General features: G+C 41.3%; 53 protein-coding genes (2 of these 53 cut by a window edge). 34 read left to right on the top strand and 19 right to left on the bottom strand.

Translation table 11 applies throughout. The features are described from left to right. Both CSQ79_RS19810 and CSQ79_RS19805 read right to left on the bottom strand, forming a co-directional pair. On the bottom strand, positions 1–1,117 hold the 5' portion of the coding sequence (locus tag CSQ79_RS19810) for an alkaline phosphatase (protein WP_099702882.1). 932 nt of this gene lie to the left of the window's left edge; the window shows 1,117 of its 2,049 coding nt (coding positions 1–1,117); its start codon is at positions 1,115–1,117; its stop codon lies beyond the left edge, outside the window. Continuing rightward, positions 1,114–1,818, bottom strand: a complete 705-nt coding sequence (locus tag CSQ79_RS19805) for a cation diffusion facilitator family transporter (protein ID WP_099702881.1) — start codon at positions 1,816–1,818, stop codon at positions 1,114–1,116. Before CSQ79_RS19805 ends, CSQ79_RS19810 begins: the two co-directional genes overlap by 4 nt. A 295-nt stretch (positions 1,819–2,113) precedes the next feature. Between CSQ79_RS19805 and CSQ79_RS19800 the strand changes: the two genes are divergently transcribed. Next, positions 2,114–3,229: a M14 family zinc carboxypeptidase gene (locus tag CSQ79_RS19800; protein WP_099702880.1), complete on the top strand. Its 1,116-nt coding sequence runs from the start codon at positions 2,114–2,116 to the stop codon at positions 3,227–3,229. 42 nt (positions 3,230–3,271) lie between these two features. On the opposite strand, the gene CSQ79_RS19795 is transcribed toward CSQ79_RS19800, so the two are convergent. Beyond that, entirely contained in the window at positions 3,272–4,354 is a 1,083-nt protein-coding gene (locus tag CSQ79_RS19795; RefSeq protein WP_099702879.1) for an ATP-dependent 6-phosphofructokinase, read from the bottom strand. A gap of 260 nt (positions 4,355–4,614) precedes the next feature. On the opposite strand from CSQ79_RS19795, the gene era reads away from it, so the two are divergent. Both era and CSQ79_RS19785 read left to right on the top strand, forming a co-directional pair. After that, positions 4,615–5,565, top strand: coding sequence for a GTPase Era (gene era / locus CSQ79_RS19790; protein WP_502693943.1), 951 nt, complete (start codon positions 4,615–4,617; stop codon positions 5,563–5,565). 100 nt (positions 5,566–5,665) lie between these two features. After that, positions 5,666–5,908, top strand: a complete 243-nt coding sequence (locus tag CSQ79_RS19785; protein ID WP_099702878.1) for an AbrB/MazE/SpoVT family DNA-binding domain-containing protein — start codon at positions 5,666–5,668, stop codon at positions 5,906–5,908. Between the two features lie 76 nt (positions 5,909–5,984). On the opposite strand, the gene CSQ79_RS19780 is transcribed toward CSQ79_RS19785, so the two are convergent. Genes CSQ79_RS19780 through CSQ79_RS19770 form a run of 3 tightly spaced genes read right to left on the bottom strand, consistent with a single transcriptional unit; the run spans position 5,985 to position 9,132 of the window. Beyond that, a complete protein-coding gene (locus CSQ79_RS19780) occupies positions 5,985–6,992 on the bottom strand; it encodes a phosphotransferase enzyme family protein (RefSeq protein ID WP_099702877.1) in 1,008 nt (335 codons plus the stop codon). 38 nt (positions 6,993–7,030) lie between these two features. Beyond that, entirely contained in the window at positions 7,031–7,675 is a 645-nt protein-coding gene (locus tag CSQ79_RS19775; RefSeq protein ID WP_099702876.1) for a GDYXXLXY domain-containing protein, read from the bottom strand. Positions 7,676–7,692: 17 nt separating this feature from the next. Beyond that, entirely contained in the window at positions 7,693–9,132 is a 1,440-nt protein-coding gene (locus CSQ79_RS19770; protein ID WP_099702875.1) for a DUF2157 domain-containing protein, read from the bottom strand. Positions 9,133–9,586: 454 nt separating this feature from the next. Here CSQ79_RS19770 and CSQ79_RS19765 point away from each other — a divergent pair, with 454 nt between their 5' ends. Beyond that, positions 9,587–10,597 carry an NOL1/NOP2/SUN domain family protein gene (locus tag CSQ79_RS19765; protein WP_099702874.1) on the top strand — a complete coding sequence of 337 codons (1,011 nt, stop codon included), beginning with the start codon at positions 9,587–9,589 and terminating at the stop codon, positions 10,595–10,597. On the opposite strand, the gene CSQ79_RS19760 is transcribed toward CSQ79_RS19765, so the two are convergent. Next, positions 10,577–10,972: a PPC domain-containing DNA-binding protein gene (locus tag CSQ79_RS19760; RefSeq protein ID WP_099702873.1), complete on the bottom strand. Its 396-nt coding sequence runs from the start codon at positions 10,970–10,972 to the stop codon at positions 10,577–10,579. The genes CSQ79_RS19765 and CSQ79_RS19760 overlap by 21 nt on opposite strands. 132 nt (positions 10,973–11,104) lie before the next feature. Here CSQ79_RS19760 and CSQ79_RS19755 point away from each other — a divergent pair, with 132 nt between their 5' ends. The 7 genes from CSQ79_RS19755 to CSQ79_RS19725 all read left to right on the top strand — a co-directional run bounded on the left by CSQ79_RS19755 (position 11,105) and on the right by CSQ79_RS19725 (position 17,137). Further along, entirely contained in the window at positions 11,105–13,585 is a 2,481-nt protein-coding gene (locus CSQ79_RS19755; protein ID WP_099702872.1) for a dynamin family protein, read from the top strand. A 77-nt stretch (positions 13,586–13,662) separates the two neighbouring features. Further along, complete coding sequence (locus CSQ79_RS19750) at positions 13,663–14,001, top strand: KGK domain-containing protein (RefSeq protein ID WP_099702871.1); 339 nt, start codon at positions 13,663–13,665, stop codon at positions 13,999–14,001. Positions 14,002–14,030: 29 nt separating this feature from the next. Next, positions 14,031–14,459 (top strand): KGK domain-containing protein, encoded by a 429-nt coding sequence (locus CSQ79_RS19745; RefSeq protein WP_099702870.1) that lies wholly within the window; start codon positions 14,031–14,033, stop codon positions 14,457–14,459. A 22-nt stretch (positions 14,460–14,481) separates the two neighbouring features. Continuing rightward, complete coding sequence (locus CSQ79_RS19740) at positions 14,482–14,838, top strand: KGK domain-containing protein (protein WP_099702869.1); 357 nt, start codon at positions 14,482–14,484, stop codon at positions 14,836–14,838. Positions 14,839–14,846: 8 nt separating this feature from the next. After that, on the top strand, positions 14,847–15,089 hold the full coding sequence (locus tag CSQ79_RS19735) for an HNH endonuclease (RefSeq protein WP_099702868.1): 243 nt from the start codon (positions 14,847–14,849) through the stop codon (positions 15,087–15,089). 95 nt (positions 15,090–15,184) lie between these two features. Then, a complete protein-coding gene (locus tag CSQ79_RS19730) occupies positions 15,185–16,369 on the top strand; it encodes a TPM domain-containing protein (protein ID WP_099702867.1) in 1,185 nt (394 codons plus the stop codon). A 6-nt stretch (positions 16,370–16,375) separates the two neighbouring features. Continuing rightward, complete coding sequence (locus tag CSQ79_RS19725; RefSeq protein WP_099702866.1) at positions 16,376–17,137, top strand: LemA family protein; 762 nt, start codon at positions 16,376–16,378, stop codon at positions 17,135–17,137. A 59-nt stretch (positions 17,138–17,196) separates the two neighbouring features. Here CSQ79_RS19725 and CSQ79_RS19720 read toward each other — a convergent pair whose 3' ends face one another. Then, positions 17,197–18,165 carry a glutathione S-transferase family protein gene (locus CSQ79_RS19720; RefSeq protein ID WP_099702865.1) on the bottom strand — a complete coding sequence of 323 codons (969 nt, stop codon included), beginning with the start codon at positions 18,163–18,165 and terminating at the stop codon, positions 17,197–17,199. A 215-nt stretch (positions 18,166–18,380) separates the two neighbouring features. Here CSQ79_RS19720 and CSQ79_RS19715 point away from each other — a divergent pair, with 215 nt between their 5' ends. Continuing rightward, positions 18,381–18,641, top strand: coding sequence for a hypothetical protein (locus tag CSQ79_RS19715; RefSeq protein WP_289501339.1), 261 nt, complete (start codon positions 18,381–18,383; stop codon positions 18,639–18,641). Positions 18,642–18,703: 62 nt separating this feature from the next. On the opposite strand, the gene CSQ79_RS19710 is transcribed toward CSQ79_RS19715, so the two are convergent. Next, the gene (locus CSQ79_RS19710) at positions 18,704–21,394 is read right to left on the bottom strand and encodes a DUF3536 domain-containing protein (RefSeq protein ID WP_099702864.1); all 2,691 of its coding nucleotides are present in this window, start codon (positions 21,392–21,394) and stop codon (positions 18,704–18,706) included. Positions 21,395–21,970: 576 nt separating this feature from the next. Here CSQ79_RS19710 and cax point away from each other — a divergent pair. Beyond that, positions 21,971–23,059 carry a calcium/proton exchanger gene (gene cax / locus CSQ79_RS19705; protein ID WP_099702863.1) on the top strand — a complete coding sequence of 363 codons (1,089 nt, stop codon included), beginning with the start codon at positions 21,971–21,973 and terminating at the stop codon, positions 23,057–23,059. Positions 23,060–23,176: 117 nt separating this feature from the next. Here the strand turns inward: cax and CSQ79_RS19700 are convergent, their stop codons facing one another. The 3 genes from CSQ79_RS19700 to CSQ79_RS19690 form a co-directional block, all read right to left on the bottom strand. Continuing rightward, positions 23,177–25,597 (bottom strand): sucrose synthase, encoded by a 2,421-nt coding sequence (locus CSQ79_RS19700; protein ID WP_099702862.1) that lies wholly within the window; start codon positions 25,595–25,597, stop codon positions 23,177–23,179. A gap of 309 nt (positions 25,598–25,906) precedes the next feature. Further along, entirely contained in the window at positions 25,907–27,430 is a 1,524-nt protein-coding gene (locus CSQ79_RS19695) for a carboxypeptidase M32 (protein WP_099702861.1), read from the bottom strand. A 127-nt stretch (positions 27,431–27,557) separates the two neighbouring features. Next, positions 27,558–28,220: a riboflavin synthase gene (locus CSQ79_RS19690; RefSeq protein WP_099702860.1), complete on the bottom strand. Its 663-nt coding sequence runs from the start codon at positions 28,218–28,220 to the stop codon at positions 27,558–27,560. A gap of 402 nt (positions 28,221–28,622) precedes the next feature. On the opposite strand from CSQ79_RS19690, the gene CSQ79_RS19685 reads away from it, so the two are divergent. Both CSQ79_RS19685 and CSQ79_RS19680 read left to right on the top strand, forming a co-directional pair. Beyond that, positions 28,623–29,123, top strand: a complete 501-nt coding sequence (locus CSQ79_RS19685; RefSeq protein ID WP_099702859.1) for a bifunctional nuclease family protein — start codon at positions 28,623–28,625, stop codon at positions 29,121–29,123. Between the two features lie 184 nt (positions 29,124–29,307). Continuing rightward, on the top strand, positions 29,308–30,426 hold the full coding sequence (locus CSQ79_RS19680) for an aldo/keto reductase (protein WP_099702858.1): 1,119 nt from the start codon (positions 29,308–29,310) through the stop codon (positions 30,424–30,426). A gap of 11 nt (positions 30,427–30,437) precedes the next feature. Here CSQ79_RS19680 and CSQ79_RS19675 read toward each other — a convergent pair whose 3' ends face one another. Continuing rightward, positions 30,438–33,164, bottom strand: coding sequence for a GAF domain-containing protein (locus tag CSQ79_RS19675; RefSeq protein WP_289501338.1), 2,727 nt, complete (start codon positions 33,162–33,164; stop codon positions 30,438–30,440). 543 nt (positions 33,165–33,707) lie between these two features. Between CSQ79_RS19675 and CSQ79_RS19670 the strand changes: the two genes are divergently transcribed. The 4 genes from CSQ79_RS19670 to CSQ79_RS19655 all read left to right on the top strand — a co-directional run bounded on the left by CSQ79_RS19670 (position 33,708) and on the right by CSQ79_RS19655 (position 38,397). Continuing rightward, positions 33,708–34,817, top strand: a complete 1,110-nt coding sequence (locus CSQ79_RS19670) for an aromatic ring-hydroxylating dioxygenase subunit alpha (RefSeq protein ID WP_099702856.1) — start codon at positions 33,708–33,710, stop codon at positions 34,815–34,817. 143 nt (positions 34,818–34,960) lie between these two features. After that, entirely contained in the window at positions 34,961–36,241 is a 1,281-nt protein-coding gene (locus CSQ79_RS19665) for an aminotransferase class I/II-fold pyridoxal phosphate-dependent enzyme (protein WP_099702855.1), read from the top strand. 42 nt (positions 36,242–36,283) lie between these two features. After that, the gene (locus tag CSQ79_RS19660; RefSeq protein WP_099702854.1) at positions 36,284–37,432 is read left to right on the top strand and encodes a hypothetical protein; all 1,149 of its coding nucleotides are present in this window, start codon (positions 36,284–36,286) and stop codon (positions 37,430–37,432) included. Beyond that, entirely contained in the window at positions 37,429–38,397 is a 969-nt protein-coding gene (locus CSQ79_RS19655; RefSeq protein ID WP_099702853.1) for an NAD-dependent epimerase/dehydratase family protein, read from the top strand. Before CSQ79_RS19660 ends, CSQ79_RS19655 begins: the two co-directional genes overlap by 4 nt. 35 nt (positions 38,398–38,432) lie before the next feature. On the opposite strand, the gene CSQ79_RS19650 is transcribed toward CSQ79_RS19655, so the two are convergent. Beyond that, on the bottom strand, positions 38,433–38,717 hold the full coding sequence (locus CSQ79_RS19650; protein WP_099702852.1) for a DUF427 domain-containing protein: 285 nt from the start codon (positions 38,715–38,717) through the stop codon (positions 38,433–38,435). Between the two features lie 78 nt (positions 38,718–38,795). On the opposite strand from CSQ79_RS19650, the gene recQ reads away from it, so the two are divergent. Further along, entirely contained in the window at positions 38,796–40,913 is a 2,118-nt protein-coding gene (recQ, locus tag CSQ79_RS19645) for a DNA helicase RecQ (RefSeq protein WP_099702851.1), read from the top strand. Positions 40,914–40,925: 12 nt separating this feature from the next. Here the strand turns inward: recQ and CSQ79_RS28130 are convergent, their stop codons facing one another. Next, positions 40,926–41,099 carry a hypothetical protein gene (locus CSQ79_RS28130; protein WP_289501337.1) on the bottom strand — a complete coding sequence of 58 codons (174 nt, stop codon included), beginning with the start codon at positions 41,097–41,099 and terminating at the stop codon, positions 40,926–40,928. A gap of 559 nt (positions 41,100–41,658) precedes the next feature. Here CSQ79_RS28130 and CSQ79_RS19640 point away from each other — a divergent pair. The 10 genes from CSQ79_RS19640 (at position 41,659) to CSQ79_RS19595 (ending at position 50,816) form a co-directional block, all read left to right on the top strand. Continuing rightward, entirely contained in the window at positions 41,659–43,584 is a 1,926-nt protein-coding gene (locus CSQ79_RS19640; RefSeq protein WP_354000920.1) for an AMP-dependent synthetase/ligase, read from the top strand. A 38-nt stretch (positions 43,585–43,622) separates the two neighbouring features. Next, complete coding sequence (locus tag CSQ79_RS19635) at positions 43,623–44,072, top strand: YlqD family protein (protein WP_099702849.1); 450 nt, start codon at positions 43,623–43,625, stop codon at positions 44,070–44,072. A 200-nt stretch (positions 44,073–44,272) separates the two neighbouring features. Further along, entirely contained in the window at positions 44,273–45,577 is a 1,305-nt protein-coding gene (locus tag CSQ79_RS19630; protein ID WP_099702848.1) for a dihydrolipoamide acetyltransferase family protein, read from the top strand. Positions 45,578–45,964: 387 nt separating this feature from the next. Beyond that, complete coding sequence (locus CSQ79_RS19625; RefSeq protein WP_099702847.1) at positions 45,965–47,653, top strand: GspE/PulE family protein; 1,689 nt, start codon at positions 45,965–45,967, stop codon at positions 47,651–47,653. 296 nt (positions 47,654–47,949) lie between these two features. After that, positions 47,950–48,954, top strand: a complete 1,005-nt coding sequence (locus CSQ79_RS19620; protein WP_099702846.1) for a zinc-dependent alcohol dehydrogenase family protein — start codon at positions 47,950–47,952, stop codon at positions 48,952–48,954. A 56-nt stretch (positions 48,955–49,010) separates the two neighbouring features. Beyond that, positions 49,011–49,259, top strand: coding sequence for a DUF4926 domain-containing protein (locus CSQ79_RS19615; RefSeq protein ID WP_099702845.1), 249 nt, complete (start codon positions 49,011–49,013; stop codon positions 49,257–49,259). 114 nt (positions 49,260–49,373) lie between these two features. Further along, positions 49,374–49,775, top strand: a complete 402-nt coding sequence (locus CSQ79_RS19610; RefSeq protein WP_099702925.1) for a DUF6713 family protein — start codon at positions 49,374–49,376, stop codon at positions 49,773–49,775. A gap of 141 nt (positions 49,776–49,916) precedes the next feature. Further along, positions 49,917–50,108 (top strand): DUF6888 family protein, encoded by a 192-nt coding sequence (locus tag CSQ79_RS19605; RefSeq protein ID WP_099702844.1) that lies wholly within the window; start codon positions 49,917–49,919, stop codon positions 50,106–50,108. Beyond that, positions 50,105–50,311 carry a DUF6887 family protein gene (locus CSQ79_RS19600; RefSeq protein ID WP_099702843.1) on the top strand — a complete coding sequence of 69 codons (207 nt, stop codon included), beginning with the start codon at positions 50,105–50,107 and terminating at the stop codon, positions 50,309–50,311. The genes CSQ79_RS19605 and CSQ79_RS19600 overlap by 4 nt, the downstream gene beginning before the upstream one ends. 130 nt (positions 50,312–50,441) lie before the next feature. Beyond that, entirely contained in the window at positions 50,442–50,816 is a 375-nt protein-coding gene (locus CSQ79_RS19595; RefSeq protein ID WP_099702842.1) for a cytidine deaminase family protein, read from the top strand. 41 nt (positions 50,817–50,857) lie between these two features. Here CSQ79_RS19595 and ilvN read toward each other — a convergent pair whose 3' ends face one another. After that, positions 50,858–51,379, bottom strand: coding sequence for an acetolactate synthase small subunit (ilvN, locus tag CSQ79_RS19590; RefSeq protein WP_099702841.1), 522 nt, complete (start codon positions 51,377–51,379; stop codon positions 50,858–50,860). 266 nt (positions 51,380–51,645) lie between these two features. Here ilvN and CSQ79_RS19585 point away from each other — a divergent pair, with 266 nt between their 5' ends. Then, positions 51,646–52,404 carry a lycopene cyclase domain-containing protein gene (locus CSQ79_RS19585; RefSeq protein ID WP_099702840.1) on the top strand — a complete coding sequence of 253 codons (759 nt, stop codon included), beginning with the start codon at positions 51,646–51,648 and terminating at the stop codon, positions 52,402–52,404. Here the strand turns inward: CSQ79_RS19585 and CSQ79_RS19580 are convergent. Together CSQ79_RS19580 and CSQ79_RS19575 are read right to left on the bottom strand one after the other, a co-directional pair. Continuing rightward, entirely contained in the window at positions 52,401–53,333 is a 933-nt protein-coding gene (locus CSQ79_RS19580; RefSeq protein WP_099702839.1) for an isopenicillin N synthase family dioxygenase, read from the bottom strand. The two genes, CSQ79_RS19585 and CSQ79_RS19580, sit on opposite strands and share 4 nt — an antisense overlap. Positions 53,334–53,593: 260 nt before the next feature. After that, entirely contained in the window at positions 53,594–54,322 is a 729-nt protein-coding gene (locus CSQ79_RS19575) for a DUF3891 family protein (protein WP_099702838.1), read from the bottom strand. Positions 54,323–54,478: 156 nt separating this feature from the next. Between CSQ79_RS19575 and CSQ79_RS19570 the strand changes: the two genes are divergently transcribed. The 3 genes from CSQ79_RS19570 (at position 54,479) to CSQ79_RS19560 (ending at position 56,714) form a co-directional block, all read left to right on the top strand. Beyond that, positions 54,479–55,492 carry a CobW family GTP-binding protein gene (locus tag CSQ79_RS19570; RefSeq protein ID WP_502693944.1) on the top strand — a complete coding sequence of 338 codons (1,014 nt, stop codon included), beginning with the start codon at positions 54,479–54,481 and terminating at the stop codon, positions 55,490–55,492. A gap of 218 nt (positions 55,493–55,710) precedes the next feature. Continuing rightward, positions 55,711–56,217, top strand: a complete 507-nt coding sequence (locus CSQ79_RS19565) for a GNAT family N-acetyltransferase (RefSeq protein ID WP_099702836.1) — start codon at positions 55,711–55,713, stop codon at positions 56,215–56,217. Then, positions 56,187–56,714 carry a GNAT family N-acetyltransferase gene (locus CSQ79_RS19560; protein WP_099702835.1) on the top strand — a complete coding sequence of 176 codons (528 nt, stop codon included), beginning with the start codon at positions 56,187–56,189 and terminating at the stop codon, positions 56,712–56,714. Before CSQ79_RS19565 ends, CSQ79_RS19560 begins: the two co-directional genes overlap by 31 nt. On the opposite strand, the gene CSQ79_RS19555 is transcribed toward CSQ79_RS19560, so the two are convergent. Then, positions 56,702–57,671 carry the 3' portion of an AtzE family amidohydrolase gene (locus tag CSQ79_RS19555; RefSeq protein ID WP_099702834.1) on the bottom strand. 401 nt of this gene lie beyond the right edge of the window, so 970 of the gene's 1,371 nt are visible here — the last part of the coding sequence; its start codon lies off the right edge, out of view — the gene reads right to left on this strand; its stop codon occupies positions 56,702–56,704. The two genes, CSQ79_RS19560 and CSQ79_RS19555, sit on opposite strands and share 13 nt — an antisense overlap.

Raw genomic sequence — 57,671 nt, 5'->3', positions numbered from 1 at the left:
CAATACTGTAGCCCTGCTGTCGGGCAACTGCTACGAGATCTTGATTGTCGCGGCGAAATACTGTATCTCTAAACTGAGCTGCACTGTTCTCGTCTGGGATATAATGACGTGCTCCTGGACCTAAAAGAACATCAACAGGTTGAGATAATTCTTTTAAGCTACGATATCCTGTTTCTGGTACATACCAACCATCCTGAAAAAAGTCAAAATATTGTTGTGCGATCGCTTCAAATTGAGCGCGCTGGACTTGATTGGCTGCAAAGGATGAAGGTGTCGCATCAGTTGTAAAGGCTGTCGTTACCATCCCGATACCCCAGTTGTATCTCCGCTTCATATACTGAGGTAAAGTTTCAATTCGGGGATTGTCGAGAGGATTTTCAGGTGTATTGTCAGGAAACGCATTGAGTGCGTTGTTGATCGTTTTTGCCCCAGAAACCCAAGCAGCAGCAGTATTTGCTGAATCTGGAACAATACTATTGAGCGAGTGGGTAGATACTAATCCTGATACAGGCATTTGCTCCATCTCAAGATAGCCACCTGGTTGACCATCTCTAACACCGTATTTCATAATCCGCGCCCCTGTGCGTAACGGTGTTCCCATTCCATCGCCAACGAAAAAGATCACTTTGTTGAGTTGACCTCGTTGTTGAAATGGTTGAACGCGGTAAGTATTACGGGCGGAAACTTGGCGTCCGTCGATGTTCAGAGTCGCTACAATTTCGTAACTTCCTGGCTTAGGTAAACTCCAGTTGCGGAGTGTTTGACCAAAAAGGTTGGAGTCTTCAGGTGGTTGTCCTACTTCGATAGTACCGCCAGGTAGTTGTAACTGTTCGTTGATGCGCTGCCTAAAGGTTCCGGTAAAGTTATTGCCGTTGATTGTGATCGATTCTAATGTCGGTGCTGACTGCCCAGGAATTAAGCTTTCTACACGCAAATCAAAGCGTTGCCCAACCAGTATAGTTGTATTATTTGTAGGCCAGATGCGTACTAGTTCTTCATCTGCTCCTTGCGCTTGGACAGGTAGTATGGTAGCTAGCCAAGTCATCGCTATGATCGCAAAAACACTAACTACTTTCCATCGCTTCCACACAAACTGAATTGAGCATGAACTGCTCATCGCAAAATCTCCTCTAATGATGGAAATAACAGTTTTTCCATGTCGCGTTTTTCACAGTCGCAAGCATTTGTAGTAGGGGAGGTGCCAAATAGCATCCAGATGCTTTGTAGCAGTAACGCAGTAGCCGAAATCGCAACAAGTCCTGATACCAAAAGACTAATTGCACTATCAGCCCACATCCAACCAAGCCAGGAAATAGCGATCGCTGCTAAAATGACACCAAATGAACTAAATAGATCTGAAAGTACGTGCAAGAAGGCTGCTTTGAAGTTCAGGTCACAATGACTGCACTCGTGTAGCCAAAAAGCATTACAACCATTAATTCCTAGCCCGACTACTGCTGTTAGCAACATCGGTAGGCTAAGAATATCTGATGTAGGAGATTGCATCCTGGCAATTGCCTCTGTTGCTACCCAACTTGCCAAAATAATTAAGCTAAGACTATTTAGTAGTGCAGCGAATAATTCAATACGACCATTTCCGTACTTGGCATGACGTTTAGCGCTTTGCGCCATCCAGCTTGCTATCAGAGTCACTCCCAATGCTGCTACATCTGAAAGTAGATGTCCTGCATCCGCTAACAGAGATAAACTGTGGACCCATAACCCAACACCAAGTTCAACAGCAAAAAAACTGATCTCCAGCCCGATTGCTAGTTGTAGTATTTGGATTTTCCGCGTGTTCGAGTGCAATTTTGACATTATTCACCAAGTAAAAATGGCAACCTTATGTAGTATCAGTTGCTCTAGAGAAGCATATTGTTTCTCAACTAACAACTTAATTTCATTGCCCTGATACGGAATAAATTACATGAATCCTTGTGCAGATTAGCAAGTATTAGATTAATGAATCAGTAAGTGGACTTTAACTTTTGGTAAAAATCGGTAATTGGTAATTGGTAATTGGTGATAGGTATTTTTGCCAAGTATTAAATTTTAAATTATATTTATTTTCTTATTATTTTGTCTTTATTCTGATATTATCTATAGTTCTAATATGATTCCGAATATCTACACAATTCCTCTCATTCAGTTAGCTTCTGGCGATCGCTTGTCTCTTCAAGTTTATCGATTTGTCGGTGCGAAGCCTGGTAAAAAAGTCTATATCCAAGCAAATTTACACGGGGCAGAAATTGCTGGTAATGCTGTGATATATCAGCTAATTGAGTATTTTAGAATCTTGGAAGTGACACAATTATTTGGCGAGGTTTGGCTAGTTCCTGTGTGTAATCCTCTGGGAGTCAATCAGCGATCGCATCGTTTTGCTTCTGGACGCTATTGTGTTTATGAAGGCAAAGATTGGAATCGGATTTTTTGGGATTATGAAAAGACGCAAGAAGACTTGCAAGAATTTGCTAAATCGCAAGTTAATTTAGATATAGATACTATTAAGAAAAACTATTTAAATAAGATTATTAACCATTTCATTACACTGACAGAAGATATTCATTCTCCAAGTAGTGTGCCTTTTACAGAACTTTTTCGCTACCGCTTGCAATCATTAAGTATTGATGCTGATTATTTAATTGATCTCCACACTTCTACCGATCGAGGTTTAGATTATCTCTACTATTTTTCTCACCGCGAATCTAGCGCTCAACACTTTCTATTTGACTATGGTATTTTACTCGATGACTATGATGGTGACGCTTTTGATGAAGCTTTTATCAAACCGTGGTTAGCCTTAGAAAATGCTTTTCAAAAACTAGGACGGGAAATTATTTTTGATGTAGAAGCTTGGACATTAGAACTTGGTTCAGGAATGCAAATGATGCCACAGTCGGTAGAAAAAGGCGTACAAGGAGTCAAGAATTATTTACTATATAAAGGTGTATTAGCGTTAAATACAAAGGCGATCGCACATGAGATGACATTCAGATCAAAAAGTCAGATAACGAAGTATTATGCTCCTGTTGGCGGTATGGTGCAAGCGCGAGTACCACTTGGTAGCGTAGTGAAAGCAGGAGAAAAACTGTATAAAATTTTAATGTTTAATAAAAATGGAGAATTACCTTCTTTGATTAATATTTGTGCTGAAAAAGATGGTTTGGTGTATGACGTGGCGACTAATCATGCAGTAAATGAAGGAGAGTATGTATTGGCAGTCATGTAGTTTAATAAAAGGACAGGCAAGATGCCTATCCCACAGGTGATGTTAATCTCCCAAACAGATATTTAATCCTCTAGCAGTTTTGACTAAAGTCCCATTAGGATCGACAGCGCGATATTGAGCGATCGCTTCTGCGATCGGGACACTGACAACTTGACGGTTTTGCCATGTCACCATTTGGTCATACTTTTGTTCAGCTATTAAATCAACAGCTGCAACACCAAAAGCTGAAGCAATGAGTCTTTCTAAAGGTGATGGTGTTCCACCACGCTGAATGTGTCCTAAAACTGTAACGCGAGTTTCTGCACCAATGCGATGGCAAATTTCATCAGCAAGATATTGACCAATTCCACCATATCTGCATTCACCCATGCGATCCGTATTAACAACTGAGTCGCCTGTTTCATTGCGTACAGCTTCGGAAACAACGATTAAACAATAGTTTTTACCTTGTTCTTGGCGTTCTTTAATATCACGGCAAACTTGGTCAACAGTATAAGGAATTTCGGGAATTAGGATCACATCTGCACCGCCTGCTATTCCAGCGCTAATGGCAATATGTCCTGCATCACGCCCCATTACTTCTAAAATCATGACACGGCTGTGACTAGCAGCAGTAAAATGCAAGCGATCTAAGGCTTCTGTTGCAATACTCACCGCAGTTTCAAAACCAATCGAAAGTTCGGTGACTCCAACGTCATTATCAATCGTTTTGGGAATAGCGACTAAATTGATTTCTCCTTGTTGGGCAAGACGACGTAAAATTGCTAAACTGCCATCGCCCCCAATTCCAATTAATGCATCTAGACCAAGTTGGTGATAACCTGCGATGATTTCTTCAGAGCGATCGCACTCGCTACCATCTGCCATTGGATAAGCAAATGGATTGCCTTTATTGGTTGTGCCTAGAACTGTACCACCAGCAGTGAGTAAGGAGTTTACCTTTTCGACATCCAAAGCCATATACTTTGGTGGTTGCTGCATTAACCCTAATGTAGCTTGGCGGATACCCAGCACCTCCCAGCCATAAGTACCTACAGCGCGATTTACCACTGCCCGAATTACAGCATTTAATCCAGCGCAATCACCTCCACTGGTAAGAATACCAATGCGTTTGTGTTCTCCCATGTTGACTTAAGCTAAAAGTCCTCTTTAGAAAATGATTAAACTAGATTAGGTAGACACATTTTGCAAATTACCGCAGGATTTTATTATTTGTGATTTTTAGTAAAGAAACTATATTAAAACTTGCAAATGGAAAAAGGTGAGGTGTGAGTGGCTAGTGGTTAGTGGCTATTGGTTAGTGAAAGTTTTTTAGTCATTACTCCTGTACCTTCTATCTCAGTTTATTTGTGTGGCAGAGTAAATATTTTGGGATTACGACGAAAGTGAGCGATATTGATAGTTTTGACTTTTCTGAAGCGTGGAGTATTCCGCAAGCGCCTACCGGATACAAATCGGGTTTTATTGGTATTGTTGGACGCCCGAATGTCGGTAAATCGACATTAATGAATCAACTTGTAGGGCAAAAAATTGCGATTACTTCACCTGTCGCGCAAACTACGCGAAATCGTTTGCAAGGAATCTTAACAACGCCCGAAGCACAACTTATTTTTGTTGATACGCCAGGAATTCACAAGCCACACCATCAACTCGGAGAAGTTCTAGTCCGCAATGCACGAATTGCAATTGATTCTGTGGATGTTATATTGTTTGTCGTCGATGGTTCGCAACCAGCGGGAGGTGGCGATCGCTTTATTATCGATCTACTCAGTCGTACAGAAAATCCTGTCATTCTAGGTATTAACAAAATTGATCAACAAGCAGACGATTCGCAGCAACTTGATCGTACTTATGAAGAGTTAGTTGCACCATATCAATGGCAAATTGTCAAGTTTTCTGCACTTGCAAAAGAAGGGTTAGACCAACTTTTACAGTTACTTGTTACGCATTTAGAACCAGGACCATACTACTATCCGCCAGATTTAGTTACCGATCAACCTGAGCGGTTTATTATGGGAGAATTAATCCGCGAACAAATTTTACTCCTCACTCGCGAAGAAGTTCCTCACTCGGTCGCAGTAACGATTGATCGCGTTGAAGAAGATACAACAATTACTCGTGTCTTAGCTACGATTCATGTTGAACGCGATTCACAAAAAGGTATTTTGATCGGAAAAGGCGGTACGATGCTCAAAGCGATCGGTTCTGCGGCGCGAGAACAAATGCAAAAGTTAATTGCAGGTAAAGTTTACTTAGAATTATTTGTGAAAGTGCAACCCAAATGGCGACAATCGCGTTTTCGGTTATCTGAATTAGGCTATCGCGTAGAAGAATAAATGCAAGTAGTGGCAACTAGAAGTTGCTACTACACAGATAAAACCCACCTGCGTGGGTTAAAAATAATGTATGATCTTTGTATATACATTGAGTCACATTATGGCTGACCAAATTGTGACAAAGTGGGGAAACAGTTTAGGTATTCGCATCCCTAGTGCAATTGCCAAGCAAATTCACATAGAAGAAGGCGCAACAGTAATATTTACTGTTGTCGATGGCGGGATCATGATTCAACCGCAACGAAGAAAATACACCTTAGAAGAACTGCTTGAGGGAATGACTCCGAATAACTTTCATTCAGAAACCGACACAAAAACACCCGTAGGCAATGAAGTCTGGTAAATAATCGTTAGATCGCTACAAAATCTAAATTTAAATTTCTAGCGAAACACAGTAATAAATTCAATTGCTGTAAGTTCTAAGATACACCACTTAGAAGATCGAGAAAGTACTTGCTGTTGTTTTTCAGCCAAGTTTCAAACTTTAATGTCTCAATAACTGCATCTACAATTTTTTGACGATTTGCCTTTCCTTCAATCAGCCAACCTATCCAATAAATTAGTGAACTTGCGCGTTGTAGTCGCCACACAGCGAGTAAAGATTTGTGTTCTAGTGATGTTAAAGAATTACGTTGGCGATAACCTGTGCTGAATGCTTTGACAATATCAGCAAAAAGTTCTTCTTTCCAAGGAAACGAAGCAAGCTGATCTAGGCTACTTAAATGATCGAGTAGTCTTAAGTCAAAAGTTGCGAATTCAAAATCTAAAACACCAACAACTTGGTTGTTTTCAACGAGAATGTTGGGTGTAATGTAATCAGCATGAATTGTCTGAAGTGGTAATGTTGCATATAAATCAGGTACAGACTCTGTTACCTTAAGCAACATCCGATTGAGAAGAGTTTGATCTTCAAGACTTAGATTTAGTACTGGCGCGATCGCCAACGGATCGCTAATTAATGGATGAATTTGCGCTAAATTACCCCAGTATGGCAATCTTGCTAGTTTTCCTTGTGGGTCAAATTCCGTAAGGACACAATGTAACTCTGCTAGTGTATAGCCTATAGATTGAACTTGTTGCAGGTTGCGTCGATTAGCGGGTTTTCCAACTATTCGCGGTAGTAAAGCGACTTTTAGTAATCTTTGTTGGGTTTCAACATGAATTAGAGTTTCACCTGATGATATCGGAATCGGTGCTGGAATGGTAAAAGATAAATTTGCTTGTTGTAAAAAGACGAGTAAGGAGTGTTCATATTCAATTTGAGCAGCATTTGTTGTATTAGAGTAAATTTTTAAAACAAATTGATCAGTTGGTGTGTGAATGAAGTATGTTGTATTGCTTCCTCCCTGAGTCGGTTCTATGAACATCTCCGTTAAAAACGACCAATGATTCACAATAATTTGTTTTTCTAATTCTGATAACTCCATTTATGTATAGCAATTAGCCCTTTTCCAACAAATTGTCATTAAAACCGATAATTACGCCGATCTACCCATAAGCTAATTGGTACTGCGCGACCTTGATTATCTACTTTAACTTCAACGACAAACCGCTGTTGATCGCGTTGTGCTTGCGCAATACTTTGATTAATATCATCGCGCTGGGCTTCGGGCATATAGTATGTTTCTAAGCCATATACAATTGAGTTACCAGTCACTTTACCTTTGATCGCGACTTGATTTGCAGTTAGATTTTGTGGGCGATCGCGACTCACACGCACAGGTATCCATGCTGATGGTGGAGTTGTATTTGATGTAGGTGCTTCAAGTGTGACATAAAGATTTGTTCCCGCAGGTACGTCATTAACAGCAGGTTCGTTATTATGCTGAGTTAATTCTTGCCAACCTGGAAGTTCTTGTAAGTTATTGACTTGGGAAATGTCGTAACTTAATGTTTGCGAGTAACCCCGCAGAGGATCGTAAGGATCAACGGGTACGGTTTGGAGAATTGCAGTTTTTCCGGTAAGCTGTGTATAAAATGGTTGCGCTGGTGCGGCTAAAATAATTCCTGTTTGAAAAAGTAGCGGTAGCCATAGTCGCCAAAATGGTAGTCTTCCAGGAAGTTGTTGCGGCTTTAATACTTCAGGTGTTGTTTTAACTTTGGATGTCATAGTGAATCCTTTTAGAACTATGATTTTGCTGGATGATTGAGTCGAATATGGCGTTCAAACCACAAACCCACAGCCATTACGCCAATACCACATAAAATGAACACTAAGGATTTGAAGAGTAATCCTGTGGCAGATAGTAAAAATACATAAAAAATTCGTAAGCTTAATAGCAGCATTCCACCCCAAAAAGCGCGTCTTCCTCCTTTATCAAGCCCAATCCGAATTAATCCTGCTGCAAAGAGGAATAACATGATATTAAAGATAAATGTGGCGTATGGTGAAATGTTTGTGACTTCAATATGCCAGAAAGTAACTGTAGCAATTATGCAGATAAAGATACCAACAACCATCGTTATGACATTTTGTTGACGACGGCGATATCTTTGAGACGCAATTAGTACCCATTGCCCAATTGCAATACCAGTTAAAATAACTGCATCAATGAGTAGTAACTGATTAACTTGTCTTGATGTAACATACTCTGTATATTGCGCAAGGGACTGCCAAAAAGTAGTTGTAGCAGCGAAAATAAACAAGATGCCTAAGGTAAATAAGGCTAAATTACGTGCTATTGGTTGAAATGAACCAACATTGATATGGCGATCGCGGTGTCTATATAATCTCAGAAAATTACCATACACAAGGAAAGAGTCATCGTAACTCCACAACAAAGCAGGTGGTAGTGCAAACGCAATACTTGCTACCCAACCTTTTTGAAACGTTCCCCAGACAAACGGTTGAATATTGGCTTCTAAGGATGTGACAATAGCGATCGCACCTAACGCAAAAATCCAGCCAGAACGACACCAATAAGCTAGCGGCATAAATAATACTGCTGATAATAGCGGCATATGTTGCCCCATTATCGATGACCATGATATTTCTGCAATGGTACTTGTTGACCAACTTTGAGCGATCGCACTTCCCCAATACCCCCAATAACCTAACCACAGTAGGATAATTGATAACACACCCAAGGAAGTTAGGCGTAAGCTGTATGCCATTGCTAATACGCCAATACCCCAAGCAAGCAATAACTCGTAAAATGGCGCATCAATGTGGAAAATTTGCCCCATTAAGCCCATATTTGCACCCAGAATCAACGCCCCTAATAGAAGTAATCCATGACCTAGGCGTTGGCGCGATTCGTTAGCATGTTTCCATAACCAAAAACCTACAATATTAACGCCGATAAATAAACTTAATAGCAGCGTGACTTTGCCACCTCGCGGTAATTCTTGCCAATTGGCAGCAACAAAGGTGATAATGCCTAAACCAATCAGAATACTGCCTAAACCGACTAAAATTGCAATAAAACTATGACTTGCAGTGCTATCAAGCGTGTTAAATTGATAGCGTTGTGATAGTTGTTCGTATTGCAAATCATTAATGAGTCCCTCAGCTTGCCATATTTGTGCTTCATGGCGTAACTGGTGACGAAACTTATCTGAAGTCACGTCAGTCTCCTGTTTTATATATAAGTTTAGATTTTAGTAATAGATAATAGGAAGGTAAGGAAGATATTAGACCTCCTGCATGAATCGTAGATGCCCTACGACTGAAGTCGGGGCTATCCAGGCAAAGTGTACCTTCGTACACTAAAATGAGATTTTTAGTAGTAAGTCCACGGAGGTGGACTTTGTTTATTTAGGTGCGAATTTATTCGCAAGCGCATTTACGCAGGAGGTCTATTGTTTACTTCATTTCTTGTTTGCGGTTTTTCGTAATTAATATTTGATAACATCTATTAATTAATAAACTCAATGTAGTCTACTGTCATAGTTATAGCTATTTCTTAGTATATATTTATTCTGAAGTTAGCATTGTAAGCTGATTACTTTTAGTGTGACAGTTTTATCTGTGGTATGCCTAGGTAAGATATCCATACCACACTTACTTTAAGTTTTGATGATGGATAAACCTTCAAATTTGTTATTAAAATTAAGTCGTCGCTTGTTTGATGATGCAACAGAACAAGAAAAATTTGTTGACGCGCTCATTCATCCTCAACCGTTTCATCCTTGTATTGTTTGGTGTCGGGAAAAGCGATCGCCATTTAAAATAGAACCACCGATATCCTGGCAACCATATTTTGTCGATCGTTTATCTTTTGGTGAAAAACCAGGACAGCATTCTTTACATAATGAAGGTTATTATTACTGCTTAGACTTCTCTTCAGTGTTTGCAGCAATGAGTTTGTTGACAGTGCGATCGCCTATAAACACTATATTTGATATGTGTGCTGCACCAGGAGGTAAGAGTATTTTTGCTTGGCGGGCTTTACAACCTCAACTACTTATCTGTAATGAAGCAATTAGCAAGCGTGTTGGAATGCTAATTTCTAATTTAAAACGCTGTCTTATTTCCCCAACAATTGTATTAAGTAAAGATCCAGGTGACTTAAATCAAATAAATTCTTCTAACCAGTTAGTCATAGTTGATGCTCCTTGCAGCGGTCAATCTTTATTAGCAAAAGGTGGTAAAGTACCAGGATGTTTTCATCCTACCACTATTAATAAAAATGCAAATAGGCAAAAGAGAATTATTGCTAACTCAGCACAACTAGTAGCACCACAAGGTTATTTAGTTTATATGACTTGTACGTATTCTTTTGAAGAAAATGAGCAAGTTTGTGAGTGGTTTCTGGAGAAGTTTCCGCAGTTTAAAGCAGTGGAGATTTCTGCGTTAGTAGAGTATAAATCTCGGCTTACTAATCTTTCTTGTTATCGGTTGTTTCCTCAAAGTAAATTAGGGGCGGGGACGTTTACGGCTTTATTTCAGAATACTGAGGTGGGGAAGGTTAAGAATTTGGATGTTGAGATATTGCAGCAAGTGGGGATTAGGTATCAGTTGAATGATGTGAACTACAAGGACGCAGAAGAAAAAGTTGTGAAGGGTTTATTAGTGGGGGATGATTTCTAGTTCGTTGTAGCCTGTTTGCGGATCGAGGGTGCGTGTAAAGGTGAAGTCTGTTGTTGTGCCAATGATGATTTCTGCGGTTGTGTAGATGATGCAGCCGTTGTCTAAATGTCCGCCGATGGTTTTACCGTGTTTGTCAGCTATACAAATGTGGAGATGAATGCCGCTTGTGGCTAATGTTCCATTAAGAGAAAGTATTTCAAATTTATTGTCGAGTACAGCACTTGTGTCTTGATTAGCAAAGCGAATTGTTGCTTGTTTGAGGCTACCAATTGCACTTAAAATAAAACCTGCTTGAATGTTGTTTTGAAGGGTAAATTTTTTTAAAGTTTGGCGTAAATCTGCATTTGATTTAAGTCTTAATGCTAATACTTCCATTGATGTTGATTGGTGTTTTTACTTAAGTTTATTAGTTTGATTAAAAGCTGTCTCAGTGATTTTACTAACGTGAGATTGAAATAAAATTTATAAAATAAATGCAATAAAGTAAATTTTATTGTACTAAATTATATGTCTCAGTTTCCGCAATGTGAGAATTTATCAGAACAGGTTGAAAGTCTCTTACAATTGTTGCATCAAGAACCTGCATTGCGTACTCAGGATACGTTTTCAGTTCAATCTTCATTGCGAAAAGTTGTTTCACCGACGTTTGAGATTGTGTTTGCTGGGGCGTTTAGCGCTGGTAAATCAATGTTAATTAATGCGTTATTAGAACGCGAACTACTTTATAGTGCTGAAGGTCATGCTACGGGAACTGAGTGTTATATAGCTTATGCTGAACCTGAAGCGGAAAAAGTTATTCTCACTTTCTTGAGTGAAGCGGAAATTTGCGCACAAGCTGAGGCGTTGAGTCAGCGGTTGGGTTTAACTGCGCAGGTGAGAATAAATCAACCGGAAGTCATTAATTTACTATGTCAAGGAAGTGAACTGATTATTCAACAAGAAGGTGGTGAGAGTAAATCAGAACGCGCTAAGCAAGCGAAGGCGTTGATTTTACTATTAGAAGGATTTGAGGCAAATTGCGATCGCATCCACAATACTGATAATGCCACGTATTCAATGGAGCAGTTTAACTTTTCTAATTTGAAGGAAGCTGCAAGTTATGCACGTCGGGGTAGTAATAGTGCAGTTTTAAAGCGCGTTGAGTATTACTGTCATCATCCGCTTTTACAAGATGGCAATATTTTAATTGATACGCCAGGAATTGATGCACCGGTACAAAAAGATGCGGAACTTACCTACCGCAAGATTGAACATCCCGATACTTCAGCTGTTGTCTGCGTACTCAAACCTGCTGCTGCTGGTGACATGACAAAAGAGGAAACTGAGTTACTAGAAGCCATGCGGGGTAATTCAGGAATCCGCGATCGCGTTTTTTATGTCTTTAACCGCATTGATGAAACTTGGTACAATACACAACTACGGCAACGCTTAGATGGCTTAGTTATTGCGCAGTTTCAAGACAGTAGCCGCGTTTACAAAACGAGTGGATTACTTGGATTTTATGGTAGTCAGATTAAACACACTAGTGGAAGCGATCGCTTTGGTTTAAATTCCATTTTTGCTGAAAGTGTCAAAGGTATCGATGGAAAAGAAGACACACCGCAATTTGTTAATGAATTTAATCGCTATTGTGCTAACTCTGGTAAGCTTTCACCAAGTAAGTTTCGCATTTCGGTGAATAGTTACGAAACACCAAACGAAAACTACATCCGAATTTTAGCCGAACAAGGTACATCTCTAATCGATCAGTTAATTGCAGATAGTGGAATTGAAGAATTTCGCAGTGCAATTACTAAGTATCTTACCCAAGAGAAACGCCCGCAGTTATTTGCAACTTTAGCAAATGATTTACAGCCATTGTGTATCAGTCTGCGGAAACATTATATAGATGCACAGCGCGAATTAGATAGTCAACCGCGTGAAATTGATGCAATGAAAGCGCGGGAACTCGAACTTCTCAGCCAACAACTACAACAAATTGGTAAAGAGTACGCAACACATATCGAAGCAGAAGTTAATGCAGTAGTGACTAATACTTGCACAGCTTTTGAAGACGATTTTCGCAAACTCCAAGCGCGGATGATTCGCCGCTTAGATGAATTACTCGATACATTTTCGGTGAGTGATGCGTATAGTCGCGCCACACTAAGTCATCATCGCAATGCAACTGCACCATTAATTGCTATTTTAGTCGAGGCATTGTATTACTTAGCAAATCAACTTGAAGATATTTTGGTTGAGTCATGTCAAGAAGTTACAGGTAGTTTATTTCAACGTTTAATTGAACGAGTACGCAAGTCAGAATATTATCGCAATTTGTATCGACTACTTGGTAATGATAGCGGAATTGAACAGCAATTAAAACTTTTAGAAAAAGATGTTAAGCAAGCTTTAATTAGTGCTGCAAGAGTTGAATGCGATCGCTTTGTGCGCGAAAGCCCTAGATTTTACGATGAAGGTACTTTTTCAATCTATCAATTTCGTCAAACATTACAACAAACTTCGCAAGGTTACGACTGCGAAAGCATGGTAGAAGCCGAACCCGCAATTCGCCAGTTATTAAAATTAGATTTTGAACCCAAAGTTTCCGCTACAATTCGCAGAAATTTCCGCCAAACGATCAATCAAACACTAAAAACGCTGTTATTACCAGTAGCCAATCAACAAGCTAATGACATTCTACAACAATACACTCAAGCTCGTGCTTATTTAGAGCAAACACTAGAGCAAGACGTAGAAGAGAAGATTAGAAGAAATGAGCGACTTCTAGGAGAATTACAAGACAAAATCACAATTTATAACCAAGTCATCACTGGAATAAATAGCTGTTTACAAGCAATGCATTTACACGAGCATTTATTGCCTGTAGTCGATAGATCAAGCTTGATCTCATCATCTGAGAAAGCAAATATTTTTAATACTAATACAGATCTTACCAAAACGGCTTATTCAAACAACACGCAGAACTTACTAGAAAGTAGTGTTTAGTAAAAAATAATTTATAACTTTTTCGATCTACTTGAGTTGCAATCAAAACCAAACTAAATTAATTAGAGCTAAATACTATGAACAAAGCCTGTCAGCAGATGCAAAAAGATGAGGTCATATATAACTCTTTTTCTTTACCAAGTTTATCTAGCACATTTAAAGTAGGGGAAATGCTTCGGGCAATTAAATCATACATTAATCATGACAATATTAATAAACTATTAGATAAAGGTTTAGAAGTAGAAGTGCTTCAGTTAGATGCGAAAGGATGGAAAAAAGGAAGAATTAAATTCACACTAGAATTTTGTCCTGACAAACCTGAAGGTGAAGATGTAACCACAAGTAGCCCGTTTGAGAGTAACGAGCAAAAATCATCATTAGATGACATTCGGAGGATGATTAATGAAAAAAGCTGACAAGATATTTTTTGGTAACTATTAAGTTTATGAATAACAAAATAATTTTACACAACTGTGGGCGAGAAGATGTTTTATCATTTGGATCTGCCATGCTCAAAGTAAGTAACTTACTAGAAGAATTAGAAAAGTTTTTCCATCAATATAAGCTGGGTAAACAAATCAGCGATTCTTGTCATGCAAATAAATTGATCATACCAGTTAGACGTGAATTTAATGGTAGAAGTTCAAGTATGATTGAACATTACGAGGAATGGTTTGACAATGGAATAGCTTGTGAAACCCTAAAAATTGGTGCTAAAGGCTGGCAAAGGGGAAAAATAAAAATTAATCTTCAAATCTCTTTAGAATTTTATCCAGATTTACCAGAGATTAATAATGAATTAGATGAAGTGCAAGATGTTAAATCAGAATCACCACTTGATGATATTCGGCAAAAGATAAACCAGGTTAACTAAGAAATATTAGGAGAAAATAAAAATGAACTCTGAATTTAATAGTTTAGAACGTGAAGACGTTGTATCTGTGTACTCTAGTCAAATTTTTGTAAATAACCGGACTTTTACAATTAATGAGTTTATTTCAGCTATGATGCCGACGATAAAAGACAAATCAGGAACAACTTGGACAGAAGAAAAAGCTAATTGGTTTGGGGAAGGAATAGACTGTAAAATATTAAAGCCAGGTGCTAAAAGTTGGCAGCGAGGAAAAGTAAGAATTACTCTAGAATTTTGTCCAGAAGAACTTGAAGTGAAAGATAGCAATGAACTATCAATAAACAGCGATAATTCGCCTCTTGATGATATTCGGCAAATGATGCCTAAAAATGGGCAGTAGTAGATTTTATGACTAAAACACCACGGATTCAGATACCGCAAGCAGTGAGGAGATATGTGTTTGAACGCGATCGCCTGCAATGCCAAAGCTGTGGTACAACTGCAATAGAGACACTCACCGTCGATCATATTATTCCGCTTGCTCGTGGTGGTAAAAACGATATTAGTAACTTACAAACTCTCTGTCGTTACTGCAACCAGCGCAAAACACATCACCTCGATCCCCGATATCAGCGCCACTATAATCTCTAATTTCCCCTGTGTTCTCTGCCTTTAAAAGCAAGCACTTTATCAACACAACTATCATTAAAGCAAACCCCAGACCATATTGATTAGGGGCGAAAGCAATGAAACTTAATCTACTCCAACCAAAACGTATTTTTTGGGCGAGTATCTTCTCTGTCATTCTCTTTCCTCTTTCTGGCTTGGCTGTAACTGTAGAAGAAGTGCCAAATCCCCGCAAAGAATATGGCGGTTGGGTAAGTGATATGGCAGGAATTCTTAGCGACGAGACAGAAGCCCAAATCAATCAGATGATTTCTGAATTAGAGGCAGAAAAAGGTACAGAAATGGCAGTAGTGACTGTACCAGAAACAAGCCCTGCTATATCACCGAAAACATTTGCTACAGAATTATTCAATTATTGGGGAATTGGTAAGCAAGGACAAGATAATGGCGTATTATTCTTGATTTCCGTAGGCGATCGCCGTGTAGAAATTGAGACGGGTTATGGTGTAGAAGCAATATTACCCGATGCCAAAGTAGGCAATATCATCGATACTCAGATTATCCCTCGCTTCAAAACAGGAGATTTTGCAGGCGGTACGCTAGCAGGAACTCAAGCATTAATCGTGGTTCTCAAATCCGAACCATCATCAGGAAATCAGGTCATACCTCCCAATACCCAACCAACCCCAAACAATAATAACTGGATATTATGGGGAGTTTTCACAGGAGGTGGAATATTAACCCTAATAGCAGGAAGTGCGGTTTACTTCAGTCGCCCTCGTAAAATCTTCATTACACCAGAAGGGCGTACCCGTAAAGGTGAAGGTAATTACACTTTTTTGTGTGGTGATTGCCAACAACCAATGCAACAAGTCGATCATGCCATAGTCCAATCCTATTTGAGTCCACCAGAAACAACAGCACAAAAACTCGGAAGTGTCAAGTTTCAGGCGTGGAAATGTCCTCGTTGCAGTCAGAAGAAAACTGGTAATGGATTCCACCTAATCGCCCAAGAGTCTCGTTCCTCCAAATTTCGGCACTGTCCTCACTGTCAAGAATTAACTATCACTCGTAACGAGAAGATTGTGAGATCGCCAACTCAATACAGTTCTGGAATGCGACTCATTACTGATGAGTGCCATAGTTGTTCTTACTATCGCCAGCAAGAAGAAATTATTCCTCCTTTACCGCCTCCACCTCCTCCGCCTCCTCCTAGTAGTTCTTGGGGTGATTCTGGTGGCAGTGGTGGTGGTAGCTTTGATGGTGGTAGTAGTGGTGGTGGGGGCGCTGGTGGGAGTTGGTAAAATTTTATGAATAATCCAGATAAAAGAATTCCTGAAAATATTGCCCCAGAAGTGCTAGAGTTAGCCGCACGCAATTATGCTAATCACACTCAAAGTTATTCAGCTTCAGAGTTAGTAGCCGCAGGCGAAGAAGTTGATATTCCCGCCGAATTCATTCAGCAAGCCATTCTAGATGTTCAAGCAAAACACAAACAACAACAGCATTTAGTTCATCTGCGTCAAAAATTCCTCATCGCTGGCGCTGGGATGGTAGCTGCTTTGAGTGTCTGGAGTATCTGGACTTACAATTCTATTTCTAGCAGTCACTCTAGAGTAGAAGCAGCTTGGGCACAAGTCGAAAATCAACTCCAACGTCGTGCTGATTTAATTCCTAACCTTGTCAATGTCACTCAAGCTTATGCTAAACAGGAACAAGAACTAGTTAATTTATTAGTGCGATCGCGTCAAACATATTTACAAGCGACGACTCCTGAAGAAAAAGTTGCAGCCACAGTGCAAGTCAATCAAGCCATTGATCGCTTTCGCGATTATGCTACTGTCAATCCTCAATTGCAATCAAGTCAATTATTTACTAACCTGCAATACGAACTCACAGGTACAGAAAATCGGTTAGCTGTAGAAAGAATGCGGTATAACCAAGCAGTACAAGCTTATAATCAACAAATTCAAAGTGTTCCTAATGTCTTAGTTGCCAATACTCTGGGGTTTGAAAAGAAAGCCTTTTTTCAGGCTACAAATACTAATGTTCCCATAGTGCCTTCAAAATAAAAATTATCAGTTTTCCAGCAAAAGCACCGAGGAGTGTATTCATGAGTGTGCGATCGCCATTAAGTACCAAAGCGATCGCGATTGTGTTCTGCTTCAAAATCTATAATCGGTCCTTTAGGCACAATTCGATTAGGATTAATCTCAGTCATACTCATGTAATAGCCGCGTTTGGTATGGTCTAGATTACACGTCGCTTTGAATTCAGGACGTTGATATAAATCCTTGAGATAATTCCAGAGGTTGGGATAGTCGATAATTCGCCACAAATTGCATTTAAAGTGACCATAATACACTGAATCAAAACGATACAGTGTTACAAACAGACAAATATCAGCTTCTGTAAGTTGATTTCCACATAAATAACGCTGCTTGCTCAGAGTATTTTCCCATAGACTTAAACTAGCAAAAAGTTCAGTCACTGCCTCTTCATAAGCAGCTTGCGAAGTTGCAAAACCAGCCCGATAGACTCCTGCATTAATTGGCAGATAAATTGCATCAATTGTTTCATCAATTTGCTGCTGTAAATTGCGTGGGTATAAGTCTATTTTCTGTGTTGCGAATTGCGCGAACTCTACATCAAATATCCGCATGATTTCGCGAGACTCGTTATTAACGATTGTTGAAGATCGCTTATCCCACAACACGGGAACTGTAACTCTTCCTGTATATTTGGGATCAGCTTTGATATAAATCTCTTGCAAATATTGAGCGTGATTTACCGAGTCAGGAATTGTTCCTGGTGCGTCACTAAACAGCCATCCTCGATCGCTCATAATTGGATCGACAATAGACACTGAGATGGCATCGTTTAAGCCTTTCAGTTCTCGCATAATCAAGGTGCGATGTGCCCACGGACACGCTAAGGCAACATAGAGATGATAACGTCCTGCTTCTGCCTTAAAACCACTTGTTCCATCAGCAGTCACGCGATCGCGAAACGTTGTTGGTATTCTAATAAACTTGCCACTAGAATCTGATTTATTCCTGTCAGTTGTCCATTTACCTGCAATCATCATTCCTGACGCCACTGTATTCTCCTAACCCTAAGGCATCACTAACTACTTCTCAGCCTTTGATGATTACTTCAGGATGATTTCTTCCCTTTCCTGAAAGTTACATATAGTAAACTTCCCTAGTTTGAAGAGATATGATTTAATATTTTCTTCAGTCTTGATTATCTTCGAGGCGATCGCTGTCTTGTTTATTAAACCTACAAAGAAATACTTCTTATTTTCTATGAATAATGGATCTCGCCCTCAGTAACCAAATTAAAACTCAACAACTCATGAAAAATCACCTGCAAATGCTCTTACGCATTGCAATTGTCATTGTGCTACTCGTTGCAGCCTTTCCACAGTTATATGAGATGAAAGCAAAAGCTGGTATTGATGTTATTCCCCAAGTTCACTTTGGAACTGTGATAGAGAAATACACCAAAGGCATCGTTAAATGTGAGTGGCTTTACCCTTATTATTGTCACAGCGATCGCGCCAAAAATGCCTAATCATAAAAAAGCAAAGGGAGACTTATCCAAGCTCATTATCTCCCTTACCTTTTACGACAACGCTAGGAAAGTTGATGCAACCAAGCACTCACATCTATCCCTAACTTTTGTCCTAACTGGAGTAATGGACGCAAGTAACCGAATTGTACTTGATTGAAGTTTTCATCTTCTCCTTGTGCTTGCAGCGCATCTATACACAAAGGCACAATCTGACTATGCAAGCAACTAAAATACAATTCCTGTGCCCTTTCTAAAGACCAACCCAGTTGTAACTGATAAGCTGTATCAATCAAGCGTTCCAAGTATTGGACATCTACTTCAACTGTTGCAGGATTCGTATCGTACAACAATTGCCAAAGCGATCGCACAATCAATTGTTCTAAAATTTGCTTACCTTCAGGAATATTTAACCGACAGCGTAAATGCTGCGCTTCTGTCGCAATCGCTTGCAGTTCAAGTAAATAATTACTATTATCTTGTGCTCCATTGATGTCAGACAGCGATCGCAATGTATTTAAACAGCGATTTCCTAACGCAATTTCTGCTGCGACTTGTAACTCTTGCGGTACTGCCAATTCATCGCGATGGAACGCCATTAAAACACCATAATTATCGCGGTAAACCTGCGTATACAACTGATCTAGCCGCGTCAGCGTTTCTTGACTCAACAACCGCATGATTCTGTGGCGTTCTTCTGCAAACAGATGTTGTAAACTAAACGACTGACCTCCAAACATCTGTGACATTGCCAAAATTGTCTGCGCCGCACTTGCTTGTTGCAAAGATTCAAACGATTTATCTTTCATCTGGCTATAAGCACGACGCCCATTAAAAGGTTGAATGCAGCAATGGAAATCCCAACCTCCCAAGTGCAACACTGCAAACACTAAATGTTCGCTTTCCCAAGTAATTTCTGAAATCAGGCGTAATTGTCCTACAGCTAGCGTTAATGCCCCCATTCGTTGTAATTGATAATCTAGTTGCTGGGCAGTGTAGCAATAGACGTGCTGCTGTGAAGAATACCGAATATTGCAAGAAGGTATGGCAAAGCCATTGTCTTGACTGCGTTCTAATTTATGATTGCTAAACAACGAAGTAATGGCATACTGCGCCGCGACTTGCTGAAAACTAATTTGGGCAGAAACAACTAAGTGTCGATAAACTTCACCACCGTGTTTAAAAAAGTCAACATTACTGGGTGCTTGCGTCAGTCGTTTAATAAATCCCTTTTCTAACTGTACTCCAGCAACATCTCCAGCAAGTTCTAGAGCACGCGCAGCATAGCGCAGAATTTGTGTTCCCTCTGGACGCGAAATTTCTTCAAAAAACCAACCACAACTCGTATACATCAACAAAGTATGACGCTGCATTTCTAATAAACGTAAAGCGTCGATTTGTTCCGATGCGCTCAGTTTGCGAGTTTGATGGCGACACAGAAAACGATTAATATTTGCAGGAGAGCGATCGCGGATGACTTGAATATATTCATCTCTTGCACCCCAGGGATCGCGGAAAAACTGTCTACCAGCTTCCTCATATACCTTAATTAACTGATCTCGCAGCCAATCTAATGCTTGGCGCAACGGACGCCGCCATTTTTGATGCCATACGCCACCTTCACCACCACAACCACAATCATCTTGCCAGCGATCGACACCATGCGCGCAACTCCACGCGGTAACAGGCTTGAGTTCAACTTCCCACGTTGGAGTATTCAAACTGAGGTAATGAGCAAAATTCGTTACTGTCCACTCGCGGCGGGGAAATTCCTCAACAAACGCATACGCCAAAGTTTTCTCAGTTCCACCTTTGTGATGACCAAATGTTTCTCCATCAGTTGCAACTGAAATTAACTGCGCGGGACGGTGATCCCCGCGTACTGCTGAACCAATACGTCCAGCAAGATGGTGTGAATTAAATAGTACATCACTAAATCCCATATCTCGCGAAATGGGACCATCATAGAAAAAGATATCGATATAAGGAGTATCCGGCGTAATTTCCCTGATCTCAGACCTCTGATCCCCGACCTCTTTTAAATAACAACGATAAGGACGAGTTGGATCAATTTGACTTCCACCAACTTCATGCCATTGTGTTTCTGGTTCTTCATCGGTGGGGATCGCCCGACAACGCTGGGCTTGCGAAGGTGCAAGAATGATAAACCTAATGCCTTCTGCAACTAATGCTTCCAAGGTTGCATAGTCTACCGCCGTTTCTGCTAACCACATACCTTCGGGATCGCGTCCAAATCGCGAACGAAAGTCTGCTTTACCCCAACGAATTTGTGTATATTTATCCCGCGTATTCGCCAGCGGCATAATGATGTGGTTGTAAACTTGCGCGATTCCATTACCATGACCATTCAGGCGATCGCAACTCTTACGATCAGCTTCTAGAATTCGCTGATAAACTTCGACATCATAACGTTCCAACCAAGACATCAACGTCGGTCCAACGTTAAAGCTCATATACTCGTAATTATTAACGATCCCCACGATCTCGCCCTGTTCATTCAGCACCCTAGCAAAAGCGTTTGGGCGATAGCATTCGTGATGAATGCGTTCATTCCAATCGTGGAATGGTGATGCACTTGGTTGACGTTCAATTGCGTCAAGATAAGGATTTTCCCGTGGCGGCTGATAGAAGTGACCGTGGACGGTAACGTAAACACCTGTAGCTGTTTGAAGAGGACTTTGCGTAGCAGCCGCTTTAACGCTTTGATCCCCAGCCGTTTGAGAAGAAGCAACCATGTAATACTATCCAAATTCAATATGAAGGGAAACCTGATGCTATACTCGATGCCACAACATCAGAAAATTTCGATACTCAAGTTAGCATTCAGGCTAAAAAGAAGATTTAGAACCTGGGCAATTGTTGCGGTGGTTCAGTGTGTCCTTAGCAATCATTTTATTTTATTAACCTAGACAAGAGTATTGCCTCACTCCAGAGGTCTAAATCCGCAACAAACCTCTACAATCACCATTAAACCCTAGAAATTGCCTGAATTTAAAACTTTCTTAATGTTTTAACAATCAGACTTTGCCTTGCTAAATAAACCTTTATATTTGGTTACAACAGACATAAAAACTTAACAGGTAGAGCAGGGGTCAGAGTTCAGGAACTAGAGATATCTGTCAAGCTAAGAGTAAAAGTCAGTGTTCCTCTCAAAGTTTATCTCAAATCATTTTGGACTTCTCCTCTGCACCTGAACCCCCCTTGATCTTCTTGCCCATCCCTGATTCCTCAAAGAAGCGAGTATCCTAGAGTCGAGTTACAGCGATCGCGCGTTGACTGTCTGTAACGATTACCCTTGCTCAAAGTTGAAAATGTCAGTTAAAAATATTCTGTTTTCAGTTCTGCTGCTATTTGTGCCAATTTCTTTTGCCGCACACTTTTTAGAATGGGGTGAGTTAGCAGTTTTTATCATCTCTGGACTCGCAATTTTGCCATTAGCCGCGTGGATGGGTACTGCTACTGAAGAAATTGCTGTGGTGGTAGGACCAATTCTAGGAGGATTACTCAATGCCACATTTGGTAACGCAACTGAACTAATCATTGCGTTGATTGCTTTGAGATCAGGTCTTGTTGATATTGTTAAGGCAAGTATTACAGGTTCAATTATTGGCAATTTACTGCTAGTCATGGGGCTTTCGATGCTACTTGGAGGTTTGCGCCACAAAGAACAAGAATTTCAACCCGTCATAGCGCGAGTCAACGCAGCGTCGATGAACTTAGCTGTTATTGCCATTTTGGTACCAACCGCAGTTGACATTACCTCAAGTGGAATTACCGAAACCACTATCCAAAATCTTTCAATCGCAGTAGCTATAGTGTTGATGCTAGTATATGCACTCACATTGATTTTTTCCATGAAAACGCATTCCTATCTCTACGATGTGGGTGTTGCAGAAATCGAATCAGAAGCACATATTGAGAAGCCCAACTTGTGGTTATGGGTTGGCGTTTTGTTTGCAGCAACAGTCTTAGTTGCAATCGAATCAGAATTTTTAGTAGATTCTCTTGAAGTTGCTACATCACAACTCGGACTAACTGCACTTTTTACAGGGGTCATCCTCGTTCCAATCATCGGTAACGCCGCAGAACACGCTACCGCAGTTACCGTAGCAATGAAAAACAAAATGGATCTATCACTTTCTGTTGCTGTCGGGTCAAGTTTGCAAATAGCACTGTTTGTCGCCCCAGTGTTAGTGTTAGTTGGCTGGTTGTTCGGTCAACCAATGGATTTAGACTTCAACCCATTTGAACTTGTCGCTGTTGCTGTATCAGTTCTTATTGCCAATTCCATCAGTTCTGACGGTCGTTCTAATTGGCTAGAAGGTACATTACTCCTTGCAACCTACACAGTACTGGGACTCGCTTTCTACTTCCACCCCATCATCGACGGAATTGGATAGAGATAAGAGACGCAGAGGGTACGAGGGTAGGAGGGTAGTAAAGAGCAATAATCATCAAATCTCTCCCACACTCCTACTCTCCCACTCCTTCACTAGCCACTAACTACTAGTCACTCTCTAACGATACATATGCTGATCTAGCAGTTGTTGCGCTCTAGGCTTGTAAATCAGATAGAATAGTGCCTCAAGGTAACGCAGTAAATCTTCGCGGTTTTCCTTAGAAGTAAAGTTCCAGAAACCGTAGATTCTTGCTAGAGATAGCAACCTTGTTGTGTGAATTTTCCAGGTGTAGGTACTGTAAACTCGATCCATTGCTCGTGTAGAAATTTCGTACCAATAGTTAGGGTTTTGTTCACACTTACTGACAAAATCAAGGATTTTCTCTGCAGTTTCCTCTAAATGTGTGGGGTTGATGTAAAAACCATTCACTTTATCGTGAATAATTTCCAAAGGACCGCCAAACTGCGTTGCAAACGTTGGTAATCCCGAAATCATTGCTTCTAGAATCGTCAAACCAAACGCTTCAAACAAAGCTGGTTGAACAAAAATTCCTTGATGATCGGCAATCACGCGATAAATTTCACCAGAGTCAGTTTTAGAAAGCCTTACTCCTAACCAACGAAACTTACCATGTAGATTGTATTGGTCAATGATTCCGTAAAGCTTCTCAATTTCGTCACGTTCTTCGTTGTCGCCCGATTCTTCTACACGCAACTTACCTGCAACTAAGATTAAGTTACAGCGTTCTTGTAATTCTGGACTCTTACCGAAGCATTCTGCTAAACCAGTGAGGTTTTTAATGCGGTCGAGACGCGCCATCGAAAAAATGGGGCGCTTGGTAGGATCGTCAAGTTTACCGAAGATTTGACTGGGATCTTCTTGGGTAAACAGCAAATCTTCCATGCGGTTGCGATCGCTTTCAGTGCGATCGTCCCAACGCGAGTACGGGAAATAGTATGTCTCGTTAACTCCAGGAGGTACTACGTTGAACTTGGGACTAAATAACTCAATGCCACTGACAACGTGATACAACTCTGGCATTGTAAAACATTTGTATGACTCGTACTGTCCCACACTATCAGGTGTCCCGACAATTTCTTGATACGTGCTGCTGATGATAAAATTAGCCGCGTTCATTGCGATCAAATCAGCGGTGAACTGTAGGGAAAAATGGTATTTATCTTCTAAGTCTTGCCAGTACAAGTTACTAAACAAATACTTCGACTTCTCTAAGGCATGAGCAATATTACACTGCGTTACCTTCATTCGGCGAGCAAGTAAAAATGCTACCAGATTGCCATCGGTGTAGTTACCAATAATTAAATCTGGATTACCGCGTAACTCGGATCGCAGTTCTTTTTCAGAATCAATCGCGAAGGTTTCTAAATAAGGCCAAAACTCAAAGCGCGAAATCCAGTTTTGTGTCATTTTAGGATTGAATTCGCGTAACGGTACGCGCAAAATCCAAGCATTCTCTGTGCCATAGACTTTTTCTAGACGCTGGTTACACAAAGTTCCATCGCTATTTGGAATCAATCGGCTGAGGATAATCACTTTTGGCTGGACGTTGAGAACATCTAATCCAGCAAGTGTCGTATCTTCTTGTAACTGTTTTTCTAAACTTCTTGCTTGGTCAAGGACATAAACAACTTGACCACCAGTGTCAGGTCTTCCTAAAACTCCCTCTTGACCAAACCAACCGTGGGCGGACACCAACACGATCTTAAACACCATAGGAATACGAGAAATGAAAGCTTCCAGTGTTTGGTGGTCTGGAGAGTCAATCAATTCATCGAGGATTTCTAAAGTTTCTGCAACTCGACCTGCAGTATTCCCCCAACCAGGTTCAAAGCCCATTGGTTGCAATGCATAGCGAAATTTCTCGTAGGGTTCTTCGCTATCTAGTTTACCAACATAGGTCAATGCTTTTTTGATCTGATCTGAAAGTTGTTGCTGTGATTGAATTTGCCCGTTGATCAGTAGTTGACTACCTTCATACTGATGCAAGCGCAGAAAGTCAAACAAACTCTCTAGCCATTGTCGTGGATCTTGGAAAAGTTTACTTGATAAATAACGGTTAAGATATTGTACGCCTTTACCAATATTTTTGGGGTCGCGAATTGCAGGGGAGTAATCGTAAAACGGCTGAAAATCCAGTTCTAAAATATCGCCTTCATTAGGATGGTAACGATTTACAAAGCGATCGCGTACATCCAACAGTTCTTGTACTGTTAGTTCCTCAGCGTTAAGATCGTCAGTTAACCGATAAACTTCTTGACTTGCAATTTTTGGGCGAATGATCAAGCACAGATTACCATCTTCTTGTAGAATTTCTTGAGTATAGTAGATTAATTTGCTCAAGTTGGAAGACTGAATAAAGTCTCCTGATTTTTGATGCTTCTCGCAATATTCTGCATAGGCACTCAGAATATCGTTACGTAATAAATAACGCTTTTCCTGATGGCGAATTTCACTAATAAACGAGCGTAGATCGCTTTTCTCTTCACTATTGATAACAGCTTGGATTAACTCCGACATGAGCATTCCCTACATTGAAACATTACCTTTATAGCAACTAAATGAAAAAATTTTCAGCTTGTTTCTTATCCAAACTTGGAAAGTAATGCGATCGCCTGCCCCTCTACAACCCACAATCAATGAGACTTTTTAGTAGTACAAATGTTTCTCTCAATTTTTACTTTTGCAACTGATACTATTCGCGGTACTGAGTAACATAAGCTACTTTGTATAACATTATTTTTTAGTATTAATTCAGAAAATAGGCGAAATAACTTAATCAGATTTCGCCTACATTCCACTGTAATGTGACTGGTACGGCAAGACTTGTTACAAAGAGTACAATTCACCGAATTTACGGCGTATATAAAGAATAAACGGTTCAATACTTAACACTTTTCCTGTTGCACGTTCTACAATTTCTGCTGCAGTATACTTACGTCCATGTAGATAAATATTTGCTTTCAACCAATTATGCAATGTATCAAAATTACCTTGCTCAATTTCGGTAGAAATTTGAGGATGATTTTGTAAAGCGGCTTGGAAAAATTGTGCACTCATCAAGTTACCCAGCGTGTAACCTTGAAACATTCCTCCAATCATGCCACCGTACCAATGGACATCTTGTAAAACGCCATTGCTATCATTAGGAGGCACAATACCTAAGTCACTACGATAGCGCTCATTCCAAGCCTCAGGTAAATCGCGTACTGTTAAAGTTCCTTCGAGGAGTTGTAACTCTAGGTCAAAGCGAATCATCACATGAAGATTATATGTAACTTCATCCGCATCAGTGCGAATGAGCGATCGCTCTACCTTATTAATCGCCCGATAAAATGTCTCTAAGGGAACATCACGCATTTGAGTAGGAAACTGCGATTGTAGTTGTGGATAGAAAAACCGCCAAAAATGACGGCTACGCCCCACCATGTTTTCCCATAACCGCGATTGACTTTCATGCACTCCCGAAGAAGTTCCACCCGCTAAAGGAGTGGCTTCAAAATCACGATTCACCCCTTGCTCGTATAAGGCATGACCCGTTTCATGAATTGTACTAAATAGTCCTTCATTCAAGTCATTTTCACGAATCCGCGTCGTAATTCGCACATCTCCAGTGGAGAACTTCGTCATGAACGGATGCAACGTTTTATCTTGTCGCCCACGTTGAAAGTCGTAACCGAGTTTTTCAATCACCTTCAAGCTAAATGCGATCTGTTCAGCTTCAGGAAAATGCTGATGCAAACACGAAGCATCAGTAGCAGATTGCGCGGAAATAGCTTCCACAATTGGGACAAGTTGCTGGCGTAGTTGGGCAAAAAGATGCCTAACACTCGTTGCTTTCATACCATAATCGGCTTCCTCAATGAGAGGATCGGCAATATGTTCGTAGCCAGGAAAGAAATTAGCCAGTTCCCGACTGAGTTCTAGCGTTTTTTCTAGATAGGGATGAATAGTAGCAAAATCATTTGCACTCCGCGCTTTTGCCCACACTTCATAAGTTTCCGTAGAATGTTGAGAAAATCTTGCGGTAAAGTCAGCAGGAATTTTGATGGCGCGTTCGTAATCGCGGCGAGTTACACGAATTAAGCTTGCTTCATCTGAATCCTCTGGTAAACTTGATTCATACGAGCTTAAATCTTCCAGAAGTTGCCCAATTGTAGGGTCAATAAATTTTGTATGGGCAATCTGTCTTAGTGTTGCAAGTTGACGCCCCCGCGCAGCTGCACCTCCAGGTGGCATATATGTTGCTTGATCCCAGTAAAGCAGTGATGCAGCTGATTCAAGGTCATTGATTTCACTTAAACGGGTTTTTAGTTCTTGTAGTTTGGGATGGGTTTTTTCCAGTGTCTGCATAAGTTAAATTATGATGTTTATTTTCTCTAGTGTGCCGCAGACAGAAACTAAGTTGGTAATTGGTAACTGGTCATTGGTCATTGGCAAGAATGATCTATTACCTATTACCCATTACCCATTACCCAATCTACAAATAACCATTTTCTGCTAGAAAGGCAGGTGTTACAGCATCAAGCGCAGCATCTACACCACGATGAGTCCCAGATTGAATTAACTTCTCCACGTATTTGCCTAAAATATCTGCTTCTAAATTTACCCAATCCCCAATGTGGAGATATTGCAAGTTAGTTTCAGCATAAGACAGTGGAATTACCGCCACCTTAAATAAATTGATTGCTGGATTCCAGTCCGCAATTGTTAAGCTAACACCGTTAACAGCAATACTCCCTTTAGGTACAATATAACGGGCGATCGCATCCGGTGCAGTAAATGCCATTTCCCACGAAGTCGCAGTTTGCTCAACAGTTTGCAAACACCCTACACCATCAACATGACCCATGACAAAATGTCCGCCTAATTTGCTCCCAACACGTAATGCTGTTTCGAGATTGACAAGGCGATCAAATTGTTGACCAATAGTTGTGCGTCGCAGTGTTTCTGGAGACGCAGTTGCGACGAAACCTTGCGGTAATACGTCTGTAACAGTCAAACACACGCCATCTACAGCAACACTATCACCCGCAGCAAGATCCTGTAGAATAGCGTCACTACTGTTGCGACAAGTAATTGAAAAGCGATCGCCTCCCAATGGTCGCATTGTTCCTAAAGCTTGAATTAACCCTGTAAACATAGTTTTTATAAAAAAATGTTAATTGTAACGAATATGGATGAAGCAAGTATAAATTTTGACAAGCTGCTTAGAACGTGAGCGAAAATGAACATAACTTAAGGGTTAGGAATGGGTAGCAGTTAGAAATTATCTTGTGTTTACTCACTCACTGCTTTTCTGTCACTTTACCTCACTTATATATTGTCAAAGTTAGTTTAATCTATCTACATCAATATCAGGGCATACTTGGGATAAGTACATTTTTAACTTATCCATGTTGGTATGACTTAGCAGAGTATTGCTACCTAATTTCTCTATAAGTAGGGCAATTAGTGCTGTGGCAGCCAAAAATAGAAGTATATAGATAGACATTTATGTGTTTCCTTCTGACTGCTATGACCAAGGATTCTAGAGGCTACGCCAATGATTGAAATGAGAGTCGCTGGCATTGCAATAGATGCCGTAAACCGCAGCCCCATCGTGCTTTTGAAAGATGGTCAAGAGCGCCGTGCTTTACCAATTTACATCAACCAAGATCAGGCAAAAGCAATTATTGGTGCATTGGAAAATCAAAAGCCTCCACGTCCTCTAACGCATGATTTAATCACTAATATTTTGGAAGCGTGGGGCATGACTTTAGAGCGGATTGTGATTAATGCAATTCAAGATGGTACCTTTTATGCAGTGCTGACAGTTCGCCAGGGTGAGGTCAAAAAAGAGATCGATGCCCGTCCAAGTGATGCGATCGCGATCGCGCTTCGCACTAATAGCCCTATTTGGGTGATGGAAGAAGTTGTGGCTGATGCCTCGATTCCAGTTGATCGCGACGCGGATGAAGCTGAACAAGAAGCTTTCCGTGAATTCCTTGCCAATCTCCGCCCCGAAGATTTAATTAAGGGAGGAGGCTTTATGGGCGAAAGTTAGAAAAAAGCAGAGGAGTAGCGGGTAGTTGCGTAGTTGGGTAGGAGGGTATGAGGGTATGAGGGAAAAAGCAATTAAATTTCTCAATCTCGCCCACTTGCCAACTCTACAACGCTCCCACTCTCCCACTAGCCACTAGCCACTAATTACTCACCCCTCACCCCTCGCCCCTAACTCCTTGGTTAAAATGCGCTATCGCCGCTTTGGCAAAACAAACCTAAATTTATCTGTGTTCTCCTTGGGAACGATGCGCTATGTGGCTTCTGAGGAAAACGCAAGACAAACAGTATATCAAGCAGTGTTGCAAGGTGTTAATCACTTAGAAACTGCCAGAGGTTACGGAAAAAGTGAGCAGTATCTAGGTGCAGCAATTAAAGCTGGATTACCAAAAACGCGATCGCAATTACACATTACCACTAAAATTGCCCCAACACTTGATGCAGACAGTATGCAGCGAGCTATAGATGAATCACTCGCACGTTTAGGGTTAGATTATTTAGATTGTCTTGCACTTCATGGCATCAATACTTGGGAACATCTCAAATTCATTTCAGGTTGTATGCCAGCAGTCCATCAGGCTATTGCCGATGGTAGAGTACGTCATGTTGGCTTTTCTACCCATGCACCGTTAGAGATTGTTTTAGCGGTAGTTAGTACAGATTTGTTTGAATTTGTCAATCTGCATTATTACTATTTTTTTCAGCGCAACGCAGCGGCGATCGCACTTGCAGCGCAAAAAGACATGGGAGTTTTTATTATTTCACCAGCTGATAAAGGGGGACTACTGTACACACCATCCCCAAAATTACAAGCGTTGTGTCAACCTTTTTCCCCGCTAGAGTTAAACTATCGCTTTTTACTTCAAGATCCTCGCATCACCACTTTAAGTGTAGGCGCAGCAAGCGCAACAGAACTGACAGCACCTTTAAGCGTGAGCGATCGCACAGAGGCTTTAACACCAGAAGAAATTGCTGTATTACAGCGTTTGGAGACTCAAAAAGATGCTTTAGGCAGCGATCGCTGTAGCCAATGCTATGAATGTTTACCTTGTCCTGAGACGATTCACATTCCTGAGGTTTTGCGCCTGCGTAATCTTGCTATTGCTTACGATATGGTTGAATACGGCAAATATCGTTATGGAATGTTTGAAAATGCCGGACACTGGTTTCCTGGAATGAAAGCAAACCGTTGTACTGAGTGCGGAGATTGTTTGCCACGTTGTCCAGAACAGCTTGATATTCCTACCTTATTACAAGACTCTCACAATAGACTCAACGGACGTGAAGGACGGCGCTTGTGGGATTAAGTCGTTAATAGCTACTTCACAAGTTGGGCGATCGCTTTAACTAACTCTTCTGGTTCGACGGGCTTAGCAAGGTGTTTTTGAAAGCCAGCTGCAAGGATTTGTTGATGGTTCGTTTCACCAGCATACGCAGTCAGTGCGATCGCTGCAATCTCACTACCTTCTGCTTGAGGAAGCGATCGCAGTGTCCGAATTAATGTATAACCATCCATTTCGGGCATTCCAATATCACTTAAGAGAATATCAGTTTGCTTCTGCGTAAATATCTCAATAGCTTCTGTAGCAGAAGCAACAGCGCACACGGTAGCTCCATACTCTTCAAGGACAAAGACAATCAAATCACGAGTGTCTTCTTCATCATCAACAACGAGTACCTTAATTCCTTGCAGCGTTGGCATATCTTCATCGCTTGTCTGCTGCTCGCAGCTTGGCGTGGCGACAGAACCCAAAGGAAGTATGACTTTAAAGATTGCCCCTTGTCCTGCCCCTTGACTTTCTGCCTGGACTGTGCCTCCGTGTAGCTCTACCAAGTAACGCACGATCGCTAGTCCTAGTCCTAAACCGCCAAAAGATCTTGTTGTTGTGCTATCTGCTTGGCGAAAATAATCAAATACAAAAGGTAAGAACTCAGGATCAATGCCTCTACCAGTATCACTGACGCAAATTCGAGCAAAACTTTGATTTGGATCTCGTAAAGAGTTTTGAATTAAATATTCGGCATCTGACTCAGAATTCAAATCTGAGAACACACCGTCCAACTTAACCTCTACTCGTCCACCTACAGGCGTAAACTTCACAGCATTTGAAAGCAGGTTCCAAACAACTTGCTGCAAGCGATTCGCATCTCCCCATACTTGGATCAATTCAAAATCTATGATTAGCTCAATTGCTTTAGCTTCTGCTGCTAGGCGTACTGTTTCAATCGCAGCTGTAATTACAGTAGCAAGGTCTACAGAAGTGATATTTAAGCTAAGTTTACCACGGAGAATCCGCGATACATCGAGTAAGTCTTCGATCAGTTGTGACTGTAACTTGGCGTTGCGTTCAATGGTTTCCAATGCATAGTGAGTTTTTGTGGCGTCGAAATTATGTGTTAACAATAGCTTTGACCAACCTAAGATTGGATTAAGTGGCGATCGCAATTCGTGAGAAAGTACCGCAAGAAATTCATCTTTGAGCCGATTTGCCGTTTCCGCTTGGGTACGTGCTTGTTGTTCAGCTGCGTATAACCTAGCATTTTCAACAGCTACCGACGCCATCTGAGCTAACTGCACAATAATTGCTTCATCTTCTTGAGTAAACTCGCCAATATACTTATCAGACAACTGAATTAAGCCAATGTTATATCCATCGCGTCCAGTTAGTGGTGCTGCTAGCCAACCTCGCATCGGCGGATGTTCCGCCGCGTGTCTTCCAAATCCTTGCCAGCGAGGATGTACTTCTAGTTCAGCTTGCGTCATTCGCATGGGACGATTTATATGACAAACACACGCATAAATTCCTGAGCCATCCGGTTTCTGATCATAACTGCGCCACTGTGCGTACTTTTGAGAAAGCGAAACAGCATTAATTGCCTGTGGCCAGTTTTGATTCACACTCATGCTTGTAACCGACTGATGCGCGCCGATAATACTACGTGCCTGTTCTGTAATCACTTGTAGCACTTCTTCCACCGAAAGTGCTGAGTTGATTGCAAGTGCTGCCTCAGTTAATCCATGTAATTGTCTGGTATGGTGTCGTTCGCGGTTGAGTAGGTGGGTGCGCTCTAATTCTGCGGTTGCGCGTGTTGCAAAGATAGTCAAAAGCGGTTGTGCTAAATAAATGTTTTCTAGCGGTTTGCAAGCCATAATTCCCAGCAATCCTAGCACTCTGCCAGCAGAATCTAACAGCGGAGTCGCAAAATAGCTGTCAACCTTCATCTGTGCTAGTAAATAATTATCAGGAAACTCTGCTTGAATATTACGTGGATAGCAGCAGGGCTTTTTGAGTTGAATGACGTGTTGGCAAGGTGTATTGAGCAAAGAATACTCAATATTGTCGGTAATTTCATTTTGAGCGTAGATAGCGATCGTCCTGATTGTCTGTTTCTCCTCTTGCTCGACTAATTCACCAACAAATGCATACTCTACTCCTAATGCTTGAGTTAAATGTTTAACTAGTGAAGCAAAAAATGCTTCCCCTGTTGCAGCCGAAACTCCCTCAGTCACTTCTAACAAGGCAGTATCCATTTGAGAGACTTTATGGGCAGCAAAGCGCAACTCTAATTCATCAACAACAATCGCAGCTAGGTCAGCAAGGGTTGCTTGCTGTTGCAGATTAAAATCGTGACGTGGCTTGCGATCAACTAAACAGATTGTGCCTAGATTAAAGCCATCATTGGTTATGAGCGGAGCACCTGCATAAAAGCGAATTCCTGTTTCTTCGCATAAGGCAAAATCTTTGCAAGCAAATCGCGGATCTTCTCTAGTGTCTGGAACTACAAAAACTTCATTAGATAAGACAGCGATACTACAAATCGTATCTTGGCGAGAAATCTGCTGTGAATCAAAGCCATAGGAAGATTTAAACCAAGCACGAAACTCATCTACAAAGGAAACTAAGGCAACAGGTACATTGAACAATCGTGCTGCCAAGGCTGTGATGCGATCAAATGATTCTTCTGGGGGCGTATCAAGGATCTTGTAGCGACGTAGTGCTTCTATGCGCTCTGATTCATTATGCGGTAGGGGAGCAGATGTCAAAATACCTCCAGAAGACGCACCTCAGCAGAAAGTGGCTTACCTAATACAAAACTTGGTTTTTGTACCACTAGACTTTATTACTGTGATGATATTAACTTACTGCTCCAGTGTTCGTAAATACTCAGCCTGACGTGCTTTCAAGCACTTTAACTATTGCTTGTGTGTCCAGTAAATATGCTGAAAACACCTTGCACAACACTGACCTTGCAATAGATGAGTCAAATTGATAGGCATCAGTATTAACCAACTGACCAATTCCTTCACATCACTAAATTTTCATGCACCTTGTGATGTCTCTCGCACTCCTGCTAGGTAAAAACTCAAATTTTTTTATGACCTGGTATAAGTTGCCACATTTGCTCATTATTTGGAATCAAGACTGCGATCGCGTTGTGTATTTGATTGAAATCAATCGCATCTTTAGAAGTCACGCCTGATGAATAAGTTGTTCTTCCAGCAATGTTGTAAATAATCCAAAACTGATTGACTTTCAGTCAGCGAGAGGCTAAATATTGTCACATACACAGCCAACAGCACTCGTCTATGGAACTGGCGACAACACTCACAAGCCACACTGTGCAAAATGCTGTCCGTGAGGTAGGAATTAACCCGAATCACTGGTATGCGGTAGGTTGGGCAAATCAACTCAAGCCTGGAGAAATTATATCTGTCGTCATCTGGCAGCAGGCGATCGCCATTTACCGCGATATCAACGGTCAACTGCATGCACTAGAAGATTTTTGTCCGCACAAAGGCGTTGCTTTACACAAAGGTAAAGTTCACGGTTGTAACCTTGCTTGTGCTTACCACGGCTGGGAATTTGATGGTGAAGGAAGTTGTGTAAAAATTCCTTACTTGCCAGAAAAACAAAAATTACCGCGTGCAACCGTTCGCAGTTATCGCATTCAAGAAAAATATAATTTAATTTGGATTTTTCCTGGGGAACCAAAGCTGGCTGCATCTTGTCAAATTCCCTATATTCCAGAGTTTTCCGAAAGTGAGTGGTTAGTAGTCCCAATTTCTGCTCATTTTCAAGCACATTTTTCTATCTGCAACGAAAACACGATGGATGTGTTTCATGGATTTTTGCATCAGGGATTACAAGGCTGGTTCGACCCAGTTTTAATTAGTCTTAAAGAAACTGAAACTTCCGTTCGCGCTGAATACAACGTTTCCTACAAAGGACACATGGCAAAGTTTCTTGGTTTAAGCGATCGCGCCGATACTGTAACTACGTTGCCCATTACAGTAGAGTATCGCTATCCACACTATGCCACTTCACTCCAAGGAGTCTCTTCTTTGTACTTGATGCGCTTACCGATAGATCGCAATGAAAGTCGCTCATTTGCTCTATTCTTTTTCAAAGTCCGCCTCCCACAATGGGTACTAGAACCTATCAAACCATTACTAATACCTCTACTTCAGCGCTTTGTATTATCTAAGTTTCTGGCGCAAGACATTGAAATGATCGAAAGCGAGCAACGTAACTATCTCGTGAATCCTCAACGCAGATATGTAGAAATTAATCCAGCAATTATTGCTATTCAACGACTAATTATCCGGCAACATGAACAATTTATGCAAAAATCTATACAATCGTCCCTACAACGTCAGGAGAAAGAATCAATTACCAATCTTACTAGCGGTTCTTAACAATTTATTCATAAAAACTATTACTTTTTGTCCTATGCTACGGTTTTTTAAACCTGGATAGCGTTAACTACCTAACCAAAGGCAACATTTTCTTAATTCAAACAGGATAAGCTATCTGGGATAAAGGTGAGGGGAGTAGATTAGTGCAAGTTATTAAAGAATACGTTCAGCGGTGGTACGAAAGCGGACTCGATCCCGACGAGTACATTTGTCATCATAAGCAAGGTAATCTTGTTGAGATTTCTGATGCAGACACAGGTGAGAGACAAACAGTTCTTACTTTCTGCACAAATGACGTTTTAGGACTCGTACAATGCGAGGCGGTTAAACAAGCTGCGATTGATGCAATCCTTCAGTATGGCACATCAAATAGTTCTACATCAGTTTTAAGTGGGCGTATCACGTTACATCAACAGTTAGAAGAAGAAATATCTGCATTCAAGCATTTACCGCATACACAGTTATTTCTTAATGCGTGGATGGCAATGCAAGCAATGATGGATGCCTTTTGTCACCTCGCAATTCCAGTACCAGGATTTCAAAACACCCGTGAAACGCTAATTCTCACCGATGTGCTGAATCACGGCTGTATTGTTTCTGCCGTTGTTAATGCAGGAACTCGTTCAGGGAAAGTGTTTAGTCACAGCCCGCAAGTGCGCGTCAAAGCTTACCGTCATTGCGATATGGAGGACTTGCGGCGTAAGTTACAGCGCTATGCTCGACCAGGCGATCGCATTTTAGTCGTCTCTGATGCAGTATTCTCAATGGATGGCGATATTGCTCCACTACCCGATATGCTCAATGTGCTCCACCACTATGAAGGTAGTGTCCTATTAATGGATGAAGCTCATGCTAGCGGTGCATTAGGAGCTACAGGACGTGGGATTTATGAGCATTTTGGTATTTTACCCTCGCAGGCAATTGAACGCGGCGTAGTCCCAATAATTATGACGACTTTCTCTAAATTTGCTGCCTCAGCAGGAGCCGCAATTAGCACTCATGTTGCTGAGTTAAAACCACTCCTGAACGTGTCACCAACGTCAATTGGCACAATTTCACTCTCACCACCCTTAACAGCTGCAGCATTAGAAAGTCTTCGCCAAGTACGCCAACGCCCTGAATTGGTGCAGAAACTGCAAGACAATACGCAATATTTGCGATCGCGTCTTACAGAGCATGATTTTGTGGCGCTCGGTGAAACAAATGTTGTTCCTGTTATCTTACAATCTGAAATCAATCCGAAAATCTTTGCTCGGCAATTGATGCATAACTATGGGCTATGGGTATCTCCAATCTGGTTTATTGCTAAACCCCGTTTGCGAATCACTGTCAATGCTTTGCATTCGCGGGAGGAGATGGATCGCTTAGTTGCAGGTATGGTAGCTACCAGAGATCTATTTTATAAACCAACGCTCAGTGCTTAATATTTTTGGCTGTTAGCCTACTAATTGCTAGGTAAAATCAAAGTGCTTACACAATCAATAAATTTTCAGGTTCGTGCTGTAACGACTCCAGAAGATAGAGAAACCTTCTTGGATGTGCCAGCAAAGATACATGCCAACAATCAGTATTGGATACCACCAATTCGCAGTAGTATTGCGAAGGAATTTACTTCCGATTATCCTTTCTCTCAGTATGGAAAACTGCAACAGTTTGTTGCCCTATCCCAAGATACAGAAAACCCTCAACCTTTAGGTAGAATTGTCGCCGCAGTCAATCAGCGCTTGATTGAACGCGAAGGTGAAAGTATTGGGTTAATTGGCTATTTTGAATGCATTCCAGATTTTGAAGTGGCGCAAGCATTGTTAGCAGCAGCAAGTGAGTGGTTGCGCAAGCAAGGAATGAAACGTGCTAGAGGTCCTATCGATCTATCAACGCATAACCGTTGCTTCTTTTTAGTCGATGGTTTTGACTCTCCACCGCTAGTCATGATGCCATATAATCCGCCATACTACCCAGAGTTTATTGAACGTGATGGATGGCACAAAGCGAAAGATGCATACGCGTATGATTTTCCTTTAGATAAACCTTTACCCAAAGAGTTTGAAAAAGCGCACCGTGTTGCTGGTAAATCAGGTGTTAATTTTCGCCCGATTAACACCAAGGGGGAAAAATTTGAGAAAGATGCGATCGCTATTTATCACCTGTTCAATCGTGCATTTGCGCATAGCTGGAGTTCTACACCCCGCAGCGAAGCCGAATTCCTGGAAGAAGCCAAAGAGTTACAAAGCATTGTCGATCCTGATGTGTTCCCAATCGCAGAATATAACGGCGAGATGATCGGCTTTTTCATGGGTTTACCTGATTACAACATTCCCCTGAAGCACGTCAACGGTAAATTAAACTGGTTGGGAATTCTCAAGTTTCTCTGGTATCGTCGTCAAATTGATCAAGGGCGAGTGATTACAATTTGCTCGCTGCCAGAGTATCGTTTGAAAATGGTACCTTTGGCTTTAATTTATCTCGGAATGCAAGGAGGAATTCAAAAAGGAAAACCTTACAAACGTGCGGAATTATCTTGGGTGTACGAAGATAATTACCCATCGCGTAAATTGATTGAAGCCGCAGGTGGCAAAATATATAAAACGTATCGGATTTACGAAAAAGCCCTATGAAGGCACTTGTCACAGGAAGCAATGGCTTTACTGGTTCTCACTTAGTTCAAGCTTTAGAACAACGTGGCGCACAAGTTGTCGGCTTAGTGCGCAAGTCAAGTAACTTATCCCGTTTAGCCGATTCTAAGTTGCAACTAGTCTACGGTGACATTACTGATCGCAAAGCTTTGCAAAGTGCAATGCAAGGTGTTGATACGGTATTTCATACTGCTGCTTACGTTGAATTAGGGTTAGTTGATGATGACAAAATGCAGCGCGTTAATGTTGAAGGAACCCTCGCAGTCATGGAAGTTGCCCAAGCATCAGGGGTATCAAAAATTGTTTATTGCAGTACGATTGGCATTTTTGGCGATACCAAAGGTGAAGTTGTTGATGAGACATTTCAACGTCGACAAACTGATTTCTCCTCCGCATACGATCGCACAAAATACCAAGCACAGCAGATTGTTGATGAGTTTGCCTCTCAAGGTCTTCCTGTAGTTAGTATTTTACCATCAGGAATCTTTGGTGCAGACGATCCGCATTTTGGTCCAGTATTACAGCAATTTCTCAAAGGTCGCTTAAAGTTATGGGCAGGAGGCGATCGCATCACGGGTATTGTTCATGTTGATGACTTAGTTGATGCGATGCTACTAGCTGCTGAGAAAAGTCCTTCAGGAGAACACTATATTATTTCGGCTGGAGAACTTTCTACGCGGGAAATGTTTGAATTCTTGAGTCAACAAACCGGAATATCTGTTCCTAAAGAAGCCCCCAAATCTGTTGTTCAGCTAGCAGGAAATCTTCTCGATCCCATCGGGCGTGTATTAAAATGGCAACCACCTTTAAGTCGCGAACGCGTTCACTACATTTACGATCGCTGCGTCCGTGTTGATGCTACTAAAGCCCGTCAACAATTAGGTTGGCAACCGCGTTCAGTTGAAGAAACTTTAGCGGAAATTGTTAAAATACTTCAAAACAGCTAATGGGCAGGCAAAATACCTACCCCACAGCTTAAATACTAAGATTCGACTTTAACACCGCGCCAAAAGGCAATATAGCCTTCGATGTTCTTTGCTTTCTCCTTGGCATCAGGATAATACCACGCAGCATCTTTATTGACTTGTCCATCAACTTCAATGCTGTAGTAACTTGCTAAGCCTTTCCAAGGGCAGCTTGTGTGAGTAGAAGAGTCTTTAAAATACTCTTTATTGATGCTGTCAGGTGGAAAATAGTGATTGCCTTCGACAACTTCAGTGCGATCGCTTTCGGCTAAAATAGCCCCATTCCAGATTGCTTTTGGCATATGATTCTTTGATTAAGAAGTGGATCTAACCCTTATTATGCGGCGAAAATATAAATAGCAGCCTTGACTACATTTACTATGCCTCAATTGTCATCCTTAGAAAGTGCTTTAAAACATTATTTCGGTTACGACAGCTTTCGCCCAGGGCAACAATATATCGTAGAACAAGCGCTGCAAAATCGAGATTTACTTGTTGTCATGCCTACTGGTGGCGGTAAATCGCTGTGTTTTCAGCTACCAGCACTTTTAAAAAAAGGTTTAACTGTCGTTGTGTCTCCTTTGATTGCCTTGATGCAAGATCAAGTACAAGCATTGCAAGATAATGGTATTGGCGCAACGTTCATCAATAGCAGCTTGAGTGGATATCAAGTGCGATCGCGCGAACAAGCAATTCTCAGTGGTAAAGTGAAACTGCTCTATATCGCACCCGAACGCTTACTCAGTGAAAAGTTTCTCCCACTTCTCGATTTAGTTCATCATCAAATTGGCATTGCTGCATTTGCAATTGATGAAGCGCATTGTGTATCTGAATGGGGACATGACTTTCGCCCAGAATATCGACAGCTCAAACAACTGCGCCAACGCTTTTCTGGCGTACCTACGATAGCACTTACAGCCACAGCAACAGATCGCGTACGCCAAGATATCATTCAACAGTTGGGTTTAATTCAACCTAGTATTCATCTTGCCAGCTTCAACCGCCAAAATCTGTTCTACGAAGTTCAGCCGAAGCAAAAACAAAGCTATCAGCAATTACTACAACTGATTCATCAACAATCCGGTTCAGGAATTATCTACTGTTTGAGCCGTCGTCGAGTTGATGAAATTGCCTTCAAACTTAAAAACGATGGTATTGCCGCATTACCTTATCATGCTGGGTTAAGCGATCGCGATCGTACTGAGAATCAAACGAGATTTATTCGCGATGACGTGCAAGTCATGGTTGCAACAATTGCCTTTGGTATGGGAATTAATAAACCTGATGTACGGTTTGTGATTCACTACGACTTACCACGCAACTTAGAAAGCTATTACCAAGAGTCAGGACGTGCAGGACGCGATGGAGAACCTGCAAAGTGTACGCTGTTTCTTAACTACGGTGATATCAAAACAATTGAGTATCTGATCTCGCAAAAACCCGATCCTCAAGAACAGCGGATTGCTAAACAACAATTGCGTCAAGTCATTGATTATGCTGAAGGAACAGATTGCCGTCGCACAATTCAACTAGCCTATTTTGGAGAAAGATTTACAGGAGGGTGCGACAACTGCGATAACTGCTGTTACCCCAAACCAACGCAAGATTGGACGATTGAAGCAATGAAGTTTCTTTCTTGTGTTGCGCGTTGCAAAGAAAGATTTGGCATGAGTTACATCATCGATGTCTTGCGCGGAGCCAAAAATCACAAGATTCTCCAAAACGGACACCAAAATCTGTCTACATACGGTATTGGCAAAGAGCGCAGCGTGGATGACTGGCGCATATTGGCGCGATCGCTTCTCCATCAAGGTTTGCTTGCACAAACTAGCGATGGCTATTCTGTTTTAAAGCTAAATGCTTTTAGTTGGGAAGTTATGCGACGACAACGTTCTGTGTTTGTTGCAATGACTGCTACTACACCTGCATCTACTACCGAATCTCAAGATACTTCTGCAGTCGCAGAAATAGAGTTGCTATTTCAACGGTTACGCAACTTACGCAAACAGTTAGCAGACGAACAATCTGTTCCTCCTTATGTCATTTTTGCCGATTCTACACTTAAACTAATGGCAACGCAGCAGCCAAAAACATTAACTGAATTTGCTCAGCTTTCTGGTGTGGGTAGTCATAAACTTGCCCGTTATGGTGCTGAGTTTTTAGCCGAAATTCAAGCTTATTGCGAGGTATCCAATACCTTACCTACAGAAACTGAACGACTGACTTTGCAGTTACATCAGCAGGGATTAAGCATTGCAGAAATTGCCCAACAACGCAACTTACGTCGTACGACAATCGTGCGTCATCTTGCTGACTTATTAGAGAAAAATCAACCTGTAGATTTAAATTGCTTGGTTCCCTTGCCTCATCAAGAGAAAATTCGGCAAGCTTTGCAGATTCTTGGAGATAAACCCCTGAGTCAAATTCGCGACTACTTAGGAGGAGAATATCTTTATGATGAGATTCGCCTTGTGCGCAGTGTTTGGCGCAGAGAATAATCTGAAATCCAGTTAAGAAAAGCTATGTACTTTCACTGTTACAGCTTGTCCAGTACAAATCTCCGTTGGAGGTGTTTCGCGACCGCGCTTAGCTTTGGGAGTCTGTGCTGCTGAAAGCAACCTAGGTAAAGCAATACATACTGCGGTATTAAACACTGTGAGTAATGCACAATCGATAAAATTCATGCCTTGATACCTCGTTGCAAATGTAAAGATTAAGCGTTGCGCACTAACGGTTTTCTTATTTCTTTAGTTTGCAGCAAAAAGTAAACAACAGATGATATCGCGACTTTTGAATTTCTTTTAGTTGATATAAGCTAACCTGAATTTAAGTTTTGTAAATAACTGGACTCTTGGGAAGCTAGTTTTGCGATCGCATTGTGAATTCCAAATCAAAATAACAAGTAGTTAAAACTTCACTTTTATTTATATTTAACAATAAATAGTCACTTCGTTTTCTAAAAAACTAATTTATATATTTCGCCATAGTAATCAGTTGATATATCAATCAGATAAATCACGCTTGTCATCTTCAATTTTTAAGAAGTACTATGTATTTCATTTACTTAAGTAGTCAAACGTATTTTTCAACTTATGCAAGGCGATCGCAATTTTTTTCGATGACTTAAGCATCTTGTAATCTCTTTACAATTTGTGGAAATTATGGCGATAGCAGAGTAATTTGTAAAAGTAGCGGATTGATCTGGCGATTGAGGATACGTTAATGAACCGCCCTGCATCGAATATGTCTTACAATTTTACGGAACAAGAACGCTATTGCTTGAAGCGTTTAATAGATTACTCTTCAGTACAATCTTTGCCAGAAATCTGGCAATTAGCACAACAGCGATTTGGCAAGACAGTTGCACTGCAAGATCCTCACGCTGTGCCAGAAACTGTTATTACATATACGCAGTTGTATCAACAAATTCAGCAGTTTGCAGCAGCTTTACAAGCTTTACAAGTTGGAGAGGGGCAAAACGGCGTACCTCCTCGCATCGCTTTAATTGCTGATAATAGCCCACGTTGGTTTATTGCCGATCAAGGAATTATTGCATCAGGAGCAGCAAACGTTGTCCGGAGTTCTCAAGCCGAGCGGCAGGAATTATTATTTATTTTAGAAAATAGTGGCAGTATCGCCTTAGTTGTCGAAAATCAGCAGACACTACAAAAACTCCGTGCTGATTTAGCTTCTCTGCCAATTTCAGTTATCATTTTACTCTCAGATGAAGCCCCAGAAGCTGATGCATCGTTAAAAGTGCTGAACTTTCCGCAATTTATGTCATTGGGTGAAAATCAACCGTTACAGCCAGTGCAACAAAATCGGGAAACGTTGGCAACACTGATGTACACTTCTGGCACGACAGGTAAACCCAAGGGTGTCATGCTTACACATGGTAACTTGTTGCATCAAGTTGAAACCCTAGGAGCTATTGTGCAGCCACAAGCGGGCGATCGCATCCTCAGCATTTTACCAACCTGGCACGTCTACGAACGCACTGGCGAATATTTCTTGCTTTCTCAAGGATGCACTCAAATCTATACCAATATCCGTCAAGTTAAAAAAGACATTCGCGAATTCAAGCCAAATTACATGGTTGGCGTACCCCGACTATGGGAATCAATTTATGAAGGAGTCAAAAAACAGTTCCGCGAACAACCAGCTAACAAGCAGCGATTAATTGACTTTTTCCTCAGTAAGAGTCAGCAGTTTGTCGAAGCCCGTAGAATTGTCCATGGGTTAAGCTTAAATTCTTTAAATCCTAGTATGTCAGAACGTCTCAGTGCTTCTGTGCAAGCAACTGCATTGTCTCCAATTCATTCTTTGGGTGAAAAGATAGTCTATCAGAAAGTTCGTGAAGCAACCGGCGGACAACTCAAGCAAGTAATTAGCGGTGGCGGTTCCTTAGCGATGCACCTCGAAAACTTTTTTGAAATTATTGGTGTTGAAGTGCTAGTAGGGTACGGATTGACAGAAACCTCCCCTGTGACAAATGCGCGTCGCCAATGGCGGAACTTACGAGGCGCATCAGGACAACCATTACCAGGGACACAAGTGCGTATTGTCGATCCGGAAACTCGTCAACCTCTACCCCAAGGAGAACGAGGGTTAGTGATGGTGCGGGGACCTCAAATTATGCAAGGTTATTATCAAAATCCCGAAGCCACAGCGAAAGCAATTGATTCCGAAGGCTGGTTTGATACAGGCGATCTCGGTTGGGTAACGCCAGAGGATGATTTAGTGATTACAGGAAGAGCCAAAGATACGATAGTGTTGACGAATGGCGAGAATATTGAACCACAACCGATTGAAGATGCGTGTTTGCGATCGCCCTATATTGATCAGATTATGCTTGTCGGACAAGATCAAAAATCTCTCGGTGCTTTAATTGTTCCTAATCTTGAAGCTTTACAACAATGGGCTGCTAGTCAGAATATCGATACCGAACTTGACTTAAATAGTAAAACAATCCAGAACTTACTCCGCCAAGAACTGAATCGGGAAGTCAAAAATCGCCCAGGTTATCGTCCAGATGACCGAATTGGTTCATTTGAATTGATTTTGGAACCATTTTCTCTAGAAAATGGCATGATGACTCAAACTTTAAAAATTAAACGTCCGGTTGTGACAGAACATTATCGCGATATCATTAACAAGATGTTTGCCTAATTTTACTTTAAATATATAATCGCGATCGCCAAAATCCTATGGATGCATCCAAACCACAGTTACTCTTAAAACGCGCCGTTAATGTTAAAGCTGTTGTGACTCCCCGCTGGAAAGAAGAAGTACAGCAACAACTGCAAGCCCAAATCAATACTGTAGACACCCAGTTACAACAGTTGGAAATGCAGGGACAGCGGGCGATCGCAGAAATTCAAAAGCAGAGTTTACAGCCTCCTGGTCCTCAAACACTGCAACAAATTGAAAATATTCAGTTGCAAGTGAATCAGCAAAAAAGCGAACTCCTTGAACAGAAAAATCAAAGCTTGCAAAATCTGCAACAAGTGCAGCTACTCGAACTTGAACAGGAAGTCAACCAATTTCAAATTGAAGGCATTTTTAGCACTACAATTGGCGACAACCTAATTGGCAAATTGCAAGTAGAAATTTTACTACGTGATGGAGTTGTCCAAGAAATTCGCGGCGATATTTAATCAAGGGTGAGGGGTGAGTGATGAGTGGCTAGTGAATAGTAATTAGTTTTGAATGCGTGAATTTTGTTAGCGTAACAGTGCCTTAGCACGTTTTGAATTACAAAGAATTCTCATAACTCTCTTAAACTCCCTGACCTCTGACCCCTGACCCCTGACCTCTACACACTAATCTTTACTTTCTCTTCTCAGGATCTCGCTTCATGATTCACGAAATATTTATGCCTGCGCTTAGTTCGACAATGACTGAAGGGAAAATAGTCTCTTGGGTCAAATCGCCTGGTGACAAAGTGGACAAAGGCGAAACAGTCGTGATTGTCGAATCCGACAAAGCTGATATGGATGTTGAGTCCTTTTATGAAGGTTATGTCGCGACAATTTTAGTTGAATCAGGAGATACTGCTCCTGTAGGTTCGGCGATCGCACTTTTAGCTGAAACCGAAGCCGAAATTGAAACGGTTAAACAGCAAGCTCAATCTGGGGGTAAGACGCCAACTGCAGCCGAGGCGACAACTTCTCCAGGACAAGTCGCAGATGTTACAACCACTGTTGCAATTGCTGATAACACTGCTGGATCTTCCCAAAACGGTGCTGAACATCGTGCTGGACGAGTGATGGTATCTCCACGGGCGCGGAAACTCGCTAAGGAACTCAAAGTCGATGTGAGTCATCTGCAAGGTAGTGGTCCTCATGGTCGAATTGTGGCACAAGACATCGAAGCAGCAGCAGGTAGACAACCAACACCAGCTCAAACTAAGGCTCCTGTAGCACCAACACCAACAGTTAAAAGTGCGCCTGCACCGACTCCAGCCCCAGCCCCAGTAGCTACCGCTGCATCTGGTCAAGTCGTACCTTTGAATACACTGCAAAATGCTGTAGTGCGGAACATGGTAGCGAGTTTACAAGTACCTACTTTCCACGTAGGCTACACGATTACTACCAATGAGCTAGACAAGCTGTATAAACAGATCAAGTCTAAGGGCGTCACGATGACTGCACTTTTAGCAAAAGCTGTTGCAGTTACTTTGCAAAAACATCCTCTGGTAAATGCCAGCTACTCAGAGCAAGGTATTCAATATCGTAGTGCGATTAATATTGCTGTTGCTGTTGCTATGGATGATGGAGGATTAATCACGCCAGTATTGCAAAATGCCGATCAAATTGATATCTATTCGTTATCCCGTCATTGGAAATCCCTAGTCGATCGCGCTCGTCTAAAACAATTACAACCTGAAGAATACAATAGCGGTACTTTTACGCTGTCTAATTTAGGAATGTTTGGTGTAGATCGCTTTGATGCAATTTTGCCCCCTGGTCAGGGTGCGATTCTCGCAGTTGGTGCTGCACAATCGCAAGTAGTTGCGATCGATGGTATGTTCGGTGTTCGGCAACAGATGCAAGTCAATATAACCTGCGATCACCGAATTATCTACGGTACTCATGCTGCTGCCTTTTTACAAGATTTAGCTAAATTGATTGAGACAAATCCGCAATCTCTCACAATGTAAGCTTTATTCAATTGTTAGTAAAAGGTTTGGGGTTACTATAGCTCCAAATCTTTTTATTTTAGGGAGTTTTTTTTAGGCGATCGCTGTATTCTTACTGCAATAGTGTCAAGTGTAAAACTGCGATTCTTAAAAAGTGTTTTTAAAGGCAACTTCCTGTAAATTCACCGAGAATATCTATTAGTTATCCAAAGCTGGTTATAGGCTATCAGTGAAACTTCGCTTGGACTTTTGAGCAAACAGCGCTAGATTTATTGTGGATTTTCGATTGATTCATGAAAGTTAGAATATGGGCAAGTAAAATGCCTAATCTAGTTTTTCGTGACTCTATTTACCTCTTTTAAACTTAGTTTAAACATTTACAAAGTATCTATATTTATACATATAAAAATGCAAACTTTACCTAGTATTACTTCAACTTGGCAAAGATTAAAGAACCAAGAAATCACTTGCGACGAAGCACTGAAACTCTTGGTAGATGAACAAGGAAATATCAACTATGAACTACTAGATAAAGATGTTAGCTATAGGTTCTTACGTCACTTTCCTGATAAAACTTCGTTACCACCAACTATTCCGTTATTGCTATGGCGGGGTTGTTATTATCTCGGTAGTCCAGTCAATATTACTACTGATGCGATCGCGCTAATTACAAAACGTACAGGCAGCGAAATTAAAATTATTCCGATTTCTGATAAAAGCTATCGTACCTGGTTTCATACCCAAAATCTAAACAATAATCGCATCAATGCCTCACCATTAGTTAACCCTCTTACCGGCGAGCAAGAACAGGAAAATATCTCAGAGACGACGCAGATTAATTTATCGCGGGCAGCTGACCAAATTGAACGACTCAAAACATTACTTTCGGGTGCGTTACGCAACCGTGCTAGTGATATCCATCTTGAACCAACTGCAGAAGGATTGCGCGTGCGCTACCGCATTGATGGCGTACTGCGTGATATTACAACTCTGCCACCAGAACAGAGTCGTCGCGTGATTGTTGCTTTGAAAGTGATGTCTAATATGGATATTTCTGAAAGCCGCCGCCCTCAAGATGGACGGATCGAGGAGAAATATTCGACAGCAAATGCTGCTGATATGGGTATGGATATGCGCGTAAGCACGCTTCCTTGTGTCAACGGCGAAAAGGCTGTAATTCGTTTACTACCGCGTGAAAACCCATTTTCTGATATTGATAACTTAGGCTTTGCTCCAGAAACCTTATCGCTCTACAAAAACTGGTTACAACAGCCCCAGGGAATGATTATTCTCACAGGTCCCACAGGTTCAGGCAAAACAAGTACGCTGTATACAAGTTTGCAAAGTGTTGCCAAAGAAAACGTCAATGTGGTGACAGTAGAAGATCCGGTAGAGTACGTCTTACCTCGGATTACGCAAACTCAAGTTAATGAAGCTGCAGGAATGACATTTGCGGCTGGTTTACGGGCGATTTTGCGGCAAGACCCAGATATTATCATGGTAGGAGAAATCCGCGACCATGAAACCGCAGAAACTGCAGTCCGTGCAGCACTAACAGGTCACTTGGTATTTACGACACTGCATACTAATGATGCGATCGGTGTGATTCCGCGGTTAAAAGATATTGGACCTGATCCTGCGCTACTTAGTGATGCTTTATTAGGAATTGTGGCACAGCGCTTAGTCCGGCGAGTGTGTCCGCATTGTGGTGAACCTTATACTCCAACCGAAGCTGATTTACGTGTTTTAGGGATTGACTGGCAACAAGCAAATCCAACACAATGGCGCAAAGGTAAAGGCTGTAGTGCTTGTTTTAATTCGGGATACCTAGGACGCGAAGCGATTGTCGAGTTACTAGATATCGATGATGTTGTGCGAGAAATTATTTACGAGGGAACAATTACTCAGCTACGTCATTATCTTCAGGAAACCAGCTTTGCTTCTTTCCGCACGGCTGCGATCGCTAAAGTCACCAGTGGTTTAACTACTATAGAAGAAGTGTTACGAGTCATCCCGCGCACTGCTTTGCACTCTAAGTCCTCAGAGAGAGACTGGACAAAGGTTAAACGCTTAAGTACTGTGGAGACAAGACATTAGACCTCCTCCATGAATCACAGATGCCTTACGACTAAAGTCGGGGCTATCCAAGCAAGTTTTGAATTTTGAATTTTGAATTATAAAGAATTTGCCTAACTCAACACTCAAAACTCATCACTCAGAACTCTGAATTGGTGGACTTTGTTTATAGTGTGCGAATTCATTCGCTCTCTTTACGCAGGATATCTATATAAATAAGAGCAGCACATGTGTTTACCTCTGTGCAACTTCATCAATCATGAACTTTGAATTTAAAGTAGAGTTAACTCAAAACTCACGCATTCAAAACTCTAAAGATGAAAGCTGTCTTAATGACTGCACCAGGAAATCCAGAGGTTCTGCAACTACAGGAAGTCCCAACTCCTAGCATTGAGAACGACACAGAAATTCTTGTGCGCCTCGAAGCTGCAGGTGTTAACCCCATCGATACAAAATTACGGCGACGGGGTACTTTTTATCCCGATCAAATGCCAGCAATTTTAGGCTGTGATGGTGCGGGAGTCGTCGAAGTTGTTGGTTCTAACGTTCAGCGGTTTCATGTCGGGGATGAAGTTTATTTTTGTCAGGGTGGACTTGGCGGTAAGCAAGGGAACTACGCGCAGTGGGTGGTAGTCGATGAACGTTTTGTCGCCCCTAAACCAAGTTCGCTGTCTTTTGTTGCTGCGGCTGCAGCACCTTTAGTGTTAATTACTGCTTGGGAAGCTTTATGCGATCGCGGACGACTTCAGCCAGGGCAAAAAGTTCTAATTCACGCTGGCGCTGGTGGTGTTGGTCATGTGGCAATTCAATTAGCTAAATTGCATGGTGCTACCGTTTGCACAACGGTAAGTTCGCATGACAAAGCCGCATTTGTACATCAACTGGGTGCTGATCTTGCCATCAATTATAAAGAACAAGATTTTGTGCAAGCCGCGCTCGATTGGACAGGTGGAGAAGGCGTAGATTTGGCTTTTGATACGGTTGGTGGCGAAACTTTTGCGAAGACTTTTGCAGCAGTGCGCGTATATGGAGATCTTGTGACAATCCTAGAACCAGATGCTAGTACGATTTGGAAAGTTGCTAGAAATCGCAATCTCCGAGTCAGCTATGAATTAATGCTGACCCCCATGCTCCAGGGACTAGTTGAAGCGCAGCAACATCAAGCGGAGATCCTAAATCAGTGTCGGCAATGGTTTGATGAAGGAAAGCTCAAAATTCACCTCAACAAAATTTTTCTGCTAGAACAGGCAGCAACAGCACATCAAGTCCTCGAAGCTGGATCGACAATGGGTAAGATTGTCTTAGTCAGTGGTAGCGAGTGACGATAAGAAGCAGGCACGGTATCTCATCTGCCTCAAACCTCGCCAGGAGACTTAATATGACATTAGAGCTATATCAAGAAGTCACCTTAACTCGTGACTTACCAAAATATGAGCTAAAAGCGGGAGATATTGCAATGCTAGTTGACTTTGTGCCGCATCCGAGTGGTGGCGGAGAGGGTTGTGTACTGGAAGTCTTCAATGCGGTTGGCGAATCTTTGACAGTGATTGTTGTACCAATTTCTACTGTGAGTTCCCTAAGTGCTAATGAAATTTTAACAGTACGCTCTTTAGCAAAAGCAAGTTGAGATTCACTTTCTCTGTTGGGCTGCATTACCTGTGAAGTAATTGCTAGTTGTCAGTGCTGAACTCTAAATTAGATTCATTGCTTTTATTGAAAAAGTATGTTGATCAAAAGTTCAATGCTGACCAAATCACTATCTTGGCTCTACCTTGTGAATGCAACTATCCTCATTACGCACCAGATTGACGCTGCATATTGGCATGAGTGGGATCTGTTCAGAATGCCAGGAGGAATTCAACTGAATTTGCTGCTTAATATTCCACTAGTCATGTTGATACTATTCGGTCAGCGATGTTTAACTCAAGGTCGCACCGCTGGTTTTATGTTCTCTTGGTTGCTCGTGGCTGGGGGAATAATTGCAGTCAGTATTCACGCATATTTTCTTTTACAAGGTGACAATGCCTTTCGGCTACCCGTTTCACTCGGATTACTTGTCACTACATTTTTTCTTTCACTATTGCAAGCGATCGCGCTCTTGAGATTACGCGGTACTCTAAAGTTAACTCAATTAAGTCACTAGTAAGGATGTAAGATTTTAGATGCTGCCAAATAGCAATGATCTTCACTCTCATAGCAATATTTGTATAGACAGGTACAGTTACTAGAGACTGCATATTTTGGATTCTATCTCATCACTGGGTTTAAGTTAAACTAAACAAATATGGCACCAAATGATGAGCAAGCTCAAGGGCTTTATAGACTCTGCTACCGACTAACCAACGCGATTTATCCTGGATGGCAGTATAGAAATATTGAACTTGTCAGAATTGATGAGCGGACTGGTAATTTGTATGTACTGGCTGAAGATAGTCTAGACTTTGAGATCAAGCTAACTGGAGGGTATGAGCCATGACAAAAGCTGATTTTAACCTAATGAATCTTGACGAGTTACGTCGATACGTCTTGACTCATCGAGAAGACGTAAATGCCTTTTATGTGTATGTCGATCGCTCAAAAGCTTCAGGGCGCATGATCGCCATCAATCCAAGCGATCCAGGTTGGGAGAATGCCGTGGAACAAAAGATTCAGCAAGCAACTGAAGCAGAGTCAAATTAGTCACGTAGGCAGAAGACGCGCAAGCAACACAATATCGTCATTGTTTGATGGCAACTGCTGGTGTCTAAGGTTAGGAAACCTTAAGATTATTCAGTAGGGAAATGCTTTAAGATTTCAGCACTCAGTGATAATGCACCAAGAACTAATCAAGAAAGCCAAAACTGTACTTGGAGAATTTCAACTTGCCGAGCAAGGGTTATCAGCAGGATCTGTAAGTTGCGCATTAATGACAAACGCAGGCACTATTTATACAGGTATATGTTTGGATTTAGCGTGTGGTATTGGGTTTTGCGCTGAACATGCAGCGATCGCCGAAATGCTTAAAGCCCGTGAAACTGTGATTGATTACATTGTGGCAGTGAGTTCAAAAAAAATCCTGATGCCATGTGGAAGGTGCAGAGAGTTAATGGTGCAGGTAAGTAAAAAGAATCTCAAGACAAAAGTGATAGTTGATGACACAAGCTACATACTACTAAGCGATTTATTGCCTCATCACTGGATGTAGTGCAGCTCAATGTCACTAGCCACTTAGAGAGTAAGACTCTGCTAGACTTTTGCTGCCTCCAAAGATTTGAGTAATTCTGTGTTCACTCCAGATTCTCTCGTTAAAGCGATTTTGCCAGTCCGAGCCACTTCGCGCAAACCAAACTTCTGCAACACCTGAACGATCGCCACCATTTTACCAGGATCGCCGACGACTTCTAGCGTGAGTGAGTCTTCAGCAACATCGACAACGCGGGCGCGAAAAATCTGGGCTAACTCGACAATTTCTGAGCGTGTTGAACTTGTGGCGTTGACTTTTAGCAACATCAGTTCTCGCTCGACACACGGAGTTTCCGTAATATCCTGTACTTTGAGGACATTAATGAGCTTGTAGAGTTGTTTAGTAAGCTGCTCAATTACTCGGTCATCACCTGGGACAACCATTGTAATTCGCGATATACCGTTTTGTTCAGCAGGACCAACTGCGAGGCTTTCGATATTAAAGCCGCGACGCGCAAATAAACCAGCAATACGGGTCAAAACTCCCGCTTCATCTTCGACTAAAACAGATAAGGTGTGTTTCATTGTTGCCAAAAAGGCGGTAACTTCCCAAAGAGCGATCGCTTGTCTTTATTAAACTAATGATCTTAGACCATATATTTTATCGAATTTTGAACTTTTTAAACTCAAGGAAATATAGATTTATGTCAGCTTTTATTCATTAATTCTTTTGCTGCGGCAAGCACAAGTGTATTAACAACACCAGAGATAGTGACAGCTCAACTCAATCAATGGTACATACTATTTGATTAGCAAGCGCTGCTTGCATTTTATCCAATCACGCCAAAGTTATGAGCTATTTTGTCTTTCATTTATTGTTTGTGCTTCCCCCGATTTTGTTTCTCGCATGGAGACAGCCACAACCACTTGCAGGTGTTGGCGGGCGTAGGGCGTGGTTGGGATTACCTTTAATTGCTATTGTTGCCTTTGTTTATACAACACCTTGGGACAATTATTTAGTTTGGCGGAAAGTATGGGGATATGGTAGCGATCGCGTTTTAGGCACAATTGGCTATGTACCAATTGAAGAGTATTTGTTTTTCATTTTGCAATGCATTCTGACAGGATTATGGCTTTACTGGCTGCTAGCACGTTACAAAGAGCCAATTCAAGAAAATACTTCTCCATTTTTGCGAGTGCTATTACTCGTAATTGGAGTATCGTTAAGTCTTGCTGGATTTTTGATGCTACGATCGCCCTCGACGGTATATTTAGGACTTATTCTCGCTTGGGCTGCGCCTGTATTAACGCTACAATGGGTAATAGGTGCAGCAACATTGTTTGCAATGCAACGCATCTGGTTAATTGCTACTGTTGTTCCAACATTGTATTTATGGGTAATTGACCGAATTGCAATTGGTGACGGAATTTGGCAAATTTCTGAGATGTATACGACGGGGTTACAGTTGTTCGGATTGCCAATTGAAGAGGCGACTTTCTTTCTTGTCACTAATATGCTGGTAGTGCAGGGGTTACTATTATTGCTGTTGTTAAAACTGCCAAAACTTGCGGCGATCGCGTCTATTGATTCTCATCAAGCACACACCTAATAAGTTGCTTGCAGGCGGCTAAGTAAATGATCTCCAGCAGAAATTGGTGGATAAATTGCTGGATTTTCTAAACTACAACAAGGAAGACAAGCAATCTCTGCATCATGGTTTGGATGACAGAAGAAGGCAACAGAATAGCGCGATCGCTCTATCCGTTCATCTGTTGGAATCATAACTCGATGTTTGGTAGAACAGAAAACATGATTTGTCCACCGCTGCATCAAATCTCCTGTGTTGACGACAACTGTATCAGGAATTGCTGGTGCTAAAATCCACTCGCTGTCTTTGGTTTGGACTTCTAATCCTCCAATTTGATCTTGAAATAAAAGTGTAATACTGCCATAGTCAGAATGTGCCCCCGCACGGACTTGCCCTAATTTTGGTAGTTTTGCTATTGGTGGATAATGCAAAAGTCGTAATGTATGATTTTGTTGATCGTGCTTTGTGGCAAAAAAGTCTTCTGGTACTTGTAGGGCGATCGCAAATGCTTGTAAAACTTGCTCTGTAACTTGGCAACAAGTATCCCAAAAAGCTAAAACATCACTTTGAAAATCTTCTTGATCAGGAAGCCATTTATTAACTATCATGCCAGGAGCAACATCATAACTTTTGACTTCTTTACCGACATTGAATGCCTCTTTGAGATCTCCAGGTTTATCAGGATCGAGGCGTTCTCTTTCAACTCCGACATAACCGCGATTACTGACTTTATCACTCCAAGCTAACTGCTGCTTGACTTCTAAAGGGAGATTGAAAAAAAACTTTGACTGATTGAATAAAGCTTCAATCTGCTGCGGAGATATTCCTGGATTTTTGAGATACATAAATCCGATTTCATGACAAGCTTGATAAATCTGTTGTGCTACAGCTTGTCGTGTTGCTGAATCGCCTTCAGTGAATGGCTGAAAATCAATAATTGGAATCTGCATTTTTATAGTTAATCGTGAATTGTTGAGCTATCAACTATCAACAGCCTCTAAGTTACGCTTATTTTCAATCACTTACTGATCATGAGCAGTATCGGATTGTACTCTTAGTACTTCAAGTCAAAGCGATAAGATGCTAAAAAAATAGCAAGAGAAAGTAATTTACTTATGTTGGTTCCTCTTGCTAGCTACTATTTTGATATAAAAATACAGTTAAATTGATACCTTCTGCTCGAAGATATGAGTAAGGCGTAGGAAACTTATTACGACTTGACAAATGTCCACTCGATGATTCGACGCGGCGCAGATTTTAAGGCTTTAACCAAGCTCGCATTGTCATCAAATTTGACTTGATCGAGATCGGAGGCTTCTACATTAACTGTAAAACGCTTATCCTCAAAGCACCACGGCATTACTGTCACAAAGCCATCATCAAGTTGCATGATATCGTAACGCTGTCCATCATGTGCTTTACTGATTTCTAATGCGCGATTATCGGCGGGAAGTTCTCTTTGACAAAGGATCAATGATAAGCGATCGCACCACTGCATAAATGCATACGCATCATCTGCATCTTGTTTAGAAATACCTAATTCTTTACACCACTGCTGTTGGTTCTTTAATTGCTCATCTAAAAAGTTAGCAGCCTCAGATGATTCTGAACGCTTACCTTCTTGTAAACGATTCATATGCATTGAATTAAGCAATGCAACCCAACGCCCGCGATACAATGCTTTTTCTAAATGTTTGCGTAATTCATCATACGATGTTTCCGGATCGAGTGTAAAGTCCATTGGCGCGCCTGCTGGAGTGAGATTCTTTTCTTCCCACTCTTTTTCTAAGTCATCGTGATGAGAAATTGCTGCAATTGTCTCATATAACCTGATAGGAGCGTTTTTTCTTTGCCATTGTCCACCAATTTGGGCTGCAAGCAACGCATGGGCGCGGTGATAGATAATTTCCCAGCCATGACGGGTAGGATTAACAATCATACATTTCCAATACACACAACAGTTCTCATTTCTAGCATTAACTACCGCATTAAGGATACTAGCCCACAGGCGATATTCTTCTCAAACAACTCTCACCAGTTAAAATGATAATCATTATTAAAGCCAGATTACAGGAGGGAGCCTATGACAGGTTCAATGACACAAATAACTGAATCTAACTTAAATGTTCCTAAGCGGGGAATGCCAGTGACAATTATTACTGGTTTTTTAGGAAGTGGTAAAACAACTTTGTTAAATCAAATTTTAACGAATAAAAAGGATTTGAAAGTTGCTGTTTTAGTTAATGAATTTGGTGATATCAATATTGACAGTCAACTTTTGGTTTCACTAGATGAAGACATGGTGGAACTCAGTAATGGTTGTATTTGTTGCACAATTAATGATGGATTAGTTGATGCTGTTTATCGAGTTTTAGAGCGCGAGAATCGCATTGATTATTTAGTGATTGAGACTACAGGCATTGCCGATCCTTTACCAATTATTCTCACATTTGTCGGTACAGAATTGCGCGAGTTAACGAATCTAGATTCAATCCTCACGTTAGTAGATGCTGAAGCATTTACTCCAGAGCACTTTAATAGTGAAGCTGCACTCAAGCAAATTTACTATGGTGATATGATTTTGCTTAATAAAGTTGATCTTGTGTCTTCTCAGAAGTTAGAAGAAGTACAAGCTTATATCCGAAACATTAAAGCAGGAGCAAGAATTATTCCAACTCAATATGGTCAAGTTCCTTTACCACTAATTCTCGGTATAGGGATGACGCCAGTTGACACATATACTCACGATGCACATCAAGAACATCACCATCACAACCACGATCATCACCACGACCACGACCGCGATCGTCACTCACATCATCTCGAAAACGATGGTTTTGTTTCATTATCCTTCGAGAGCGATCGCCCTTTCAATGTTCATAAATTTGAGCAATTTCTCACTCAACAAATGCCTCAAAATGTCTTCCGTGCCAAAGGTATTTTGTGGTTCAGTGATAGCGATTTACGACATATTTTCCAACTAAGTGGTGCTCGCTACGATTTGAATGCAGAACAATGGTCAAGTTCTCCAAAAAACCAGTTAGTATTTATCGGGCGTCATTTAGATACTGCCGAGGTTCAGCAACAGCTTAATGAATGTTTGGTGTAATTTGTTCTAGAAGGCTAATAAAGAAATGGCACATGAGAAAAGTTGATGCTGTATTGAATCAATCTGTGTGCTTTTTCATATTCTCGCCCCTAAATCCACGCCACTTGCTGCAACGGAGGACACCTCTGCAAAGCAGTGGCTCCCCACTTATGGGGGACTTTTTGATATAGTTAAAAGCATAAATACTTATTTTATTTTTAGAGCTGGTATACGAATTAATGAGCCTTAAAATTACTCAAGTGCAAACTGAGGAGCATAAAAAACATATTTATAGATTACTCGAAGAGAATTTAACTGCAACTTATTTACTTGTTCAACGTGAATTTAGTCTCACTTTTGATGTAGATGTTCTGTTACAGCAGGACATTATAAAAATGCCTCAGTTTACTTCACCAACAGGACGACTCCTGTTAGCATATGACGGTAATTTTATCGGGTGTGCTGGATTACGAAAAATTGGTGAGGAGGTAGGCGAAATCAAAAGAATGTACGTTTGTCCAGAGTATCGTAGAAAAGGAGTTGGTAGGGCTTTAGTACAAGCTATTATTAGTGAAGCGCAACAGATAGGTTACTCAAAGTTGCGTTTGGATTGCGCACCTTTTGCTAAAGCAGCACAAGCACTTTATCATTCAATTGGTTTTCAGAGTATTCAGCCATATCCTGAAAGTGAAATTCCCGAAGAATACCACTCAAAATGGATATTTATGGAGTTAATTATCAAGTGATTCGTTGTGAAAACTTACTAGACGCTTCAGCAATTTATAATGTTCACACTCAAGCTTTTGAACGTGAAAATGAAGCGCAATTAGTTAAGAATATTCGTCATTCAGATCGTTATATTCCGCAGTTATCCCTTGTCGCAGAAGTTGACAATACTGTAGTTGGTCACATTTTATTTAGCTATATTGACCTTATAGGAGAAAAAACCTTACGGGTGTTGAGTTTAGCGCCTTTAGCAGTCGTTCCTCAATTTCAAAGACAAGGAATTGGTAGCGCACTTGTGCAAGTAGGTTTAGAAACTGCGGATACTATGGGAGAAGCGTTAGTTATTGTTTTAGGACACCCTCAGTTTTACCCACGTTTTGGTTTTCAACCATCAGTTAATTATGGCATCGAGTCACCTTTTCCAGTACCAGAAGATGTTTTTATGGTGAAACTGCTGACAAATTATCAGGGATTCAAAGGAAAAGTTGTCTACCCACCTACTTTTCAAGAAGTATGAGTGGAAATGATGCCTTTTGTCTCTAACACATTTGCCACACGTAAAATTAGTGCTTCATTGTATGGTGCAGCGATTAACTGTACACCCAAAGGTAATGACCCAGGACGATAAATTGGAACGGATAAAACAGGTAAACCAATAAAAGATAGTGGTTGAGTAAAGAGTCCTAAATGTGGACGGATGAGAATTTCTTCTCCATCTAAAATCATCGTTTTCTGCCCAATTAAAGGTGCAAAACATGGTGTTGTCGGTGCAAGAATAATGTCTACATTTTGGAAAATTTCACGAACACGATCGCGAAACCAACGACGAAACCTTTGTGCTTGAATGTACCAATGACTTGGAATTAATGCCCCAGCTAAAAAGCGATCGCGAGTTGCAAAATCGAAATCTTGAGGACGCGATCGCAACTTCTCCATATGCAGATTTGCTCCTTCACACGAGGTAATGATAAATGCTGCGGCACGGGCGCGATGTGCTTCAGGGATGGTAATATACTTGGTAACATTCAAAGCTTGTGCGACTTGTTCAACTGCTTGTATTGCTTCAGGCTCAGCACCTTTCGTAAAATAATCTCCGGCGATCGCAATTCGTAAATTTTCAATACTCTGATTGAGTTGTGGTAAACATAATTCAGGCGATCGCTGCGTACAAACAGGATCGCGATCGTCGTAGCCTTGCAAGACATCAAACACTGTGGCAATATCCCGCACCGAACGTGCAAACGGTCCAGCATGATCTAAACTACTAGAAAATAATGCAACTCCTGCTCGCGACACTCTACCATACGTCGGTTTTAAGCCGAATATGCCACAAAACGCCGCAGGCACGCGAATTGAACCATTTGTATCTGTACCAAGCGTGAGGGGTACTAAATTCGCCGCTACCGCTGCTGCGGAACCACCAGAGGAACCACCTGCTACTCGATTAAAATCGTGGGGATTGTGCGTCGCACCA

Origin of the sequence: Gloeocapsopsis sp. IPPAS B-1203 (assembly GCF_002749975.1) — a bacterium.
Classification (GTDB): domain Bacteria; phylum Cyanobacteriota; class Cyanobacteriia; order Cyanobacteriales; family Chroococcidiopsidaceae; genus Gloeocapsopsis.
This window is presented reverse-complemented; position numbering and strand designations above follow the sequence as displayed.

What these genes read in the sequence shown, in the direction of transcription:
- CSQ79_RS19805 (WP_099702881.1), bottom strand. Translation starts at nt 1,818, where the DNA reads ATGTCAAAATTGCACTCGAACACGCGGAAAATCCAAATACTACAACTA.
- CSQ79_RS19800 (WP_099702880.1), top strand. Translation starts at nt 2,114, where the DNA reads ATGATTCCGAATATCTACACAATTCCTCTCATTCAGTTAGCTTCTGGC.
- CSQ79_RS19795 (WP_099702879.1), bottom strand. Translation starts at nt 4,354, where the DNA reads ATGGGAGAACACAAACGCATTGGTATTCTTACCAGTGGAGGTGATTGC.
- CSQ79_RS19785 (WP_099702878.1), top strand. Translation starts at nt 5,666, where the DNA reads ATGGCTGACCAAATTGTGACAAAGTGGGGAAACAGTTTAGGTATTCGC.
- CSQ79_RS19780 (WP_099702877.1), bottom strand. Translation starts at nt 6,992, where the DNA reads ATGGAGTTATCAGAATTAGAAAAACAAATTATTGTGAATCATTGGTCG.
- CSQ79_RS19775 (WP_099702876.1), bottom strand. Translation starts at nt 7,675, where the DNA reads ATGACATCCAAAGTTAAAACAACACCTGAAGTATTAAAGCCGCAACAA.
- CSQ79_RS19765 (WP_099702874.1), top strand. Translation starts at nt 9,587, where the DNA reads ATGGATAAACCTTCAAATTTGTTATTAAAATTAAGTCGTCGCTTGTTT.
- CSQ79_RS19760 (WP_099702873.1), bottom strand. Translation starts at nt 10,972, where the DNA reads ATGGAAGTATTAGCATTAAGACTTAAATCAAATGCAGATTTACGCCAA.
- CSQ79_RS19755 (WP_099702872.1), top strand. Translation starts at nt 11,105, where the DNA reads ATGTCTCAGTTTCCGCAATGTGAGAATTTATCAGAACAGGTTGAAAGT.
- CSQ79_RS19750 (WP_099702871.1), top strand. Translation starts at nt 13,663, where the DNA reads ATGAACAAAGCCTGTCAGCAGATGCAAAAAGATGAGGTCATATATAAC.
- CSQ79_RS19745 (WP_099702870.1), top strand. Translation starts at nt 14,031, where the DNA reads ATGAATAACAAAATAATTTTACACAACTGTGGGCGAGAAGATGTTTTA.
- CSQ79_RS19740 (WP_099702869.1), top strand. Translation starts at nt 14,482, where the DNA reads ATGAACTCTGAATTTAATAGTTTAGAACGTGAAGACGTTGTATCTGTG.
- CSQ79_RS19735 (WP_099702868.1), top strand. Translation starts at nt 14,847, where the DNA reads ATGACTAAAACACCACGGATTCAGATACCGCAAGCAGTGAGGAGATAT.
- CSQ79_RS19730 (WP_099702867.1), top strand. Translation starts at nt 15,185, where the DNA reads ATGAAACTTAATCTACTCCAACCAAAACGTATTTTTTGGGCGAGTATC.
- CSQ79_RS19725 (WP_099702866.1), top strand. Translation starts at nt 16,376, where the DNA reads ATGAATAATCCAGATAAAAGAATTCCTGAAAATATTGCCCCAGAAGTG.
- CSQ79_RS19715 (WP_289501339.1), top strand. Translation starts at nt 18,381, where the DNA reads ATGGATCTCGCCCTCAGTAACCAAATTAAAACTCAACAACTCATGAAA.
- CSQ79_RS19710 (WP_099702864.1), bottom strand. Translation starts at nt 21,394, where the DNA reads ATGGTTGCTTCTTCTCAAACGGCTGGGGATCAAAGCGTTAAAGCGGCT.
- cax (WP_099702863.1), top strand. Translation starts at nt 21,971, where the DNA reads ATGTCAGTTAAAAATATTCTGTTTTCAGTTCTGCTGCTATTTGTGCCA.
- CSQ79_RS19700 (WP_099702862.1), bottom strand. Translation starts at nt 25,597, where the DNA reads ATGTCGGAGTTAATCCAAGCTGTTATCAATAGTGAAGAGAAAAGCGAT.
- CSQ79_RS19695 (WP_099702861.1), bottom strand. Translation starts at nt 27,430, where the DNA reads ATGCAGACACTGGAAAAAACCCATCCCAAACTACAAGAACTAAAAACC.
- CSQ79_RS19690 (WP_099702860.1), bottom strand. Translation starts at nt 28,220, where the DNA reads ATGTTTACAGGGTTAATTCAAGCTTTAGGAACAATGCGACCATTGGGA.
- CSQ79_RS19685 (WP_099702859.1), top strand. Translation starts at nt 28,623, where the DNA reads ATGATTGAAATGAGAGTCGCTGGCATTGCAATAGATGCCGTAAACCGC.
- CSQ79_RS19680 (WP_099702858.1), top strand. Translation starts at nt 29,308, where the DNA reads ATGCGCTATCGCCGCTTTGGCAAAACAAACCTAAATTTATCTGTGTTC.
- CSQ79_RS19670 (WP_099702856.1), top strand. Translation starts at nt 33,708, where the DNA reads ATGGAACTGGCGACAACACTCACAAGCCACACTGTGCAAAATGCTGTC.
- CSQ79_RS19655 (WP_099702853.1), top strand. Translation starts at nt 37,429, where the DNA reads ATGAAGGCACTTGTCACAGGAAGCAATGGCTTTACTGGTTCTCACTTA.
- CSQ79_RS19650 (WP_099702852.1), bottom strand. Translation starts at nt 38,717, where the DNA reads ATGCCAAAAGCAATCTGGAATGGGGCTATTTTAGCCGAAAGCGATCGC.
- recQ (WP_099702851.1), top strand. Translation starts at nt 38,796, where the DNA reads ATGCCTCAATTGTCATCCTTAGAAAGTGCTTTAAAACATTATTTCGGT.
- CSQ79_RS28130 (WP_289501337.1), bottom strand. Translation starts at nt 41,099, where the DNA reads ATGAATTTTATCGATTGTGCATTACTCACAGTGTTTAATACCGCAGTA.
- CSQ79_RS19640 (WP_354000920.1), top strand. Translation starts at nt 41,659, where the DNA reads ATGTCTTACAATTTTACGGAACAAGAACGCTATTGCTTGAAGCGTTTA.
- CSQ79_RS19635 (WP_099702849.1), top strand. Translation starts at nt 43,623, where the DNA reads ATGGATGCATCCAAACCACAGTTACTCTTAAAACGCGCCGTTAATGTT.
- CSQ79_RS19630 (WP_099702848.1), top strand. Translation starts at nt 44,273, where the DNA reads ATGATTCACGAAATATTTATGCCTGCGCTTAGTTCGACAATGACTGAA.
- CSQ79_RS19625 (WP_099702847.1), top strand. Translation starts at nt 45,965, where the DNA reads ATGCAAACTTTACCTAGTATTACTTCAACTTGGCAAAGATTAAAGAAC.
- CSQ79_RS19620 (WP_099702846.1), top strand. Translation starts at nt 47,950, where the DNA reads ATGAAAGCTGTCTTAATGACTGCACCAGGAAATCCAGAGGTTCTGCAA.
- CSQ79_RS19615 (WP_099702845.1), top strand. Translation starts at nt 49,011, where the DNA reads ATGACATTAGAGCTATATCAAGAAGTCACCTTAACTCGTGACTTACCA.
- CSQ79_RS19610 (WP_099702925.1), top strand. Translation starts at nt 49,374, where the DNA reads ATGCTGACCAAATCACTATCTTGGCTCTACCTTGTGAATGCAACTATC.
- CSQ79_RS19605 (WP_099702844.1), top strand. Translation starts at nt 49,917, where the DNA reads ATGGCACCAAATGATGAGCAAGCTCAAGGGCTTTATAGACTCTGCTAC.
- CSQ79_RS19600 (WP_099702843.1), top strand. Translation starts at nt 50,105, where the DNA reads ATGACAAAAGCTGATTTTAACCTAATGAATCTTGACGAGTTACGTCGA.
- CSQ79_RS19595 (WP_099702842.1), top strand. Translation starts at nt 50,442, where the DNA reads ATGCACCAAGAACTAATCAAGAAAGCCAAAACTGTACTTGGAGAATTT.
- ilvN (WP_099702841.1), bottom strand. Translation starts at nt 51,379, where the DNA reads ATGAAACACACCTTATCTGTTTTAGTCGAAGATGAAGCGGGAGTTTTG.
- CSQ79_RS19585 (WP_099702840.1), top strand. Translation starts at nt 51,646, where the DNA reads ATGAGCTATTTTGTCTTTCATTTATTGTTTGTGCTTCCCCCGATTTTG.
- CSQ79_RS19580 (WP_099702839.1), bottom strand. Translation starts at nt 53,333, where the DNA reads ATGCAGATTCCAATTATTGATTTTCAGCCATTCACTGAAGGCGATTCA.
- CSQ79_RS19575 (WP_099702838.1), bottom strand. Translation starts at nt 54,322, where the DNA reads ATGATTGTTAATCCTACCCGTCATGGCTGGGAAATTATCTATCACCGC.
- CSQ79_RS19570 (WP_502693944.1), top strand. Translation starts at nt 54,479, where the DNA reads ATGACACAAATAACTGAATCTAACTTAAATGTTCCTAAGCGGGGAATG.
- CSQ79_RS19565 (WP_099702836.1), top strand. Translation starts at nt 55,711, where the DNA reads ATGAGCCTTAAAATTACTCAAGTGCAAACTGAGGAGCATAAAAAACAT.
- CSQ79_RS19560 (WP_099702835.1), top strand. Translation starts at nt 56,187, where the DNA reads ATGGATATTTATGGAGTTAATTATCAAGTGATTCGTTGTGAAAACTTA.